The organism is Niabella drilacis (assembly GCF_900101395.1).
Taxonomy (GTDB): Bacteria; Bacteroidota; Bacteroidia; order Chitinophagales; family Chitinophagaceae; genus Niabella; species Niabella drilacis.
The window spans coordinates 288,358-346,028 of record NZ_FMZO01000003.1 but is presented as its reverse complement, the minus strand read 5'-3'; the positions used below and the strand labels follow the sequence as shown (position 1 = coordinate 346,028).

The 57,671-nt window shown below is 48.1% G+C and carries 46 protein-coding genes and 1 other RNA gene (1 of these 47 running past the window's edge); 18 read left to right on the top strand and 29 right to left on the bottom strand.

Going from position 1 to position 57,671, the window contains the following annotated elements:
- Positions 1–401 carry the 3' portion of a TrmH family RNA methyltransferase gene (locus BLS44_RS07720; protein ID WP_090389471.1) on the top strand. 337 nt of this gene lie to the left of the window's left edge, so 401 of the gene's 738 nt are visible here — the last part of the coding sequence; its start codon lies off the left edge, out of view; the stop codon is at positions 399–401.
- A gap of 500 nt (positions 402–901) precedes the next feature.
- Here the strand turns inward: BLS44_RS07720 and BLS44_RS07715 are convergent, their stop codons facing one another.
- From BLS44_RS07715 to BLS44_RS07695, 5 genes are all read right to left on the bottom strand, one after another.
- Entirely contained in the window at positions 902–2,137 is a 1,236-nt protein-coding gene (locus tag BLS44_RS07715; RefSeq protein ID WP_090389470.1) for an ABC transporter permease, read from the bottom strand.
- A gap of 24 nt (positions 2,138–2,161) precedes the next feature.
- Positions 2,162–2,815, bottom strand: coding sequence for a fructose-6-phosphate aldolase (gene fsa, locus BLS44_RS07710; RefSeq protein WP_090389469.1), 654 nt, complete (start codon positions 2,813–2,815; stop codon positions 2,162–2,164).
- Positions 2,816–2,937: 122 nt separating this feature from the next.
- Positions 2,938–3,037, bottom strand: an RNA gene (gene ffs / locus BLS44_RS07705) — signal recognition particle sRNA small type.
- 52 nt (positions 3,038–3,089) lie between these two features.
- Positions 3,090–4,262: a DNA polymerase IV gene (dinB, locus tag BLS44_RS07700; protein WP_090389468.1), complete on the bottom strand. Its 1,173-nt coding sequence runs from the start codon at positions 4,260–4,262 to the stop codon at positions 3,090–3,092.
- A 46-nt stretch (positions 4,263–4,308) separates the two neighbouring features.
- Positions 4,309–4,776 (bottom strand): DinB family protein, encoded by a 468-nt coding sequence (locus BLS44_RS07695; RefSeq protein ID WP_090389467.1) that lies wholly within the window; start codon positions 4,774–4,776, stop codon positions 4,309–4,311.
- A 319-nt stretch (positions 4,777–5,095) separates the two neighbouring features.
- Here BLS44_RS07695 and BLS44_RS07685 point away from each other — a divergent pair, with 319 nt between their 5' ends.
- A complete protein-coding gene (locus BLS44_RS07685; protein WP_090389465.1) occupies positions 5,096–6,835 on the top strand; it encodes an SGNH/GDSL hydrolase family protein in 1,740 nt (579 codons plus the stop codon).
- 15 nt (positions 6,836–6,850) lie between these two features.
- On the opposite strand, the gene BLS44_RS07680 is transcribed toward BLS44_RS07685, so the two are convergent.
- The 3 genes from BLS44_RS07680 to rpsP form a co-directional block, all read right to left on the bottom strand.
- Positions 6,851–8,560, bottom strand: coding sequence for a hypothetical protein (locus tag BLS44_RS07680; RefSeq protein ID WP_090389464.1), 1,710 nt, complete (start codon positions 8,558–8,560; stop codon positions 6,851–6,853).
- Between the two features lie 20 nt (positions 8,561–8,580).
- Positions 8,581–9,108, bottom strand: coding sequence for a ribosome maturation factor RimM (locus tag BLS44_RS07675; protein WP_090389463.1), 528 nt, complete (start codon positions 9,106–9,108; stop codon positions 8,581–8,583).
- A gap of 75 nt (positions 9,109–9,183) precedes the next feature.
- Positions 9,184–9,639, bottom strand: coding sequence for a 30S ribosomal protein S16 (rpsP, locus tag BLS44_RS27070; RefSeq protein ID WP_090389462.1), 456 nt, complete (start codon positions 9,637–9,639; stop codon positions 9,184–9,186).
- 452 nt (positions 9,640–10,091) lie between these two features.
- On the opposite strand from rpsP, the gene BLS44_RS07660 reads away from it, so the two are divergent.
- From BLS44_RS07660 to BLS44_RS07640, 5 genes are all read left to right on the top strand, one after another.
- The gene (locus BLS44_RS07660; RefSeq protein WP_090389460.1) at positions 10,092–10,574 is read left to right on the top strand and encodes a hypothetical protein; all 483 of its coding nucleotides are present in this window, start codon (positions 10,092–10,094) and stop codon (positions 10,572–10,574) included.
- 8 nt (positions 10,575–10,582) lie between these two features.
- The gene (locus BLS44_RS07655; RefSeq protein ID WP_090389459.1) at positions 10,583–11,500 is read left to right on the top strand and encodes a hypothetical protein; all 918 of its coding nucleotides are present in this window, start codon (positions 10,583–10,585) and stop codon (positions 11,498–11,500) included.
- Positions 11,501–11,623: 123 nt separating this feature from the next.
- The gene (locus tag BLS44_RS07650) at positions 11,624–12,772 is read left to right on the top strand and encodes a dialkylresorcinol biosynthesis protein DarB (protein WP_176954348.1); all 1,149 of its coding nucleotides are present in this window, start codon (positions 11,624–11,626) and stop codon (positions 12,770–12,772) included.
- 191 nt (positions 12,773–12,963) lie between these two features.
- Positions 12,964–13,377: a flexirubin biosynthesis protein DarG gene (locus tag BLS44_RS07645; RefSeq protein ID WP_090389458.1), complete on the top strand. Its 414-nt coding sequence runs from the start codon at positions 12,964–12,966 to the stop codon at positions 13,375–13,377.
- Positions 13,378–13,491: 114 nt separating this feature from the next.
- On the top strand, positions 13,492–14,523 hold the full coding sequence (locus BLS44_RS07640; RefSeq protein ID WP_090389457.1) for a BtrH-related acyltransferase DarH: 1,032 nt from the start codon (positions 13,492–13,494) through the stop codon (positions 14,521–14,523).
- Between the two features lie 214 nt (positions 14,524–14,737).
- Here BLS44_RS07640 and BLS44_RS07635 read toward each other — a convergent pair whose 3' ends face one another.
- Positions 14,738–16,126, bottom strand: coding sequence for a DUF3472 domain-containing protein (locus tag BLS44_RS07635; RefSeq protein WP_245729138.1), 1,389 nt, complete (start codon positions 16,124–16,126; stop codon positions 14,738–14,740).
- Between the two features lie 129 nt (positions 16,127–16,255).
- Here BLS44_RS07635 and BLS44_RS07630 point away from each other — a divergent pair, with 129 nt between their 5' ends.
- The 3 genes from BLS44_RS07630 to BLS44_RS07620 all read left to right on the top strand — a co-directional run bounded on the left by BLS44_RS07630 (position 16,256) and on the right by BLS44_RS07620 (position 19,954).
- The gene (locus tag BLS44_RS07630; protein WP_090389455.1) at positions 16,256–16,831 is read left to right on the top strand and encodes a TlpA family protein disulfide reductase; all 576 of its coding nucleotides are present in this window, start codon (positions 16,256–16,258) and stop codon (positions 16,829–16,831) included.
- 98 nt (positions 16,832–16,929) lie between these two features.
- Complete coding sequence (locus BLS44_RS07625; protein WP_090389454.1) at positions 16,930–18,321, top strand: LutB/LldF family L-lactate oxidation iron-sulfur protein; 1,392 nt, start codon at positions 16,930–16,932, stop codon at positions 18,319–18,321.
- Between the two features lie 322 nt (positions 18,322–18,643).
- The gene (locus BLS44_RS07620; RefSeq protein ID WP_090389453.1) at positions 18,644–19,954 is read left to right on the top strand and encodes a polysaccharide deacetylase family protein; all 1,311 of its coding nucleotides are present in this window, start codon (positions 18,644–18,646) and stop codon (positions 19,952–19,954) included.
- A gap of 16 nt (positions 19,955–19,970) precedes the next feature.
- Here the strand turns inward: BLS44_RS07620 and BLS44_RS07615 are convergent, their stop codons facing one another.
- The 3 genes from BLS44_RS07615 to BLS44_RS07605 all read right to left on the bottom strand — a co-directional run bounded on the left by BLS44_RS07615 (position 19,971) and on the right by BLS44_RS07605 (position 25,127).
- On the bottom strand, positions 19,971–20,366 hold the full coding sequence (locus tag BLS44_RS07615; protein ID WP_143019698.1) for a hypothetical protein: 396 nt from the start codon (positions 20,364–20,366) through the stop codon (positions 19,971–19,973).
- 142 nt (positions 20,367–20,508) lie between these two features.
- Positions 20,509–22,023, bottom strand: a complete 1,515-nt coding sequence (locus tag BLS44_RS07610; RefSeq protein WP_090389451.1) for a CotH kinase family protein — start codon at positions 22,021–22,023, stop codon at positions 20,509–20,511.
- Positions 22,024–22,172: 149 nt separating this feature from the next.
- A complete protein-coding gene (locus BLS44_RS07605) occupies positions 22,173–25,127 on the bottom strand; it encodes a VIT domain-containing protein (protein WP_090389450.1) in 2,955 nt (984 codons plus the stop codon).
- A gap of 286 nt (positions 25,128–25,413) precedes the next feature.
- Here BLS44_RS07605 and BLS44_RS07595 point away from each other — a divergent pair, with 286 nt between their 5' ends.
- Positions 25,414–25,983 (top strand): rhodanese-like domain-containing protein, encoded by a 570-nt coding sequence (locus BLS44_RS07595; RefSeq protein WP_090389448.1) that lies wholly within the window; start codon positions 25,414–25,416, stop codon positions 25,981–25,983.
- 117 nt (positions 25,984–26,100) lie between these two features.
- Here BLS44_RS07595 and BLS44_RS07590 read toward each other — a convergent pair whose 3' ends face one another.
- The 11 genes from BLS44_RS07590 to BLS44_RS07540 form a co-directional block, all read right to left on the bottom strand.
- Complete coding sequence (locus tag BLS44_RS07590) at positions 26,101–27,747, bottom strand: ribonucleoside-diphosphate reductase subunit alpha (protein ID WP_090389447.1); 1,647 nt, start codon at positions 27,745–27,747, stop codon at positions 26,101–26,103.
- A 185-nt stretch (positions 27,748–27,932) separates the two neighbouring features.
- A complete protein-coding gene (locus BLS44_RS07585) occupies positions 27,933–28,907 on the bottom strand; it encodes a ribonucleotide-diphosphate reductase subunit beta (protein WP_090389446.1) in 975 nt (324 codons plus the stop codon).
- Between the two features lie 255 nt (positions 28,908–29,162).
- Positions 29,163–29,477: an HPF/RaiA family ribosome-associated protein gene (locus tag BLS44_RS07580; RefSeq protein WP_090389445.1), complete on the bottom strand. Its 315-nt coding sequence runs from the start codon at positions 29,475–29,477 to the stop codon at positions 29,163–29,165.
- 182 nt (positions 29,478–29,659) lie between these two features.
- Positions 29,660–30,904 carry a beta-ketoacyl-ACP synthase II gene (fabF, locus tag BLS44_RS07575; RefSeq protein WP_090389444.1) on the bottom strand — a complete coding sequence of 415 codons (1,245 nt, stop codon included), beginning with the start codon at positions 30,902–30,904 and terminating at the stop codon, positions 29,660–29,662.
- A complete protein-coding gene (locus tag BLS44_RS07570; RefSeq protein ID WP_090389443.1) occupies positions 30,901–31,458 on the bottom strand; it encodes a TetR/AcrR family transcriptional regulator in 558 nt (185 codons plus the stop codon). Before BLS44_RS07570 ends, fabF begins: the two co-directional genes overlap by 4 nt.
- A gap of 62 nt (positions 31,459–31,520) precedes the next feature.
- The gene (locus BLS44_RS07565) at positions 31,521–32,489 is read right to left on the bottom strand and encodes a nitrilase family protein (RefSeq protein ID WP_090389442.1); all 969 of its coding nucleotides are present in this window, start codon (positions 32,487–32,489) and stop codon (positions 31,521–31,523) included.
- Between the two features lie 216 nt (positions 32,490–32,705).
- Entirely contained in the window at positions 32,706–34,229 is a 1,524-nt protein-coding gene (gene purH, locus BLS44_RS07560; RefSeq protein ID WP_090389441.1) for a bifunctional phosphoribosylaminoimidazolecarboxamide formyltransferase/IMP cyclohydrolase, read from the bottom strand.
- A 43-nt stretch (positions 34,230–34,272) separates the two neighbouring features.
- On the bottom strand, positions 34,273–36,357 hold the full coding sequence (locus BLS44_RS07555) for a ComEC/Rec2 family competence protein (protein ID WP_090389440.1): 2,085 nt from the start codon (positions 36,355–36,357) through the stop codon (positions 34,273–34,275).
- Positions 36,358–36,537: 180 nt separating this feature from the next.
- Positions 36,538–38,907, bottom strand: coding sequence for a S9 family peptidase (locus tag BLS44_RS07550; RefSeq protein ID WP_090389439.1), 2,370 nt, complete (start codon positions 38,905–38,907; stop codon positions 36,538–36,540).
- Positions 38,908–39,050: 143 nt separating this feature from the next.
- Positions 39,051–40,706, bottom strand: coding sequence for a M28 family metallopeptidase (locus BLS44_RS07545; RefSeq protein WP_090389438.1), 1,656 nt, complete (start codon positions 40,704–40,706; stop codon positions 39,051–39,053).
- A gap of 103 nt (positions 40,707–40,809) precedes the next feature.
- Positions 40,810–42,060, bottom strand: coding sequence for a PQQ-dependent sugar dehydrogenase (locus tag BLS44_RS07540; protein ID WP_245729137.1), 1,251 nt, complete (start codon positions 42,058–42,060; stop codon positions 40,810–40,812).
- A 274-nt stretch (positions 42,061–42,334) separates the two neighbouring features.
- Between BLS44_RS07540 and BLS44_RS07535 the strand changes: the two genes are divergently transcribed.
- The 3 genes from BLS44_RS07535 (at position 42,335) to BLS44_RS07525 (ending at position 44,962) form a co-directional block, all read left to right on the top strand.
- The gene (locus BLS44_RS07535) at positions 42,335–43,159 is read left to right on the top strand and encodes an SCO family protein (protein WP_090389436.1); all 825 of its coding nucleotides are present in this window, start codon (positions 42,335–42,337) and stop codon (positions 43,157–43,159) included.
- On the top strand, positions 43,131–43,670 hold the full coding sequence (locus BLS44_RS07530; protein ID WP_090389435.1) for a DUF420 domain-containing protein: 540 nt from the start codon (positions 43,131–43,133) through the stop codon (positions 43,668–43,670). Before BLS44_RS07535 ends, BLS44_RS07530 begins: the two co-directional genes overlap by 29 nt.
- A 236-nt stretch (positions 43,671–43,906) precedes the next feature.
- Entirely contained in the window at positions 43,907–44,962 is a 1,056-nt protein-coding gene (locus BLS44_RS07525; RefSeq protein WP_090389434.1) for a PDDEXK nuclease domain-containing protein, read from the top strand.
- A 21-nt stretch (positions 44,963–44,983) separates the two neighbouring features.
- Here the strand turns inward: BLS44_RS07525 and BLS44_RS07520 are convergent, their stop codons facing one another.
- From BLS44_RS07520 to BLS44_RS07510, 3 genes are read right to left on the bottom strand one after another with little or no spacing between them, the layout of a single operon-like run.
- Positions 44,984–45,649 (bottom strand): hypothetical protein, encoded by a 666-nt coding sequence (locus BLS44_RS07520; RefSeq protein WP_143019697.1) that lies wholly within the window; start codon positions 45,647–45,649, stop codon positions 44,984–44,986.
- A 54-nt stretch (positions 45,650–45,703) separates the two neighbouring features.
- The gene (locus BLS44_RS07515) at positions 45,704–46,753 is read right to left on the bottom strand and encodes a right-handed parallel beta-helix repeat-containing protein (protein ID WP_143019696.1); all 1,050 of its coding nucleotides are present in this window, start codon (positions 46,751–46,753) and stop codon (positions 45,704–45,706) included.
- Positions 46,754–46,791: 38 nt separating this feature from the next.
- Positions 46,792–47,919 (bottom strand): hypothetical protein, encoded by a 1,128-nt coding sequence (locus tag BLS44_RS07510; RefSeq protein WP_090389431.1) that lies wholly within the window; start codon positions 47,917–47,919, stop codon positions 46,792–46,794.
- A 145-nt stretch (positions 47,920–48,064) separates the two neighbouring features.
- On the opposite strand from BLS44_RS07510, the gene BLS44_RS07505 reads away from it, so the two are divergent.
- On the top strand, positions 48,065–49,300 hold the full coding sequence (locus BLS44_RS07505; RefSeq protein ID WP_090389430.1) for a hypothetical protein: 1,236 nt from the start codon (positions 48,065–48,067) through the stop codon (positions 49,298–49,300).
- Positions 49,301–49,352: 52 nt separating this feature from the next.
- Positions 49,353–50,663, top strand: coding sequence for a UDP-N-acetylglucosamine 1-carboxyvinyltransferase (murA, locus tag BLS44_RS07500; RefSeq protein WP_090389429.1), 1,311 nt, complete (start codon positions 49,353–49,355; stop codon positions 50,661–50,663).
- A 69-nt stretch (positions 50,664–50,732) separates the two neighbouring features.
- On the opposite strand, the gene BLS44_RS07495 is transcribed toward murA, so the two are convergent.
- Positions 50,733–51,869 carry a hypothetical protein gene (locus BLS44_RS07495; RefSeq protein ID WP_143019695.1) on the bottom strand — a complete coding sequence of 379 codons (1,137 nt, stop codon included), beginning with the start codon at positions 51,867–51,869 and terminating at the stop codon, positions 50,733–50,735.
- 180 nt (positions 51,870–52,049) lie between these two features.
- On the opposite strand from BLS44_RS07495, the gene BLS44_RS07490 reads away from it, so the two are divergent.
- Together BLS44_RS07490 and murI are read left to right on the top strand one after the other, a co-directional pair.
- On the top strand, positions 52,050–52,814 hold the full coding sequence (locus BLS44_RS07490; RefSeq protein WP_090389427.1) for a response regulator transcription factor: 765 nt from the start codon (positions 52,050–52,052) through the stop codon (positions 52,812–52,814).
- A gap of 46 nt (positions 52,815–52,860) precedes the next feature.
- Positions 52,861–53,685, top strand: coding sequence for a glutamate racemase (gene murI / locus BLS44_RS07485; RefSeq protein WP_090389426.1), 825 nt, complete (start codon positions 52,861–52,863; stop codon positions 53,683–53,685).
- Here the strand turns inward: murI and BLS44_RS07480 are convergent.
- Both BLS44_RS07480 and BLS44_RS07475 read right to left on the bottom strand, forming a co-directional pair.
- Positions 53,651–54,298, bottom strand: coding sequence for a hypothetical protein (locus BLS44_RS07480; RefSeq protein ID WP_090389425.1), 648 nt, complete (start codon positions 54,296–54,298; stop codon positions 53,651–53,653). The genes murI and BLS44_RS07480 overlap by 35 nt on opposite strands.
- A gap of 4 nt (positions 54,299–54,302) precedes the next feature.
- The gene (locus tag BLS44_RS07475) at positions 54,303–57,614 is read right to left on the bottom strand and encodes a caspase family protein (RefSeq protein WP_090389424.1); all 3,312 of its coding nucleotides are present in this window, start codon (positions 57,612–57,614) and stop codon (positions 54,303–54,305) included.
- Between the last annotated feature and the right edge of the window lie 57 nt (positions 57,615–57,671).

Here is a 57,671-nt window from a genome sequence, read left to right as displayed (position 1 = left end):
TACAGGACCCGGGAAATATGGGTACCATTATCCGCACTGCAGACTGGTTTGGGGTGCCGGGGATCATCTGCAGCAGGGACTGTACCGATGTATACAACAGTAAGGTAGTGCAGGCTACCATGGGCAGCCTGTTCCGCATACCGGTCACGTATACAGATCTGCCCGGCTGGCTGGCGCATCAAAATAATATTCCGGTTTACGGAGCCCTGCTCAATGGAACACCCCTCCAAAAACGACAGGACGCAGCAAGGGGGATCCTGGTCATCGGTAATGAATCAAAAGGGATCCGCCCCGATGTGGCGGCCCGTCTTACCCATAAGATTACTATTGAGCGGATCGGTGCTGCGGAATCATTGAATGCTGCGGTGGCCACGGGGATTTTGTTATCGTATCTGAAGTAGTAATCAGCTATCAGTTGTCAGGTATCAGTCATCAGCCTCCGAAAGTTCGGGGCAGTTATCAGTCGTCAGTTATCAGCACCCTTTATAATGAACCGGAATCAATTTTATTAAAATGCGTAATTACTAGTGGTTTGTGAGGACACAAACCACGGCCCACGCCACGGTCAGTGTCCTCACTGACCGAGAAAAGAAATAATTTTGATGCCGGCTTATTATTAAACAATGTTCCGCCAGGTTGAACCAGGAGCCCTCCTGTGATCTCTGAAGGGGCCCCACGCGGATGTAACGTGAAACTTTAAACAAACATAGGAGTTGTCTATGCCCTTTAAACAATATTCAACAATGTACAACCACGTTCAACGCGATTTAACCTTGAAACCTGGACCCCTTATCTCCGCCCGTGGTTAGGGAGAAGGGAGATGCTTTGCCCTAAACCGGGCCCCCGGCTCATGAAGTATAAAAACGGACCTGACCTGAAACCTGGAACTTAAAACATCCTTCTACCGGAAATGAATGGCTTTTACCACCTGTACTTTTTTCACAATATAGGTGGGGATCATCAGTACCAGCAAACATACAAGGAAAGTGCCTGCGCAAATGGCCAGAACCTCCCATGAGGAAATTTTAACCGCTGCCTGGCTAAGATAATAAGCGCTTTCATCCAGCTTGATAAAACCCGTCTTTACCTGCAGGTACAGCAAGCCCAGTGCGCCGGCTGTGCCGGCCACAATGCCGGTGACGGTGATCAGTAAACTGTGACGCAGGAAGATCTTCTGAACAGTCCAGTCCGTAGCACCCACCGCTTTTAGCACGCCAATCATACGCATCCGCTCCAGCACCAGGATGATCAGGCAGGTGATCAGGTTGATGACGGCCACAATGATCATGATCACGATCAGCAGGTTCCGCGTTACATCCTGCATATTGAGCCAGTCAAAAATATTAGGGGCAAAGTTTTTGATATCCTGAGCGTCCCATTCTTCCGGCATTTGCGGCAAGGCGGTTAACTGATCAGAGACCGCGCCAATATGTTTATAGTTCTTCAAAAAAAGCTCATAGCCCCCGATCTGGTCCGGCTCCCAGTCATTCAGCCGGCGTATGAGTTTGATATCGCCGATGGCAAAGGTTTTATCATACTCCTCGATACCCGTTTTGTAAATACCCGTTATGGTGAGACGATCCGGACGTAAGGAATTATCCGGGCGTATAAAATAGATCAGCACCCGGCTGCCGGTATCCAGTTTCATCTGGCCGGCGGTATATTCCGAGATCATGATCTCCCGGCTATAGGTTGAATCATTAAACCGGGGGGCGCGCCCGCGCTGCATAAAGGATTGCAGGTTGGAAAAATTATAGGTACTGTCTACCCCCTTTACCAGTACCCCCTCAAGATCGTCCTTTGTTTTCACGATCGCATAGCGGGTGGCAAAGGGTTGTACGGTTGTTACCTCCGGGTTCTTTTTTATCTGTGCTACCAGTGCCGGATTGGCGGTAATGGGGACCTCCTCAGATACCACATACTGATAAGGCGCCATTTCCTGGATACGGATATGTCCCCAGAAGCTAAATACCTTTTCGCTCACCTTTTGCTGGAAGCCATTGGCAAAAGCCAGTGTAATGATCATTACCGCCACACTGATGGCTGTAGCCACAACAGAAAGCCTGATAATGAACCTTGAAAAAGAGCGCTGTCTATTAAAGGCGATCCGGTGAGCAATAAAGGAAGCTGTATTCAACGGTGATTGTTATTTTCAGCGAATTTATTGAAGCTTCTTTGCATCTTCTAAAAATTTCGCCAATCCAACATCGGTAAGCGGGTGCTTCAGCAAGCCCAGGATCGATTCCAGCGGACTGGTTACCACATGGGCGCCTGCCTCTGCACAGCGGATGATATGATTGGGGCTGCGCATGGATGCTGCTAATACCTGGGTTTTAAAGCCCTGAACACCATAAATATGAACGATCTGCTCTACCAGTTGAACGCCATCCCAGCCGGTATCGTCGATACGGCCCACAAACGGAGACACATATTTTGCACCGGCCTTGGCGCATAAAATGGCCTGCCCGGCATTGAATACCAGCGTGCAGTTCGTTTTGATACCATTATCGGTAAACCACTTGATCGCCTTTACACCATCCTTGATCATGGGTACTTTTACCACGATGTTCGGGTGAATGGCGGCCAGTTTTTTGCCTTCCTCTACAATATCTTTAAAATCGGTACTTACGACTTCGGCGCTAATATCACCATCTACCATTTCACAGATATCCTTATAATGTTTCATGATGGCATCATGCCCTTTGATCCCTTCTTTTGCCATCAGGGACGGATTGGTCGTTACCCCATCCAGGATCCCGAGTTCGTTGGCTTCTTTGATCTGGTCAAGATTGGCAGTATCAATAAAAAATTTCATTACAAACTGGTTTTATATTAAAAATAAATACATTTTTATCTGAAAGATCATCGATTTCAATGTGCAGATTGAAATCAGATCGGAACACCAGTGGTAAAATTAGGAAAATTAGAGGGAGAAAAAAAAGGCAGGCTACTCACATCGCGCCGCTACAACCACCTATCCTTGCTGTCTTCCGACCCTGGGGAGGTTCAGTAGGAGCTGGCCGTATGAGACCTGCCGGGCGCAAATATAGGGTAAAGCTGTTAAAAGGAGAAAGATCAGAGCAAGAAAATCATTTTTTATTCTTTGCCTGCGGTTTGCTGGTAACGGCCCTGGATACAGCATCCTTCCCAAAACGGTTCTTAATGGCATCCACAGCCTTATAAAGGTTCAGCTTATCGTCCTGCCGGTTAAAGAGGTTCATCTGCATACCGTCATCCGCAAGCTGGCTAAAACGCACCCCTATCAGCCGCACCGGGCGTCCGCTTTGATAAAACCTGTTAAAAATAGCTTTTGCTTTCCCGATCAGTTCATCATCCAGGGCTGTATAAGCAATGGATTCCTGCCTGCTGGTGGTTTCAAAATCGCTGTAGCGGATCTTTACGGTTATACAGCCGGTTAATTTATGGTCCTGCCGCAGGTCGTATGCATTACGCTCCGTAAGCGCTATTAATTTTTTATACAGGAACTCCACGTCGGTCTGGTTTTCATGAAAAGTGGTCTCATGGCTCATGCTTTTCTGATCCCAGCGGCCTTCCACTTCCCGGCTTCCGATGCCCTGGGATTTCTGCCACAGCTCCTCCCCCCATTTTCCCAGCCGGCCAATGAGCAGGTCCCGGGGCGTAAGGGCGATATCTTTGATCGTATGCAGCCCCATTTTCCGCAGCCGCTGCTCTGTTTGTTTGCCCACCCCATTGATCTTCTCAACCCCCAATGGCCAAAGGAATTCCTTTTCTCTTCCATGAGGAATTTCCAGGAACCCATTGGGCTTGGCCTCATTGGTGGCCATTTTGCTGATAAATTTTGCCGATGACAATCCGCAGGAAATAGGCAGGTTCGTTTCTTTAATAATATACTCCCGCAGCTGCCGTGTATACTGGCTTACTCCAAAGAACCGGTCCATGCCGGTAAGATCACAGTAAAATTCGTCGATCGACGCTTTCTGATACAGCGGCACCTTAGCGGCAATGATCTCTGTTACCACTTTTGAGTAGTATCCATATTTTTCATGATTGCCTCTCAGCACTACGGCATGGGGACAAAGGCGCATGGCCCGCTGCATAGGCATTGCAGAATGTACCCCGTATTTGCGGGCCTCATAACTGCAGGTGGATACCACGCCCCGGCTGGCTGAACCGCCCACGATCACCGGCTTACCTTTTAACGAAGGATCCATCAGGATCTCTACCGCCACAAAAAAAGAGTCCAGGTCAAAATGAACAATATAAGGTTTCGGGTCCGTCACTTCATCAAAGTTAAGCCGCTGGTAGCAATAGCGGCCACCGGGATCTTTACCCCGCGGACCGGAGGTATTTTTTGATCATTACGATCTGCCCAAGGTGGTAATGCGCATGCTCTACCTGCCCCTGAAAATTTTTGTAGGCACTGGAATGTTCCGGTAATACAGGCATCTCCAGTTTTGCTTCATCAAATTGCCGGATCACTTCCGCCAGCTCCCGGGCAGACCGGAACAATACTTCTTTTAATTTTTCCCAGGATCCGGTGCCCGCTTCCGGAACTTCAAACCCGTTATGCCCCGCAATCACCGGAGTGATTCCCCTTCCCCGCTCTGCCACGATCCTGTTCCAGTAAGCAATATGACCCAGCAGCAGTGCAATGGTATTGGGCGAAAAGGGCACAGGGGCAAATGCCTCACTCCAGCCAATATCACTGATGGTATCGGCAATGGCTACACTGGTCCAGTTATTTCCCTCATGTACTTCGATCAAATGCTGTGCGATCAATTCTGTTCTTTTCATAGTGTTTATTTTAGACCGGGGGTGAAAAACCTGTAACAAGATACGCCATCTTTTAGTTTTCCCCGCCGGATCTGCGCCGTAAAGACTTTTTCCTGCAGCCCGGCCGATGAAGTCAACAATGTGCAGGAAACAACGGGTAACGAAATGAAATTATCCGGGGGGCCGGAAACAACAGCCTTTTTATGTATCAATTATAGCAACCAGCCTGCCGCAATTTCAATGCGTTTGCTCATAATGCATTATTTTAGATGCCGGATGATTGCCCATAACGATAAATGCTTTTCAGATATCCTCCGGGGCTAATTTAAAAACTCAACAAATGATTGCGCGCTTATTAACGACATGTGTTCTTGCTTTACTATTTTACGCTGCAACGCTTGCCCAAACAAAATGGTATAACCCATTAACAGAACCAGACCCCGTAATTCAAAACCAGGGATGGACCGGGGAAACAGGACGGACATTTACCCGTTTACCGGGAAGAGCAGAAAAACAGGTACGCAGCGCCGTATGGAACCTTTCGCAAAATGCGGCAGGCCTCAGCATCCATTTCTATTCCAACGCACCCGAAATAACGATACGGTACCATGTAAACGGCTCTTTTGCTATGAACCATATGCCGGCCACGGGCGTATCCGGCGTGGATCTGTACGCTATTGATGAAGAAGGAAAATGGAAGCGGGCTTCGGGTACCTACGTATTTGCCGATACCATTCTTTACAACTATAAAAATCTCTTTCCCAGCCGCTATCACAAAAAGGGGTTTGAATACCGGCTATACCTGCCGCTTTACAACAGTGTAACGTGGCTGGAGATCGGGGTTCCGGAGGAGGCTTATTTTGAATTTATTCCGGTGCTGAAGGAAAAACCGGTCATCGTTTACGGCACATCTATTGCCCAGGGTGGTTGCGCATCCCGGCCGGCGATGGGCTGGACCAATATTTTATCGAGGAAGCTTGATTACCCGGTCATCAACCTTGCCTTCTCGGGCAACGGTCCGTTTGAAAAAGAAATGGTGGACCTGATCAATGAAGAGGATGCCGCCGCCTACGTATTTGACTGTCTTCCCAATATGGGGGCACTTTCGCAGGAAGAAGTATATAACCGGGTGGTATATGGGGTCACTGCCATCCGGAAAAAGCACCGGGAGCCGATCCTGCTTACCGACCATATCGGATATTATAACGACCAGACCGATTCCACAAGAGCCGTCATCTGGAAACGTTTGAACGAGACCCAGTGGAAAGCCTACAATGCGCTTAAAAAACAGGGCATTAAAGAACTGTACTATCTTACCCGTGACTCCATCCGGTTTCCGGAGGATGGTACGGTGGATTATGTACATCCCAACGATCTTGGCATGCAGGCCTATGCCGATGCTTATGAAAAGGCATTGCGGCCTGTGTTGAAAATGCCAATAGGCTCCGCCACCACTACACAGCCCATAAGCCAGCGCCGCGAGGCAGGCGGATACGAATGGAAAAAACGGCATGCGCAGGAGCTCCGGCTCAACCGGGAGCAGCCCCCGGTGAATATCATTATCGGCAATTCCATTACCCATTACTGGGCCGGTGAGCCCAAAGCGCATATAGCAAGAGGCGGAAAAAGCTGGAACCAGTACCTGGGCAATTTCCGGAACATGGGATTTGGGTGGGACCGTATTGAAAATGTACTGTGGCGGATTTACCACGGGGAGCTGGATGGATTTGCCGCAAAGAATATCGTGGTCATGATCGGCACCAACAATATCGGAGGCAATACTGATGAAGCGATCGTAAAGGGGATTGCCTTTTTGCTGCAGCAGATCCGGCAACGGCAGCCGCAGGCCCGGATAAAGCTTGCAGGCATTTTCCCCAGAAGGGGCCTGGAAACAAGGGTTGCATTGCTCAACAAACAATTATATGCCGTTGCCAGGCAGGGAGCATTCCTTTTTACAGACCCGGGAAAAAAGCTGCTGCTCGCCTCCGGGAAAATTGATGAATCCTTATTCACAGATGGTCTCCATCCCAATGAAACAGGGTATTCAAAACTGGCTCCGGATATTGCGCCCGCTAAATAGGATAAAATCCTGTGATCAGAACCCTTGCCGGGTGTTTTGTTTTGAAGGCGTGACGGATATGTTCACCGGAAGATTTTTACGTTCGCCATTAAAACGGATCAACTCGATTTTGTCCACAGGAGTTTCCGTTTTATATACCAGGGCGTTCCCGGAACTGTCCGATGCCTCCTTAATATAAACATCCTGTACCTGTTTATTACCGTTATACAGGTTTATTTTGAAGGGGTAATTGTCATTGTTGGGAACAGTCAGTAGTTTGCGGTCATTGCTGATGCTAAACCCGGCCGGAATTGCGGCGGCGCTGTAGGTAACGGTTTCTGCAGGCAGCAATGAAAAATCGGCTACACAGATATAGGTCTTAATTTCCACACCCGGTTTGGGTATTGTTACAGCCGCTATGTTTTCATTATACCACGAGGATAATTCCGGAGCAAGCAGTTCCCGGATATTTTCTGTATCTTTTATTTCGATCGTATCCCCTTTTGCGGTAACCCCCAATACCCCCCGGATATAAGGATAAAAAATAGCTTTCCGGAATGGTGAAAAACTATTTTGCTCCAGCAGGTTTTGCGTAACCCGTACGGAAACATAAATACATACATTTTCAGAGCGATCCCTGTTGCGCACTTCAAAAGATCCGGCACGGATATGATCCAATACGTTCTGTGTGTTAACCTCCGGTATTTTCCCGGGTGGCGCCTGCAGCAGTTTAAAGTCGTTGCCCGCTCCGGCAGGCAGCACCGGAAACCGGCCCAATACCATTGCTTCTGTTTTACCTTTTGAAGAACGGATCAGCCCGGATACCTTTTGCAGCTTCCCCGCAACAGCGATGGTCATAATATATATGGGGCTAAAAAAATGATCAGGATTTTTATCCCGTTCCCGGTAAGCACTCCTGACAAGAAAATAGTCACTTACCATTTCACTGTAAGGCATATCATGATTCCGGTACCACAGGTAATGCCTGAAGTCCTCCTCCTTGCTGGTCATTAATAAAGGTTCCCCGTTCTTATTGGTCCCTTTTACCTCAAGCCGGGAGTTGTCAAAATGAACAGTACTGCCGGATTGCCACCGGTTCAGATACCCCTGGAGCCAAACCTTGTAACCACTACCCGGAAACAGGTAATTATATCCCGGATTTAAAGAGTCGGCCTTTTTTTCCTCCGGCTTCCGGGCACTTTGATCGATCATATCATAGGTATAGTTGTAATCCCGCACCTGCGTTTCGTCCACTACCAGTAACGTGGCCACATTATTAGACATATGTAGCAAAGTGATCTTCATACTGTCCTTATGAATGGTTTTACCCGTTTCTGTACTGTCAAAAGAAAAGGCATGAACCGATTCGGGTATCCATATTTTTCCACTGACCTCTACAGCAGTATCACCCAAACGGTTCAGGTAAAAAACCGAAGGGTAAGGAAGTATTTCCTGCATCCCGGTTTCAGTCCATCCCGGGAAAAGCACCCCCTCTTCCGGGTCGTTTATAAACTTTATCTGTTGTCTTAATTTTTCAACGCATTCCTTTACAGAAAAGGTCTTATCATCAAATGCGGTCCTGGGTATCGTATAATCGCACAGGTAGAGGTTATTATAAAGCTGCGTACCCGAATACCGGTCTTCGAGCGCTGCAAAATCCAGGAAAACTTTTTGTTCTTCAGACAGTTTGTTTTTACAGGACACCAAAAGCAGGGCCCATACAATAAGCTTACAGGTTGTTTTCATATCTGGTTATTCCTATTCATTTATCCGGCTCCCAGGTATACTTCCAGCAACCCCTCCGGTAATTTTACAGTGATGTTCTTATATTGATGGTCTACTTTTTTTAAACTTTCCGCGTGCAGGGGAATCAGTACTTCCCTGCCGCGCACTGTAAGGCGGCAAAGCACCTGGTGCGGCTGCTCTATCACTTCCTGTATCACCCCCAGCACCTGCTTACCATCTTTTACGGTGTAGCCCAGGAGACTGATAGGTGCCGCTTTGCTGGCATAGCGCTTAAAATCGGGGCTGCTGAACCAGATCTCCTTCCGCAGCAACGGCCAGGCGGCTTCAGGTGTTTGGATGTCTTCAAGTTTCAGGTAAGCTTCCGTTTCGCTTTTAACCCGCACGCTCTCAACAAACCAGGGCATAAAGCTTCCACCCGGGTCTTTTATAAATATTTTTCGCAGGTCTTCAAATGCTGTATTTCCCAGTGCATGCTGCAGCACGATTTCGCCCTTCAGACCGTAAACCCCCGCAACTTTTCCAATATTGATATACTCCTCCTGTTTCATTGCTGATATCCGGTTATGGAATAAATAAAAAGCGGCTCTGGGCCGCTTTTTATTTTAAGAATCTTTTTTCTACTATTATTCGCCGTTGCCTTCAGCGTTTGCCTCAGGAGCAGCGGTTCTGCGCGGAGCAGCACTGGCTACTCTGCGTTTAGCTTTTCTTTCCTCAATCGCTTTTGCAGTACGTTTTTTAATTTGCTCGTCATGCTCTGCACTCCAGGCGGTGAATTTCTGCATCGCAGCAGCTTCATCAAACAGTCCCAGTTTTACACCACGTAATAAGTGTTTCAGGTATAATACACCTTTAAAACTTAAGATACGACGCACGGTGTCTGTAGGAGTAGCTCCTTTATTCAGCCATTCCAATGCTTTTTGACGATCCAGCTCAATGGTAGCAGGAATGGTCAACGGATTGTACGTACCTAATTTCTGGATGAATTTACCATCACGAGGGCTTCTTGCATCTGCCACTACGATAAAGTAGAAGGGCCTCTTCTTTGACCCATGTCTTTGCAATCTAATCTTAGCTGCCATTTTAAATAGAAATTTAAGGCTTTAAATAATAAATTTTCATTCCCATACACCTTATATGGGGCACCAAAAGTAATTCATTTTTGAATAATAACGGTCATATTTTGACAAGTTTAAAAAAAACGGCGGATTTTAAGATTTTCTTATCAGGAAGAAGGATACTTCATTAAAGAATTTAAAAAGACAGCGCTTTTTCTCAAAACAAAGTCCGGATTTTTTCCCGGAACAAGGCATCGAAATACCTCCATCTCCGGTATTAACTTGTTTAAAATCAATTTTCCAGCACTGGGCCACCGGAGTTTTAACAATTTGAAAAAAGATATCAAACAACTGCGGTTTCCTTAATTTCATCCTTAAATGGACAACAGGAACAGAAAGTATGGGACCAGCGGCGAAATCACAGTAAAAGGGTACCGATACTCTCAAATAATCCGTTACTTTTGCAAACTTTATTTATGACGAAGCGGTTTTTAACATTTATTGGAACGATCGGGTTGTTGCTCCTGACCATCAATACTGTTACGGCGCAATCAAAGGCAGCATTTTACACTGCGCTGGCCAGCAGTTCGGTTAAGACCATTGATGCACAGATCAGCCAGGTAGCCGGTTACACCACGGCTGCGGGGGCCCCTGCTTTTATCGGCGCACTTGAAATGCGGAAGGCAGGACTGGTTACTATACCCGCTAAAAAATTATCGATCTTTAAACAGGGACATAAAAAGCTGGAATCGGTTATTAAAGCCGATCCCAAAGAGGCGGAATACCGTTTTCTCCGTTTGATGATCCAGGAAAACGCTCCCAAATCGTTGGGATATTCCAAAAACATTGCCGAAGACAGCAAAATGGTCCGGGATCAGTTTGCCTCCCTGCCTGCTGTTACCCAGCAAAGCATAAAAAGTTACAGCAAAAAATCAAAATCACTGTCGGGCCTTTTATAACTTCAGGTATGAGCAAGCATGTATTAGCGGTTTACTTTACACAATCCGGGCAAACAAAGGAGATCCTGGATTCCTTTTTACAACCGCTGCTTGCGGATGGTGTTTCCGTGGATTATTTGCAGGTTCAAACCCAGCATTCTTTTCCGTTTCCCTGGAGCATCCCGGTGTTTTTTGATACCGTGCCCGAGTCGGTGGAGGTGATCCCCACGGCGCTGAAACCCTGGTCGGTACCCCGCGAGCGGTATGACCTGGTGGTACTGGCCTGGCAACCCTGGAACCTGTCGCCCAGTATCCCGATCAACTCTATTTTACAGGATGAGCAGTTTAAAGCACTGATCAAACACACTCCGCTGGTAACCATCTGCGGTTGCCGCAATATGTGGATCAACGCCCAGGAAAAGAATAAAAAACTGCTCCGGGAGGCCGGAGCACAGCTTTCGGGAAATATTGCCCTGTTTGACCGGCACCTCAACCACCTCAGCTATTTTACCATTTTTCACTGGTTGGGCACAGGAAGAAAAGACCGTAAATGGGGTATTTTTCCCAAACCGGGTGTGGCAGCGGCTGATATTGCCAATGCTTCCGTTTTTGGCGCCACGGTAAACCGGCACCTGCAATCCGGCAACTGGCAGGACCTGCAGCCGGAGCTGGTAAAACAAAAAGCAGTGGTGGTAAAATATTCCCTTATGTTTATTGAACGCAAGGCCGGGAAAATATTCAAAAAATGGGTGGCCATCATCAATAAACACCCGAAAAACAGAAAAAAAATACTTGTTGCCTATAAATATTATCTTGCGGTAGCGTTACTGATCGCTTCTCCTATTATTTTATTAGTAGATTTGATCCTGGTGCGTCCATTCAGCCAGAAGAAGGTCCGGCGGCAAATGGATTATTACGCAGGTGTGGAATGGAGGGAAAAGATTTAACCGCTCATTAGTTCAATAAAAGCACTGTAGCTGAAGGGTGCGATCCCGCTTTTAGCGGGACAGGCTCCAGGAAAGCCCGGTAATAAATTTGGGGCTATAAAAAATAAATGATTAAAAAACATTATGAATTTGAACGACGTTTATATTAACCGTACTGCTCACTATTTTCCCAACAACCCGGTATCCAACGACGAAATGGAGGACTACCTGGGTTATATTAATGGAAAACCCTCCAAATCCAGACGAATTGTTTTGAGAAACAACGCCATTACCAATCGTTATTATGCATTGGAAAAAGGCGGAAAGATCACACACACCAATGCCCAGTTAACGGCGGAGGCCATTAAGGAACTGTTTAAACAGGACCCGGGGGGCATTAAAAATGTGGATGTGCTCTCCTGCGGTACTTCATCGCCAGACCAGATGATGCCTTCACACGCCGTGATGGTACATGGCTGGTTGCCGGAGCTGGGATCCATTGAAGTGGTATCGCCCGCCGGGGTATGCTGCGCGGGCATGCACGCATTAAAATACGCGTATATGTCGGTAAAGACCGGTGATGCCGCCACGGCTGTTGCCACCGGCTCTGAGCGGTTCTCTGCCTCATTGGTGGCCAACCAGTTTGAAGATGAAGTGCATAAACTGGAAGCGCTGGAAGAGAACCCCTATATCAGCTTTGATAAGGAGTTTTTACGCTGGATGCTGTCGGACGGTGCTTCGGCATTCCTGATCTCCAATAAAAAGAATGAAGAAGGCCTGAGCCTGAAAATAGAATGGATGGAAGGCATTTCCTATGCCGACCATATGGAGGCCTGCATGTATATGGGAGCAGAAAAACAGGAGGATGGCCATTTAAAAAGCTTCCTGGAATTTAATCATGAAGAGCTGAATGAAAAATCGGTCCTGAGCATTAAACAGGATGTGAAATTACTGAGCCCGAATATTGTGCCGCTGGGTGGAAAACTGCTACCGGAATTGTTTGAGCGCCGCGGACTGAACCCGGATGATATTACCTGGTATCTGCCGCATATGAGCAGCAACTTCTTTAAGGATAAAATATATGATGAACATATTAAGCTGGGCCATCATATTCCTTACGAAAAATGGTTTGTGAACCTGAGCCGCGTAGGAAACGTAGGTGCAGCTTCTGTATACTTTATGGTGGACGAACTATTTAACAGCGGGCAGCTGAAAAAAGGCGATAAAGTGTTCCTGCTGGTGCCCGAAAGCTCAAGGTTCAGCTATATGTATGCATTGCTGACAGTGGTGTAGAGAGCGGGGAATAGGCAATAGTTAATGGTCAATAATAGAAAGTGAAAAAGCCTTCGTTTTTTCACTTTTTTGTTTCGGCCATGTAAAAACCGCGAGATTCTTCGAGAATCTCGCGGTTTTTATCCCTTGATTTAGCGAATCGTATTTCATCATTTTTCATTAGCTTGCCTTGTTTAAATTTTTTTCTTTATATGAAAAAAGAAGAGATTCCCCAGGATAACGGCGCTCTTGGCAAAATAGCCAAAGAGGTGACCTATGTGGTAGACGAGAACGGTAACTATTCCACCGGTCAGAGTACCGGCTGGGATGTAAAAACCGAGGCATTAAACGTGGCCTGGCATGATGTGGAGGCAAAGATCGAAGCAGCCAAACAACAGGTACTGTCCGGCGGCGCCAGCCCCATCCTGTATTTTATGGAGAAAAAGATCATGGATCTGAACATCCTGGCTTCCTATACCGGCTACTGGAAATGGACCATCAAAAAACACCTGAAACCTTCCGGCTTTCAAAAACTTCCTGCAGATAAACTAAAAAAATACGCAGCGCTTTTTGAGGTGAGCGTAGAGGAATTAAAAAACCCGTTTAACACCGTAAACAGGGAATAGCGGGTAGTGAGCAGGGTTATGATCCCCTCTTAACGATTCACCATTCCCTATTGACCACTGACCATTCACTTCTCACAATAAACCATTCACTTCTCACTATTATAAACAACAAACTTGGAACTTCAACATACAAATTTCAAACATCTCCAGGCAGCCCATTGCGAGAACGGCGTTACCACGGCATTATTGCGTCATTACGGTATCACAAAAATTACCGAACCGCTGGCTTTTGGCATGGGATCCGGGCTGTTTTATATCCAGCTGCCGTTTATGAAGGTGAATGGAGGTCCGGCTATTTCTTTCAGGACCATGCCGGGGCTGATCTTTAAGCGTACCTGTACCGCACTCGGCGTTCCTGTTACCCGGAAAAAATTCCGGTCACATGAAAAAGCCATGCAGGAGCTGGACGGGCGTATACTGGCCGGCAAACCTACCGCCTGCCAGGTAGGTGTTTTTTACCTGACTTATTTTCCAAAAGAATACCGCTTTCATTTCAACGCACACAACCTGATCGTGGTAGATAAAAAAGGAGATGATTACTATATCAGCGATCCCATTATGGAAGGGCTTGTTACCATGAACAGCTACGAACTGGAACGTGTGCGTTTTGCCAAAGGCGCTTTTGCGCCACGCGGACAGCTATATTACCCGGGCGATCATTTGAAGGAGCCAACAGATGAACAAATGAAACAGGGCATTATCAAGGGTATCAAACGCAACTGCCGGGATATGCTGCATATTCCGGGCTCCTTTGGCGGTGTAAGCGGCATTGCCTATACCGGCCGGCAGATCAAAAAATGGAAGACCAAACTGGGCGATGAAAAAGCCCGCAGCTACCTGGCTCAGCTGGTGCGGATGCAGGAGGAGATCGGTACCGGCGGCGGCGGCTTCCGGTTTATCTACGGCGCCTTTTTACAGCAGGCTCATCCATATATAAAAGCTGACGAGCTTTTTGATCTATCCCAAAAATTTACCGCTACGGGGGATAAATGGCGGGATGCAGCCATCCAGGCTTCCGGCATCTATAAAGGCCGGCTGAATACCCAGGCGGACTATGACAATATGGGCGACCGGCTGATTGAAATATCCGCGCTGGAAAAACAGGCGTTTCAGCAGCTGAAAGCGCTGGTCGGGAAAATAAAATAAAGCAGGCAGCGATCATCTGCATATGGGGCAGATGCAATTCAATTCCGGCAATTACATGACCGGTATAACGGTAGTGATTGACATTGCCGTGCGGACATTAAAATAAGCATTCACCATCGCTGTCTGGCCAGCCTTAGGTTAACGAGTGTCCGTCTTTTTCCTGATTCTTTTGCTTCCGGATGCCCTATTGCTCCTGTTCAATTTACCAGGTATATCATCGCCGGATATTCTGCCGGCCCTCGTTTTTCAGCGCTTCCGTTACCCGTGCCTCAAATTTTTTAAGATCCAGGGACGGAGGCGTTTTCAAAACCGGCATTTCATTCTTCGTTTTTACGGTGGGAGTATATCCGCCTGCCGCCATATAAAAGCGATCGGGATATTTTAGAGACACGCCCTGCTCATAATCTACCCGCTGACCGGTTTTACCATCGGTATTGGAAAAACGGACCTTATTAAAATTGATCCATTTTCCTGTGGCCTGCTCCACTCCCCAGGCATTATAGTAATAAGCCTCCCTGCGGAGCTGGCCGTTCGTATACCCATAATTTTCAAGAAAGGAATAAAAGCCATCGAAAAAGCGCTTTTCACGAGGTGCACGCCAGGAGGCAATGTACTGCCACCCTTCATTGGCCACCTGGTACCATGCAGAAAGCACTACCGAATTATTTTCCTGCGGCAACACATTCATTAAAAACCGAACCGGCCGGCCTGTTTTCCAGTTAGCATCCTTTACAAATGATTGCCCCCCGGTTCCTTCACCCCCAAACGACTTAACCGTTGTAGCGGGATCCTTATCCACCAGGCTTACGAAATCAGCTTTTGTGATGCTGGAATCTTTTTCGGCGTCTTTACTATCCCAAACCGAGAATAAGACCCTCCGTTCGGTGGGTGAATTGGTTTGAATGCCCAGGTATCCCCGGTAAAAGCCCAGCGACATATAATAGGTATGCAGGGGATCTTCACCCTCCGGAACCAGGATCTCTTCGTATAACCAGTTATAGGATTTGGTAGTAGGCACTGTACTGCTGAACGAAAGATGTACTGAAGGGGTTGACTGGTAATTGATAAAATTCACCCAGCCATCCCGTGTGGCCGTTTTGAATAACAAAGTGGTAATCGTGATAGCTCCTTCCGGATCGGTTACCGGAGTCAGCGTATATTTATAATAGCCCTCAGAGGTAATCCGGACCGGTGATCCATACAATGTATCCTTTTTACCGGTACCGGTAAAAACAAGATCACGGCTTACCTGCTTCAATCCTGACTGTGGATAGGTACCGCTTATATCCAGCCTGAAGCGCAGCTTTTTGCCCGCAGTAACCTGGTTGTCGAAATACAGATCATACTGCCCCGGTTTTTGATAAACGATCCATGAAACACTTTTGTCTTTATTGCGCCATTTGCTGATACTGCCCCGGCTTTCCGGATAACCAACAGGGATGGAAACGCCCGGATCGCCGGGCGTAAACGGCTCCGCATACGCTTTATTGGCGGGCACTTCAAACTGCTTCTTTTCTGCTGCCGGGCCTGGAGATTGTGCCTGCAACATGGATAGCGAAAAAAGAAAGCAACCTGAAAACAGGATACGACGATGACGGTTCATATGCTACTGATTTTTGATAAACGTGAACATCAAAAGTAACGGCTGCCGGGCGGTTAACAAATATTTATTATTTTTAAAATACCTCCCGTCAGAAAGATTCGGGAGATTGCGGGGTTAAATTGCAGCATCATGTCAAAAAAAACAATACAAAATCTTGTCACAGCGGGCCTGCTGGCCTTTGCGCTGGCACTTTTTGTATTCCCGGAATTTAAGGCGGTAATTATTCGCGGGTTGATGAAAGCAGGCTTTTTCCAGCCCCGGGTTACAGCCATCAAAGCAACACCGCCGGAAGCCGCAACGGCATCCATCCAGTTTATCACCGAAAGCGGCGCAATCCACACACCCGGATCTTTAAAGGGCAAAGTGGTGTTCATCAACTTTTGGGCAACCTGGTGCCCGCCCTGTATTGCGGAGATGCCGGCCATCAGTGAACTTTATACAGCTTTTAAACACAATCCCAATATCATATTCCTGCTGGTGGATGCCGATCAGGACCTCGCCAAAGCAACGGCTTTTATAAAGAAAAAAGAACTCAGTCTGCCGGTATCCAGCTTCCGGGGAACCGTGCCCTCCTCCTGGTACAGCGGCACACTGCCCACCACCCTTGTGCTGGATAAGACCGGGAACCCGGTGTATCAACACGAGGGAACGGCTGATTTCAGCAATAAAAAATTCCGGGCGTTTCTGGAAGGGCTAACGCGGTAAAGGCTGGCTGAAGGCTAAAGACTGATGGCTGAGATCTCCGGTGTACAAATTAACATTCCCTCATTCGTGCATTCGTGGCATTTGGCTAAATTTGCCACATGTCGCATACATCGTCCATCTTTCAGAAAAAGAGCAGGGAAAAAGCCTACGACCGGGAGCACCGGAAGGTGATCAATTTCAATATCTCGAGGTACAACGCAGCCGTGCCGGGCGGACAGGCTCAGTTTGCCGACCTTAACCTGGCTCGGGAACGGGCCAAGAATTTAAAATGGAAAGCGATAGAGGTGCTGGACCAGACCCTGGAAAATTTTGAAGCCAACATTACAAAGCGCGGTGCCAAAGTGATCTGGTGCGAGGATGCCCAACAGGCCAACGAAGTGATCCTGGAGATCTGCCGGCAAAAAAACTGTAAAACGCTGGTAAAAAGCAAAAGCATGGTTACGGAGGAATTACACCTGAACGATAACCTGGCCAAACATCATATTGAAAGTATAGAAACAGACCTTGGCGAATACATTCAGCAACTGGCGGGAGAACCACCTTACCATATTGTAACCCCGGCCATGCACAAAAGCCGGGAACAGATCGCCGAATTGTTTGCGGAAAAACTGGGTACCGATCCAAATGACAGTGCCGAAAAGCTCACCCTTACCGCCCGCGAAAGATTGCGCCAGAAATACGCGGAGGCAGAAGTGGGCGTTACCGGTGCCAATTTCATCATAGCCGACATCGGCGGAATTGCCATCACCGAAAATGAAGGTAATGCCCGGCTCAGCTGCTCCATGCCCAAAACACATATTGTGGTAGCAGGCATCGAAAAAGTGATCCCGTCCATGACGGACCTGGCATTATTCTGGCCACTCCTGAGCAGCTTTGGTACCGGACAACGCATTACCTCCTACAGTACCATTGTGACTGGCCCCCGGCAACAACAGGAAGCGGATGGCCCCGAAGAAATGTATGTGATCCTGCTGGACAACGGCCGCAGTAAAATGCTGGCCAACGAAAAAGCAAGGGAAGCCCTGTACTGCATCCGCTGTGGTGCCTGCCTCAATGCCTGCCCGGTTTATAAAAACATCGGGGGCCATACCTACAATACCACTTACAGCGGCCCCATCGGTTCGGTGATCACCCCGCAGTTAAAGGAAATGAAGGAATGGAAACACCTCAGCCATGCATCCTCCCTCTGCGGCAATTGTACCGAAGTATGCGCTGTAAAGATCAACCTCCACGAGCTCTTGCTGGAAAACCGGTATGAGGCCGTAGAAGAAGGTTATGCCCCATTGATTGAAAAATTCTCCTGGAAGATGTGGAAGACGGCCATGCTCAAACGCAGCATGGTGAACATGGTAAACGGCAATTTCAAAGGCACGTTCATCAATATGGTGGCCGGGGCCTGGACCAAAAACCACAGCAAACTTAAATTTCCAAAAAAATCATTTAATGAACAATGGGAAGCGCGGAAGAAACAAGGCTTAAAAGACCTGTGAGGTCTGTTTGTTCCGGTATACAGAGCTCACCGTTTTTTTAGCCCGGCAGCAGTAAAGGTGGCAGCTTCCAGGCCTGTCCCGCTAAAAGCGGGATTGCACACCTGCAGTGCATAGATCCCTTTAGGACCGGGCCGGCGGCGTTTATAAAACGAAGTTACGACAAGGTGTTTGCGCTTCTTCATGAGGCACCAGGGCGACCGGACTTTATGCGCCGCTTGCAGGCGTTAGCAATCATTACTTGTTGCCCCGGTCACTCCGCTCCACGCAGTACCCCCATAATAAACAAATCCTGCAATATTCCTCTTATTTTTGAATAACCTTGTTGGTCTACAGCAAACATATTACCCCCCGGCTGCGGTATATTGCCCGGTTCCTTTCAACGGAAATGAGCACTACCGAGTGGGAGCTTACAGACGCGCCTGATGTATTCCTTCAGGAACAGGGAGCAAAGATCAACTACACCGCTGATACGCTGGACACCCCCTGCCTGCATATAGTGCCCCAGGCATTGTTATCCCAAACCGGCATTCAGCCGCAGTCCATTGCCGTTGCATCACTAAACGGGTTGCCGGTCTTTTTTCAAACGGGCGGCCCCCTGGGCTTTGACCTGTTTGCTGCTGCTTTTTACTTACTAAGCCGCTATGAAGAATACCTGCCTTTTGAGGAAGACCCGCATGGAAGATTCCCGGCCACCGCATCGCTGGCTTATAAGAATGGCTTCCTGAAAATACCCCTGATCAACCATTGGATGCAATTGTTAAAAAAACAGCTTACAGCGCTGTTTCCTGATGAGCGCTTCCGGCAAATGGTTTTCCGGTTCATCCCTACCTATGATATCGATATGGCCTGGAGCTATAAGCATAAGGGATTTCTCCGAAATGCTGCCAACCTGTTAAAGGACGCGGTCAGGGGTCAGCTGCCGGCCGCCAGCAAAAGGATAAAAGTGCTCCTGGGAAAGGAAAGGGATCCGTTTGACCAGTTTGGCTGGCTGAACCGGCTGCACGAACAATACAACCTGAAACCCTATTATTTTTTCCTGGTAGGGGCACATACCAACCGTTACGACAAAAACATATCCCCCCGTAACAAAGCCATGAAGGCCCTGATCACCGACCATGCCATCCGCTATCCTGTCGGCCTGCATCCATCCTGGCAAAGCAACCGTACATTTCATGTTTTAAAAAATGAAAAGGAAACCCTGGCCGCCATTACCGGCACTGCCATCAATGCTTCGCGCCAGCATTTCTTAAAGCTTTCGTTCCCGGAAACCTACCACAACCTGCTTAAAGCGGGTATCCTCTTTGATTTTTCTATGGGATACGCAGATGCAAACGGGTTCCGCGCTTCTGTGGCATCACCCTTTTGCTGGTACGACCTGCAAACGGAAACAGCCACCGACCTCCTCCTCTTTCCTTTCTGCTTTATGGAAGCCACTTCTATCTTTTATAAAAAGGAAACGCCTGATGCGGGACTTACCGCATTGCAGGAACTCTACAACGAAGTAAAAAGAGTAGACGGCTTTTTCAGCATGATCTGGCACAACTCTTCTTTTACGGATGAAGGTGTTTATAAAGACTGGAAGAAGATGTATGAAACCTTTATAAAACAACGCAACAGCACTCCATCATTATAAAAAACGGGCGTTCCTTTTATGGAACGGTCACCTCGTTTTTCCCGGAAATCTTTTCAATATGGCAGCCGTTATTTTTGAAAATATACGGCTCATTAACAATGATCTTTTCGCTCCGGACACCAATAAAACGGAGTTCCATCTCTTTACCCTCCGGCAGCAACTGCAGCTGACCGTCGCTTAGCACAGCATAATACCCGTTGCCCGCATCCGGCACAGTGTTGCGCGCATGAAAAGCAGTATGGTCCGCAACGATCCTGGTGTAAAACGTATCCAGCACTATGGGCTCCCCTATAGCCGATTGCAATTTCACATTAAAGAACCGGTATTCTTCGGTACACATCCTGCCGGTTGTTCCCTTTTTGCAGGCGCCCAGCAAAACGATGCCCATCAGAAGTACAAGTGTTGTTTTCATATTCCCGCTGTTTTTTATTAAAACGTGCATCCGCAACACATCGCAACACCGGGCACGTGGAAATGCTGAAGGCGGATCACCCGCCAGGTGCGTCACCTTTGTTTCCGGGAGCGTTTCCCGGGCAGGAGCAGTATATGCCGCTTTATTTCAGACTACCGAGGTACCCGTCGATGTAGGAGGCCCGGTTTCTTAGCCATTGCTGCAGTTTTGTTACCTCTGTCTGGTTATCGGATGCACCCTTTTTCCATACGGTGTAGTCCGCTGCCTTCGCGGTCATAATGGATAAGCCATATGTTTCCACAAACCGCACCAACTCATCCAGGTGATTGGATTTATAATCCGTCCACAGCTGTTTTAAAAGCGTTACGAACTGCGGATCATTGAGAAACCGGGTGAAGAATTTTGTTCCCGCAGGCACCGGTGTTCTGCCGGTCCAGAAAGGCAGGCTGTTAGATGTAAGGAGATGTGCCCCATCCTTTTCAAATCCAAAAGCCCAGTCAAAATCCCAGATCGGGCCCATGGTATATTTTCCGGTTGCTGTTTTATGCATATAGGTACTCTTGGGATGATTGAGTTCCTCGTTATCGGTGAGAAAATACACCAGCATGAATTTTGCAACAGATTCCACATCAATTTTTTCCCGGTAATTGTTGGCAGGGAAGACAGGATCGGCCAATAACGATTCCATACTGTTAAATGCCGTTTGTATCGGCAGCACGTCGGCAGCAGCTGATAATTCCGGCTCCTTAATCATGACAGGGAGACTATAATTTGCCGATCGGAACTTATAGGGCTCGTCAAAATAACTATCCAGTTCCAGCAAAAGGCCGTCGCTGCCCACCTTTACACGGTTATCCCCCACTTCAACCTGTTCCGTAAGGTTATAACAGCCCAGGTATCGCCCGTTGAGCGTAATATTCACCGGTATTATATGATTGGTATAGGGAAGCTGCAGCTGTGCGCCAATCTTCATGGCCACAGCGTTCAGCATCAACGTAGGATCAAGATAATTGGCCAGCAGGACCCAGTCCTTTTCTGTTGCCAGTCCCAGCAGCGAAGCGGAGCTGTTCAGTTTTAAACGGTATGGTTTCTTAGGGTAGGACCAGGTGGTGTTTCCTCTTCCTTTTATGCGGGTAGCACCGGTAAAGTCGGCATATTTTCCCCTGCCATCGATCTGCAGGGTGGCGTTTACATAATCATCCTTAGAAGCAACCGGCACCCCGCCTTCTGTTTGTATATAAAGATGCGGCAGGCTGTCTGCAACCCATGCTATTTTAACATAGTAGGATTTCCGGGTCCCATCATTTGAGATAACCGTATATGTTTGCACAGCAGAAAAATCAACGGCTGTTGCCCCGCTCTCCTGTTTTACAGCTCCGATAAATACACCCTGCGCATTGGTGGCAAACGACGGCACCAACATTTTCTTATACCGGTATGGCTGCGTTGCTATAACACTATCGCCTTTAATGGAAAAAGCGATATCCGCCTCCAGGTCCGGGTTGTTCTTTTTTTCAATAGTGAAATGCTCCAGTACCGGAATCACCGGTACTGCCGGCGGTCCCTCTTTTTTCCGGCATCCCGTATGGATGAAAACAGACAACAATATTGAAAAGCAAACCGCATAATGAAGACCGTAAAATCCTTTCGTTTTCATATTTTTAAATCGTTAGAATGCATCAAAAGTAGCAAAAAAGAAGCGATCCGGAGCCTCCCCTAAATCTCCGGGCGCAATATTCCGATGATGTACGGGCGGATAAAGCCGGGTAAAAGCAGGTACGCTCCAGCGGGAATTGTATCTGAATGTCAAAAATCAAATGCTGCTATCAATACCTGGCCATCGGCATTGGCGGCCCGGCTGCCCTTGGCGTCCTGGAATACCACGATCTTCCGTTCTTCATTACCGGAAGCATACCGCAGGAACACTTCCGCCATCAATGTGGGCGGTCCTGCCACCGTAACCTGGCGTTCCCCAAAGAAATTGGTTTTGATCTGGTATTTCCCCCGGATGGCCTTCTTCAGCAGGAACTGTTCCGGACCAAATCCGTCCGTAAAATCATCACTGATGCGTCCCCCCAGGGATGTTTCCCTGCTTCCATAATAGCATTCCTCATTCTTGGGGTCTGTTACATGAAGATCGATATCCGTATGATCCATGTTCCAGTTCAGCACCACCCGGATATCCACCGGCAGCCGGTATAGCAGCGCCTTGTCAATCTTTGAAGTGTTGACTCTTGCATTGTAACGGCTGGCAATATGATTAAGCTCCATCAGCAATACTTCCTCAATTCCCTGGTCCCGGGTCCTTGCCTCTTCCGTATAGCTTTGTGTAAGCGCCGCATACAGGGTATCCAGCGCCTGCTGATACTTCCCGTTATCCTGCAGGGCCAGTGCATAATCGCGGTAGCTCTGCGGATCCATGGGGCGCCAGTCCAGTACTTTTTTGGTAATGACCAGTTCTTTATCGTACGCTCCATATTTCTTCAAAAGATAGGCTACTGTTTTATACAGCACCGCATCTTCCAGCTCAAGCTCTACCAGGTTGCTTATTATGTCTATTGCCCGTCCGGTTTCCCTTTTACCATAAAACCAATTAGCCATATCAAAATAAAACGAAGGGGTGGTCTGGTAGTTTTCCCGCAGCCGGAGGTAGGTTCTATAGGCGGCATCCATAGAAACTGCGGCATCCATCGGCTTCAGGTATTCCGCATCGCTTTTGATATCAATGGCGGTCACCTTTCCTTTAGGTGCGGCACGATAGCCCACCACAACCGTCTCCTCCATTTGCGAGGTTGCGGCATTTACTCCCGCCACCCGTCCCTGAAGGAGGCCGGGAATATTGGCGTCGGGCAGGTCCTTGAGCTCCTCCCCTGAAATCGTTTGAATATTGCTGCGTTCCTGCGCGGGGGCCGGAGCTGCCATTACTTCCCGGTCTTCCATCCTCCGGGGTTCTGTAATTTTTTTTGTGGATCGTTTTATGGGGTAATTCGTATGCCACCACTCCTTCAGATCCTTCATCCGTTCCTTAGCCGCGGCCAGGTAATTATCCCAGGCTTCTTCCTGGTTTAGCTGTCTCCGTTTTACAAGGGCTTTATACTCCTGCAATAATTCAGCCGGCGGCGCTATTTTATACTTTACGTAATCCGCTACGCTTTCCAAAACGATCAGGCTCGTGTTGGGCGTTACAATGCCAAACTCCTTTCCCAGCCGGGAAATGGTTTCCTTGTTCTGGTCGTAAAAAGGTTCCAGCGCTGCCAGCTGCTGCTGCGCCCAAAAAGTTTCAATGGCCCAGTCACCGGCCGTTTGCTGCGCATCCAATGTAACCGGGATCTCCTGCGCTACTTTATTCCCGTACCCGAATTGCAGGGTAAGGGTCACCGGCAGTTTGCGTACAATACCTGTGATCATAAGATTGCCGCCGGAAACCGCTGCTGTTGCCGGGTTGACGTTACTGATATCGTATAAATATTTTACCCCTAAAAAACGATAAGGCTTGTGCATTACCTGTGCCGCAGCACCTGCCACATCTGTTTGGTTGAGATCGATCAGCTGCCCGCCGGTACTGCTGCTGTAATAGCGTAGTTTACTGTAATTGGCTACCGGTGTGGCCACTACCGGGTAAACGGGTTTAGAGGGCAATTGGCTCCATTCCCCAAAATTAGAGAGGCCATCCGTAAAGAACAGCAGGTCTCCTCCGGGCGGCAGGGCCGGAATACTGCTGTAATCCGTGGCGCCATCGTATATCATTTCATCCACAGCTTTCAGCAATCCCCCGATGGCGCCATTGGATACGGCATAGTCACCTACTTTTTTGGTGGCGGTAGCAACGGCATAAAGTGTAACATTTATATTGCTTTTGGTTGCAAACAATTTTTCCAGAAAGGCTTTTTCTTTCTTATGGTCCCGCTTCCGGCCGCTCAGGGAGTTGTCCCATAAAATAGTGACCTGTTGCAGAGGTTTTACTACGGGAGCAGGTGGTATGATCTGCACATTGGTTAAAAAATACCAGGAATCCGCATCCTTTCTTTTTACAAGGGTCCGGGGCGCATTCACCTGCTGCGGAAATGCAATTTTCAACGACTGATCCGGGGTAAAATCGGACTTGCTGATGGAGGCCTTCCACACATTTCCTTTTTTTTCAAAAACAAAACCGCCATCCGGTTTTTCAATAAGCTGCGGCACTGCAACCGTTTCGTACACACTGGCCGACAGCGAAAAGGAAGCAATGGTTTTACCGGCCAGCGGAAGATAATATACCAGCTGGCCATTGCTGCTGCTCAGCTCCTGGTTATAGGTAATTTCGACGGTACGGACGCCATCCGGATTCAAAGGATATATCCTTGTTCTGAAATTATTGCCCTCTGTTTTTTCCAGGATGCCGGGGTCTACCTGCCGGCGTTCGATGCTTTCAAAAACAGCCGTGGCTTTTTCCTTTTCTACCGGAACGGCTTTACGCATCACGCCGTTCATATCCAATGCAAAACCGCTAACACTTACCTCCTCCGGCAGGGGAAAGGTCAGACGCCCTTCCTTCAGCCGGCCGGAACCGTTATAAAAACGCATGCGCATCGTAGTAGTGGCAATATTGCCAACAACCTTTACATCTGCTGAAAGCTGCTGCAGTGTTACAGTCTGGTCAGATCGGTATTTCCCGTTTTCATTAATCTCCATTACCGGAACCTGGGCCCGGGTAACAACAGCCACCAATAATACAAGGAGGGTTAATACAAGCCGGCAGCGCTGCTTCGGATACATCTTCATTGGGTTCTTTTGGGTATAAGATGCAGAAACGGAATAATTACATAAACGCCCGGAATGTTATTCCATCACGGAACCGCAGGTTCGCGGTCTGCTATAATAAACTGCGGGTTCGCAGAAGTGATCTCTGCACCCCGGTTCTCCCAGCAGAACTTTATTATCCATTGCTGTTGCGTTTATGCCGGATCCTGCGTTATCTGCATCCGGTGGCCCGGGTTTATACGGCAACAGTTTCCCCGGTTCATGCAATTAGGAAAGACGTATATCTTTACTCATAATAAACAAGCGTATGAAAAAAAAACTACTGACCGCAGCCGCACTGTCTGCATTATTCTTTGGCAGCGTTTTAATGTATTCCTGTAATAAAAGTAACGCGGAAACCAAAGCATATCCTAAAGCACTGGCCAACTACGGCGATTTTAAAAACCTGGTAAGCGTAATAGAACAACACAGGCAGGAACGGCTTGTGAGCCTCGATGATTTTCTTAAAATGCAGAAGGAGCCCAACACCGTTCTGCTGGATACCCGCTCCGCTAACCGTTATGCGGGCAGGCACCTGAAAGGGGCCCTTTCCCTGCCCTTTACAGATTTCACACAAACGAATCTTAAGCGGCTGATCCCGGATGCCAATACGCGTATCCTGATCTACTGCAATAATAATTTCCAGGGCGACCAGGTAAACTTTACTACCAAAACCGCAACGCCGTCGGCAGCCAACAATCATACACCATTAACGTTAGCGTTAAATATTCCTACTTATATTAACCTCTTTGGTTATGGGTATAAAAACGTTTATGAACTGGACGAACTGGTCAATGTTTCTGATAGCAGGATCCAATTTGAGGGAGCTGCACAGTAGCAGCCCGCCCCGGTTTCACATTGTTTTTGCCGGCACTACCAGAGCCGCTATCTGCGAATCATAAAAAATGCAGCGCTTCCGCGCTGCATTTCCGGTAATAAAAAAGTTGTTGTGTTATTACGATTCGCAACTGCTGCAAACGGTCAGTGTGTTCACCAGTTCTTTGGAAACACTCTGGCTGCGCTGGTAATACAGGGTTTTTACGCCCAGCTTCCAGGCTTCGATCAGTAATTTGTTCACTTCCTTTACCGGAAGCCCCGGAGGGATGTTCAGGTTCAGGCTCTGACCCTGGTCAACAAATTTCTGGCGGATAGAAGCCTGCTGTATGATCTCCAGCTGGCTGATCTCACGGAAGGTCTTGAATACATCTTTTTCATGCTCGGTCAACCCCTCCACATGCTGCACGCTGCCATGGTTCAGCATAATGCTGCGCCATACATCCTCTGTATCCAGCCCCTTTTCTTCCAGCAATGCTTTCAGGTATTTATTCTTGCGGATAAAGTTGCCTTTTGATAACCCTGCTTTGTAGTAGTTGCTTACAAAAGGTTCAATGCCGGGTGAGGACTGCCCCAGGATAGCGGAGGATGAAGTGGTGGGCGCAATCGCCATCACGGTAGTATTGCGGCGGCCATATCCTTTCAGCAGTTCCGGTTCTCCGTAAATACGGGCCAGTTCCATCGTGGCTTTTTCTGTTTTCTCCTGCAGCTCGGCAAAAATGGAATGTGTCAGCTGCTTGGCCTTCATACTTTCAAATGCAATCATATTGCGCTGCAGGTAAGAGTGCCAGCCCAATACACCCAGTCCCAGTGCGCGGTGTCTTTTTGCAAAACGGTTGGCATTGGCCAGGTAATGGTTGCCTTCTGTTTTTGCAATAAACTCCTGCAATACCGCATCCAGGAAGAATACGGCCAGCTTAATGGCATCGGTATCTTTCCACTCATCATACAGCTCCAGGTTCAGGGAAGATAAGCAGCAAATGAAGGACTCGTCTTCTGTGGAGGGCAGCATGATCTCCGAACAAAGATTACTTCCGTTCACCGTCAGGTTCAGATCTTTATATACCTGGGGTTTGTTCTTGTTCACATTATCCGTATAAAAAATATATGGCAATCCTTTCTGCTGGCGGCTTTCCAGCACGCGCGCCCATATTTCTCTTTTCGCAATATCCCCGTCGATCATTTCCTGCATCCAGTAATCCGGTACACACACCGCATTAAACAGGTTCTGGATGGGATGCCCGATATCTTTAATATTTAAAAACTCGCCAATATCCGGGTGGTCAATATCGAGGTACGCAGCAAATGCACCCCGGCGTACGCCGCCCTGTGAGATGGTGTCCATCGCCGTATCAAACAACCGCATAAAGCTTACCGCACCACTGCTCTTCCCGTTATCTGTAACCGCACTGCCGCGTCCGCGCAAGGAACCAAAATACGCAGAGGTACCGCCTCCGATCTTGGTTTGCATGATCACTTCGCCCAGCTTATGGGTAATACCTTCAATATTATCCGGCATGTGCACGTTAAAACAGGAAATGGGCAACCCTCTTTCGGTACCCATATTGGCCCATATCGGAGAGCTGAAGCTCATCCAGCCATTCTCCACCATTTCTTTAAAGGCTTCTTTCAACTCCGGCTTGTACAGGCGCTGGGCAGCAGCAGTACACACACGGTCAATTGCTTTTTCTACTGTTTCTCCGTTTAACAGGTATCCCCGGTTCAGGATCTGTTCGCTTTCTTCATTTTTCCACCAAAGCCTTTCCATGTAAAAGATTTATTGTTTAAAGTTCAAGGTTCTATTGTTCGTCATTCTTTTTATATCAGCTGAAGTGCAGATGGCATCCTCCTGGAGCCTGTCCCGCCAAAAGCAGGATCGCAAGCACATCATCTTCCGGGCCATATAGCATCTCATTTTTCCCCTCCGCCCTTTCGGAGCGAGCGGGACTAAGCCTAAAACAGATCGTTATACGTAATGCTCTTATCGTGCTTGGTATATTCCACCGGCCGTTTTGCAAAGAAATCATCCAGGCTGTTGGCAAACACTTCCTCCTCGAACCATTGCATCGGCCGGTATTCTTCCATTGAAACATTAAATTGCTTGGGAAAGCCCAGTTTTTCAAAGCTTTCATCAACCCGGAACTTCATAAAGTTCAGCAGGTTTGTTTTGTTGATCGTATCGATCTCCCCTTCGGAAAAGATCCAGTCGATGATACGGCCTTCTACTTCTATAGAATCGCGTACCAGGGCCATAATACGGTACTCCATGGCTTCATCGATCAGCTCAGGATACTCCTCCCGGATCTTATTGATCAGGTATACACCGGCATTGGCATGGATCTGCTCATCCACGGAGGTCCAGGCAATGATATTGCTTACATTCTTCATCAGCCCGCGGAAACGGGTAAAGGAAAGGATGATCGCAAACTGGCTGAACAGGGATACATTCTCGATCAGGATCGCAAACAGGATCAGCGAAAGGGTATATTCCTTAGGATCTGCAGACCTGGCGTCTTTTAATGCTTCCGAAAGATATTTAATACGTTCTGCAATCACCGGTTCCTCAACCAGTTTGGAAAACTCGTCGTTATAGCCCAGTACTTCCAGCAGGCGGGAATAGGCCTCTGAGTGACGGAACTCACATTCTGCAAACGTGCTGCCAAGGCCGTTTAATTCCGGCTTGGGCATATGGTTGTACAAATTGCCCCAGAACGATTTTACGGCTACCTCAATCTGAGCGATCGCCAGCAAACTGTTTTTGATGGCATTCCGTTGTGCAATATTCAGGTGACTGTGAAAATCCTGCACATCTGCTGTAAAATCCACCTCCGAATGTACCCAAAATGATTTGTTGATTGCTTCAGTAAATTTCAAAACCTCCGGGTACTCAAAAGGTTTATAGTTTACGCGTTTATCAAATAAGCCCATATATACTATTCTTGTTCTTTAAAAATCGGATCTTCAAACGCTGAGAGCAGAGACGACAGTTATCCCTTTGGAAATAAAGCTATTTCCTAACCGGAATAAGACGCTGCTTTCTGCCCGAAAGCATCGTATGATGATAATCAGGGAGGGCTTTTAGCGGCGGGATCCAGGATCTTTTACTAAAAAGCCGACTACAAATTAATCATATAAAGTTGAGACGCGGGAAACTTGTTATACACAGGCTGTGGAAATATTTTGCTATTTATTCTGTAGCTTCCCGATGCGACTATCCAGCAAATTTCTTATTTTATCCACAGCCCCGTTAAAGGCATGATCTACTGTATCTGCAAAATGTGTTACGGCTTCGGGGTTGAGGTTGCGGGGCCGTACTTCAATAGTACAACGCTTATCATGCGTACCGCTTTTACCACTGTTCTCATCTCCGAAAAAGACTTCGGCGGTGGTGATATATTCACTAAAACGGTTCAGTTTTTTTGTTAGCTCGGCGGATACTTTTTCTAAAAAAGCTTCTGATGCCGTAAAATTACTGTCGGTATTCAAACGTATTTCCATAGCGTGATGATTTGATCTAACAATATTACAATTCCTGGGGGAAAAGGTTGGGGATTTCAGATTTGAGATCCGGGTCAGGCCTTCCCATTTCGGGCAGCTGCGCACCGGTCACGCCACCTCAATTTGCATAACTCAAATCTCAGGTCTGACGTCCCGAATCTCAAATATCGACTCACGTATCCCTACTCTGCATACTTCTTAAACACAGACGTAGCAATATGCCCGCCAAAGCCAAAAGTATTGCTCATGGCATAATTTACTTCTTTCTGCTGCGCTTTGTGCAGGGTCAGGTTAAACAGGTCTTTAAAAGCGGGTTCAATTTCCGTGGAGTTAATGGTAGGCGGCACCATATTCAGTTGCACCGCCTTGATACAGGCAATGGCTTCCACCGCACCGGCAGCGCCCAGCAAATGCCCCGTCATCGACTTGGTAGCACTGATATTGAGCGCCGTGCCAGCTCCAAATACCCGTTCTGCCGCCCTCAATTCGCTTAAGTCGCCCTGCTGGGTAGAGGTAGCATGGGTATTGAGGTAGTCGATGGCTTCCGGCCCAATACCGGCATCCTCCAGGGCAGCCAGCATTCCCAGGCGGGCTCCTTCCCCTTCAGGATGGGTACCGGTAAGATGATAGGCATCCCCGGCCATGCCGCCCCCCACGATCTCGGCAATAATGGGCGCCCCCCGGCGTTTTGCACATTCCAGCTCCTCAAGAATAATGGCTCCTGCCCCTTCGCCCATCACAAAACCATCCCTCGTTATATCAAAGGGCCGGGAGGCGGTTGCAGCTTCTTCATTATTGGTCGAAAGCGCTTTTGCGGCATTAAAGCCGCCCACGCCCGTTTCATTGATCGCCGCTTCGGAACCGCCGGTGATGATCATATCGGCCTTGCCCCATTTAATATAATTAAAAGCATCGATAATGGCCGTATTTGAGGTGGCACAGGCGGAAACCGTCGTAAAATTGACGCCTCTCAACCCGTATTTGATCGAGATGATGCCCGAGGCAATATCCACGATCATTTTGGGAATAAAAAACGGGTTAAACCGGGGTGTACCATCGCCCTGCGCAAATTCCATTACCTGTTGCTGAAAGGTCTGGATGCCCCCGTTACCGGACCCCCAGATCACCCCAATGCGATCCCGGTTCAGCTCCTCAAAGGAAATACCGGCGTTTTGTACAGCCTCTGCAACACTGATCAGCGCGTATTGGGTGTACAGGTCATAGCGACGCGCCTCTGCCTTCTCTATATACGTAAGCGGATCAAAATTTTTAAGCTCACAGGCAAACCGCGTCTTGAATTTTGACGCATCAAACTTCGTAATAGGCGCCGCTCCGCTGACACCATTGATCAGCGCCTGCCAGAAATCATTCACATTATTGCCGATGGGGGTTAATGCCCCCAGCCCGGTTACGACTACACGTTTCATCTTTTTCTTATTAATTCGTTAATTAAAGTCTGCTTTATTTCATCGAAATCTCTTTTGCCGGTAACCCGTGTCAATTGCAGTGCGGCAATCATATTCGTGGTAATCAGCAGCGCCTTGGTACGTACCGGCAACTCAAAGAAAAACACGCCGGTACGCTTTCCCTCTTCCAGTATGCCCATCAGCCAGCCAAGTACCTGCTGCACCATTTGGTTAAGCGCCTCCTGTATTGCACCATCTACGGTATAAAAGTCCGTGGCCAGGGCCCCTACCAGGCAGATCCGGTCTTCCTTGCGGGCTGCAATATACACATTGAAAAAGGCTTCCAGCTTTTCCATTACCGGCCGGCCGGCCAGTTCCTCCCGGAGCCGGGCAAACCGCTCCCCGTAACCGGCAATAATAGCCAGTCCCAATGCCGTTTTTGTAGGAAAATGATAGTGGACGGATGCATTTTTAATATTCAGCTGGCGGGAGATATCAGCAAAACTAAAAGCATTATATCCCCGCTCCCTTAAAAGGGCATCCCCAATGCGCATGATCTCCGAACGGGTGTCCATGGATCAAAGGTACCTACCTATTAGTAGGTAGACAAATCTTTTTAACGGAAAAGGGAAATGGGTCAGGACCCGGGCGTTCTATCCGGCAGGGCCAGCCAGACCACCTGCTGGCGGGCCGTATGCGTGCTCCCAATGATCTCGCGGTACAGTTCCGGGCGCCGGGCATTGATGTAACGGCTGCCCCCTGCCTTCTGCAGGTGCTCCTTATACAAGCCGGCAGTTACAAAGCCGTCTTCAAAAAAACGGCATTCGGCTACCACATCACCATATGGATCAATGATCATGGAACAACCATTCTTTAATTGGTCATCATCCATGCCCACCGGGTTTGAAAAAACAGCATACACCGCATTGTCATACGCCCTTGCAGGCAGCCATTTCATCAACCAGTCGCGCCCCTTCATCCCGTCAAATTCCAGTCGCAGGGAGGTAGGATCTTTTTCCCGGTTATCCCAAAGCTGCGGATCCACAAAACCGGCACCAGGCCTGGTAGAAGGTGTGCACATGGTTACATGTGGCATAAAAATGATCTCGGCTCCCAGCAGGCGGGTAGCCCTTACATTTTCAACAATGTTATTATCATAGCAGATCAGGATCCCGCATTTCCAGCCCATAATATCAAATACACAGTACGCATCACCCGGCAGCAGGTGCGGATTGATAAACGGGTGCAGCTTGCGGTACTTGGCCACCAGCCCGCTTTTATCTACACACACATAGGCCTTATACAACCGGTCCTGCTCATCTTTCTCAAACAGTCCTGCCAGGATGGTGATCTGGTGATTCCCGGCGATCTGCTGTAAGCGTTGGATACTTTCCCCCTCCGGGATGCGTTCGGCAATGGCCGTAAGTGTCTCGCGGGAGAGATGCCTTGCAAAGGTATAACCGGTAATAGAGCATTCATGAAAAGCGATCACCTGCGCACCTGCAGCCGCCGCTTTGCGGGAAAGCGATTCAATCACAGAAAGATTGTAGGCTTTATCTCCGCTCCGGTTTTCAAACTGGGCGGTGGCGATCTTCAGTCCATCCATAAAATATCGTTTTGCTGCAAAGGTTGCGAATATGCGCGTTTAAACCTTCATGCCCAGGTGTTTTTTTGCCACTGAGGCACAGAAGCTCTAAAGACTTTGGGCCTTTTTAAATTAAAAGCAGCAGTCATCGTTGTAGTAGTAAAAAATCTGTGCTTCTGCGTTTTAGTGGCAATAACACAGAATCTTTGTGGCCGCTGTAGCCTTTTGCCGGGGATACTAGTGTTTGAAATGCCGCATGCCGGTAATCACCATAGCCAGGTTATTTTGCTGTGCGTATTCAATAGAATCCTTATCTCGGATGGAGCCTCCGGGTTGAATAAAAGCTTCAATACCTGCCTGGTGGCCGATCTGTATGCAATCATTGAACGGGAAGAAGGCATCACTCGCAAGTACCGCCCCTTTCAGGTCAAAACCAAATTGTTTGGCTTTTTCGATGGCATGACGCAGCGCATCAATACGACTTGTCTGGCCGGCGCCTTTGCCTACCAGTTGCTTATTTTTTACCAGCGCAATGGCATTTGATTTTAAATGCTTGCCGATGATATTGGCAAATTCCAGGTCTGCTTTTTCTGCTGCTGTTGTTTCCCGGCCTCCGGCCTCTTTCCACTCGGTATAATTGCCTTTATCCTGCTCCTGTATGAGCACCCCGTTGAGAACGGATTTGCTTTGAGTGTTCAGCTTTAAGCCTTCAGCCTTTAACTGCAACAGGATCCGGTTCTTTTTAGACTTTAAGATGTTCAGCGCAGCTTCATCAAATGCAGGCGCGATCAGTACTTCAAAGAAAATCTCGTTGATGGCATTTGCCGTTGCTTCATCTACGGTGCCATTGGTTACCAATACCCCGCCAAAAGCGCTTTCCGGATCTCCTGCCAGTGCTTCTTTCCAGGCATCGCTTACCGTGCCCCGTGCTGCCACGCCGCAAACATTGGTATGCTTAATAATCGCAAATACCACATCTCCGCCCTGCGGAAATTCATGGATCAGCTGCACCGCAGCATCTACATCCACCAGGTTATTATAAGAAAGCTCTTTACCATTCAGTTGGTTGAACAGCTCCTCCAGGTTGCCATAGAATGTACCCGACTGGTGCGGGTTTTCGCCATAACGCATGGCTTTGGGGCTGTTTACCGATTGTAAAAAATATTCCCCGCTGTTTCCGTTAAAATAAGTCGAGATAGCTACATCATAATGCGCTACGATCTCAAATGCCTTTGCTGCAAAGGATTTGCGCTGCTCAATCGAAGTTTCACCGTTCTGGGTCTTTAACAGCTCTTCCAGACCCGCATAGTCTTTTTTGGCGGCTACCACCACCACATCTTTAAAGTTCTTGGCGGCAGCGCGGATCATAGAAGGACCACCGATATCAATTTTTTCAATGATCAGCTTTTCCTCGCTGGTCTGTGCCAGGGTTTCTTCAAAAGGATACAGGTCCACAATTACCAGGTCAATTTCGGGGATCTTGTATTCGGCCATCTCCTGGATATCAGATTCCAGGTCTCTCCGCCCCAAAATACCTCCGAACACAGAAGGGTGCAGGGTTTTTACGCGCCCGCCCAGGATAGAAGGGTAGGTGGTCAGCTGCTCTACAGGAACTACCTGTATACCCAGGTCTTCAATGAACTTTTGCGTTCCCCCGGTGGAATAAATGGTAATGCCCAGCCGCGATAATTCTTTTACAATGGGTTCCAGGCCATCCTTATAAAAAACGGAAATGAGTGCAGATTGTATCTTTTTGTTCATAAAAACTGAATTGGAGTGCTTATTGAGCCGCAAAGGTAAGCGTTCATAGGTTCATTACAAAAGCACCTTTCTCTGCAACATTATGACAGGGGATCCTGAGCGAATCACAATCCCGCTGCCAGTAGCGGGCTTTCCATGCCGGTACCGAGCCGTCAATAACAATTTGCCGGGGCCGTACCCTGTTGATGAGCTGTGAAATATACAGCCGGGGATTACCGGAAAGTATCATAATGGCTGCAGTGCCGCCGTGATTGATCCTCTCCACAGGTTGATCTACCAGCATAATCTGCTTTCCGCAAAAAACAAACGAACGGTCGCAATCCCTCAGGTTGCCTGTTTTTCCGCATTCCTGCAGCCGGTGCAGGGTCAGCGATGGCAGAAAGACATTTCTCCGGACCAGCGGATCTGCTGTTGCAACGGGGTCGGCAATAAGAAGATGGTCCCGGCCCCTGATCAGATCGACCGCGCCGGCCCCCGGTATATTGTATACGATCATCTTCGCCTGCCGGCCTGCATCATAAAACGAGAGCGTTCTGAAAATAAGGATCCCACTCAGGGAGATAGCAGCAGCCCACAGACCAGCCTTTCTTTTTTGCATCCACACCACCGCCATACCCGATATGAAAATGTAAAGCAGGATCACCTGCGGTATGTTTAGCAATAAACCCTTCCATAATGCAAACGGATAGCGGCCCAGGTTTTCAACGATCCCATTCATCCACCAGATCATACTGCTTAAAGCGCGTCCCGCCAAAGCAGCCAGCGGGCTGCAGGGCGCTAACAGCACCAGCAATAATTCGCCGATCAGCACCAGGCTGGACACCGGCACTACCAACAGGTTGGTGATCAAAAAACAGACCGGGAACTGGTGAAACTGGTAAACGGCTATGGGAGTGGTCAATACCTGGGCAGCCATACTTACTGCGCAGAGCTGCCATACCCCATCCAGCAGTTTATTGTTTACCGTTATAAGCCGATACAGGGGTTTATAAAAAATAACGATGCTCAGCACTGCGGCATAGGAAAGCTGAAACCCCGCATCCCACAACCAGTAAGGGTTGTAGCAAAGCAATAAGAAGGCTGATGCTGCCAGCGTGTTGTAGACGGAAGCGTTGCGGTTCAGCATTTTTCCCAGCTGGATACAGGTAAACATCACGGCGGCACGGATAATGGATGCAGCTCCTCCTGCCAGTAAACTGAACATCCATAGCACACTTAAAATGATCAGCCCATGCAGCCAGCGGGTCTTCTTCCGTTTCCGCAGCGGCTCCAGGAAAAGGTTTAGCAACCAGTAAACCAGGCCCAGGTGCATACCGGAAACAGCAATTACATGCACCACACCTGTATCGCTGTATGACTGCAGCAACTCCTTATCCATATCATCCCGATAACCGATCAGCAGCGCCTCAGCCAAACCCAGCTCCCTGGGTCCATTTATATACTTTTTTAAAATGCCCAGAATGGAAGATCTTGTTTCATACAACCACCGGCCCATATTAAAGTCCCGATCAGCCTGACCCCGCACAAAATCGCCGGGGGCCAGGTATAACTGGTGCGTGATCCCGTTAAACAACGCATACCGCCTGTAATCGAAGGCTCCGGGGTTGCCGGAGTTCCGGATCTGCTGCGGTTCTTTTGCAAAGAACAACGGGTCCCCGGCCCGGAGCCTGCTGATACCCGTATCTTTTCGAAAATAGATCAGGACCCGTCCGCGCACCGGAAGCAGGCTGTCGCTGCTGACCAGGCAGGTTATATCTGCTTCTGCCTTATAAGAACGGCTTTTTTCAACGGGCTGTTCCAAAAGCGTTGCCCGGAAATAAGATCCCGGCATATACCGGTGCGGAAACCAGTCCCGGTGCCTCCGCACATCTTTGGTGGCAGCCACAAACATACCCAGGCAAAGCAACAGGAGTGTCACCAGTATTGCCTGAAGCCATTGGAGCCTTAGCCGCCGGTATCCCCGGACACACCGGAACAGCAGGACCAGCACACCTGATAAAAACAATCCCGTTATACAAGCAATAACGGACAAAGAAGCCTGCCAGGACAGGAGGATCCCCCCTGCAAACGGGAGCAGCAATTTGATAAACGGAACTCTTGCCAGGAAGAGAGTGGTTGAAGGTGCCATAGGTGTTGTGTTAGCCACCTAAAGTTACAAAAATATTATATATATTTTTTACACAACCTGTAGCACTGTCCTTGGTCTATTGGCGGGATAAGGTGAGCGACAGGACCCGGGTCCTGTTCAACGGCTTCGCCTATTGGCTTATTTGCCAAAGCCATAAAGCATGTTACCAGTCTTAGTACGCTATTTTTTCAGCGTTTGCTCAAAAAGTTTGAAAATGCGCCTGTATTCATCCGTCCAGCTTGCCGGTTCTACAAATCCGTGATCTTCCATGGGATAAGAAGCCAGTTCCCAGTGCTCCTTTTTCAGCTCCATCAGGCGCTGTGCCAGTTTCACAGCATCCTGGTAATGTACATTTACATCCACCATACCGTGGCAGATCAGCAGGTTGCCTTTTAATCCGCCGGCAAAATAAAGGGGAGAACTCCTGTGATAGGCTATACTATCTGTAAATGGTTCGTTCAGGATATTGGAAGTATAACCATGATTATAATTGGCCCAGTCTGTAACCGGCCGCAGTGCTGCACCACTGGTAAAAACATCCGGTGTTGTAAACAAGGCCATCAGTGTCATAAATCCTCCATAAGATCCTCCGTAGATGCCCACTTTTGACGGGTCGATCTTATAGGTATCAGCCAGATATTTTACTGCATCCACATGATCAGTCAGGTCTTTTCCTCCCATATGGCGGTAGATCCCTGTACGCCAGTTGCGCCCATAACCCGCACTGCCGCGGTAATCGATATCCATCACATAATAGCCATTATCTGCCAGCAGGTTGTTGAACATATATTCCCTGAAATAGGAGCTCCACCATTTATGTGCGTTCTGCAGGTACCCTGCACCATGCACAAAAAGCACCGCCGGCATACCGGGTTTGGGATTTTCGGGTTTGTAAACTCTTGCGTATACAGGCGCCCCGTCCCTGGCAGTAAAGGAGGTCACCTCCGGTATGCGCCAGTGGTATTGCATATATTCTTTTGACTGTGCCAGATGCGTGATCTGAACAGGCTTTGCCCCTGCCCTGTTTTCCTGCAGAAACAGCTCCCAGGGCCTGTTCACATAGGAATTCCTGATGGCCAGGTACTTTTCATCAGGAGCCATGGTTACCTCGTTGGCTCCTTCAAGCGTCGTGAGCTTCTGAGCCGTTCCTGTTTTTATAACCAGCTTATAAAATTGCTTTTCACCCGGATGTACCTCGTTGGTTGTAATATAAAAGGATCGCTTATCGTTGGAAAGCTTTGTCTCCTGCACTTCGTAATTGCCTTTTGTCAGTGCCCTCTTAGTGCCCTGCATAACAGAGCAGGTGTACAAATGCGAATAGCCGGTGACTTCACTCTGGAACCAGACCGTCTGATCATCGATCCAGCCGGTAGCGCGGGGGCTGATACCGGGGCCGCCGATCCAGGCATCGTCATGCTGCCGGTCCACCAGTTTCAGGCTCCTTGTTGCGGTATCCATCAGCAGCAGCCATCGGTCCTTATTGTCATCTGCATATACATCCAGCAGGGCATAGCGGCTGTTTTGCGACCATTCAACACCCCATATATTTACATTCCGAAGAGCGGTATCCTTCTGCATTTTTTGCCATTGCTGCGGGTACTCCTTTACGTATGCCGGTATATCCCGTATACCGGGGATCTGCTCCGTATTGATCTGATAAGCGGTATCTTTTATGCGGTCGTAAACAAAGAACCGGGAGTACCCCTGCGGGCTTCCCACTTTTGTGCGGCCGGGAATGTCGGTGGTATAGCCGCTTTCCGTTACATAATCCGGTACAATGGTCCTTTTCCCGTTCCCTGCCGTATACAACTGATAGGTTACAAACCGGCCGTCGGGACTAATAGCCGCGCCCATCAGCTGGTTTCCGCCCAGGTAAACGGGTTTGAGGCCGGATACCTCTGCATCCTTACGGTAGTGCTCACTGGCGGTCCGTTTGTTATTGCGCTCCCGCAGTATATCCATCGTGGCCAGTTGTTCTTTTTTTAGCCACTCCTCTTCTGCATTGCCTTTTTTGCCTTTATCTGCAGGGGCATCGTTGGTAAAATTGGTCAGCTGCTGTGACGCTCCGGTAGCCATCTCCCAGGAGTACAGGTTCTGGCCACGGCTGTAAACAATCCTTGTATCATTAAAACTGAATACGGGATTATATTCACCCTCCATCGTTTGGGTAACGCGCGTGACCCTGCCGCCGGGTGCCCGGTAGTAAATATCCCCGTCCTTTGCCCAAACCGCAGCAGTCCTCTTGTTATTATAGCGCAGTTGGTATTCGTATACCGCCTGGAGCTGCTCATCCAACGCCAGCTTATGCGGTGTTTTATCTGCTATAGTAACCCGGTACAGCGAATCGGCAGGATTGCGGTCCGGGTTCCAGTTAAAGATCAGGGTGTAACCATCATTCGCCCAGGCTATATCACCGGGGGAAGTGCCCATCCATTTAGGATCACGCATGATCTTTTCCACCGTTAATGATCCGGGAACGTTTTGTGCTGTTGCTGTAAAAGCAACCACTAATGCAGGAACTGCAATGGCTTTTATCAATAATCTCTTCATCCTGTAAAGCAGAAAAATTTATAATACCGCTTGTCTGCTATTGGCATAAAGCGGGAATGATCTTGTTTCTTTGATACAAATTTAGGGAGCGCACCTGGTCTTCGCGCCCGTCTCCGAAAAACATTCAGGCCGGTGGAATTGCATTATTCCTTCCGCTCTGCGGCACTCCTGTCCCTTTCTGCCTTGAACTCCGAGCCCGCTTTCCACCCCGGCCATACATGCCCGTAAGCCAGCCGTTTACCTACCATAAAAAGCAATTGCAGATCATCTGTGGCGCCGCCCAGATCCCAGGAGGGGTTGTATTCATCGGATGGGCCGTGATAATGCTGCGCGTTGAATTCTTCCTGCATTTTCTTACCATACTCTTTTCCCTTACCCACTACATCAATCCCAAAACCCTGGGCCAGCGCGGGTATCCCCGCTTTTGCAAAGCTGAAATGATCCGACCGGAAATAATGCCCGGCTTCCGGTGTGGCATCATAAGAAATATAGCGTCCCTGCTTTTCGGCTTCTTCTTTCAGCAGGTCTTCCATATCCGACTGGCCCTGCCCCACCACCATAATATCTTTTGTTTTGCCATAGTTGTTGACCTCATCCACATTCAACACCGCCACCGTTTTGGCAACGGGATAAACGGGATGCTGCGCATAGTATGCAGAGCCCAGCAAGCCCTGCTCCTCCGCAGTCACCGCAAGAAAGACAATGGTGCGTTCCGGAGGTGTTTTGAGACTTTTCCAGGCCCGTGCGAACTCCAGCAGCGCGGCAGTGCCACTGGCATTGTCCAGCGCGCCATTATAAACAGAATCGCCTTTTGCATCCGGTTTGCCAATACCCAAATGATCCCAATGGGCCGTATAAAGAATATATTCATCGGGGTATTTACTGCCGGTGATCCTGGCGATCACATTATGCGATTTACTGTACGTTACTTTTGTCCTGATGCTGGTAGAAACGGTTTCGTTAAGGGTAACGGCCTTAAACCCGGGTATATCTGCTTTTGCGATAATGCCGGTATCCTGCCCGCCGGCAACGATCAGCTTTTTGGCCGCTTCCATAGAGATCCAGCCCTGGGCATCCAGTAGCTTTTCGTTCTTATTGTCCAGCCGCAGCTCGGATTCATTCCAGCCGTTCTGCACCACGCTGAACGGATAGCTGGCCGCGGCGGTGCTGTGGATCACCAGGCAGCCCCGGGCACCCTGCCGGGCAGCCTCCTCAAACTTGTACGTCCACCGCCCGTAATAGGTCATCGTTTTGCCCTTAAACAAGGTGGTATCCCCATTATTAAAGCCCGGATCATTTACCAGCACCATTACGATCTTTCCCTTTACATCCAGCCCGGCATAATCGTTCCAGTTGTATTCAGGGGCCACCACGCCATAACCGGCAAATACTACCGGCACATTCTGCAGACTGACCAAAGCATCCGTTTTGGGTGTAGACAGCACATACTCATCAAAGCCCTGCAGCTGCAGATCTGCCTTTGCTGCAGTTACCTGCATCAGCGGGGCCGGTTGTGACAGGATATCGATCATCGGCACATCCTGCAGGTAACTATCGCCATTGCCGGGCTGCACTCCAATGGATTGAAACTGCTCCTGCAAATAAGCGATCGTTTTTGTTTCGCCCTCTGTAAATGGCTTCCGTCCCTGGAACGAATCCGACGACAATACTTTAATATGCTTTACAAGGCTGTCTGCATTGAATACCGACAGGCCCTCTTCATTATTGCCGGTCTTTTCGGGGTTATTACAGGATACAAAAGCGAGCGCTGCCAATACAGCAATGAGCAGTTTATTCATTGAATCTTTATTTTGAGAATTGAGCTCCTGTGATTTGAAATTTGAAAACCCATCGGGCGAAGTACTGTCTCACCTCTGAATTTTCAGGTCTCAGGTCCGAAAACTACTTCTTCCCGATCCGGAACAGCCGTCCTTTTTCGCCATCGCTGATCGCATACAATGCGCCGTCCGCGCCCTGTACCACATCCCGGAACCGCTGTTGCTGATCGGTCAGCAGCCGTTCCTCTCCCACTACCTTATTGTTTTCGATCACCAGCCGTACAATATGCATACCGCTGAGGGCCCCTATAAACAAATTATTCTTCCATTCGGGTATCAGGTCACCACTGTAAAAGGTAGCGCCACTGGGTGACACCACAGGGTCCCAGTAATAAACCGGCTGTTCCAGACCTGCTTTTTGGGTAATTCCTTCCCCAACTTTCTTACCACTGTATTCCAGTCCATAAGTGATCGTCGGCCATCCATAGTTCTTTCCCGGTTCAATGCGGTTAACCTCGTCACCGCCTTTCGGGCCGAATTCATCCTCCCAAAGATCGCCGGTAACCGGGTGTATGGCCAGCCCCTGCACATTGCGGTGGCCATAAGAGTAAATTTCCGGGCGGGCATCTGCTGCATCAAATTTCGGATTACCGGGGGCAGGCTTACCATCCTTAGTGATCCTTAATACCTTACCCAGTGCAGAGTTCAAATGCTGTGCCTGGGGACGGGATACCGTGTCCGAACGCTCCCCGGTACTTACAAAAAGATTACCATCTTTATCCCATACCAAACGGCCGCCATAATGTAGCTTGCTGGGAAATGCCGGAAGGCCCTGGTAAATAACGGTTGCTCCTTCGATCGTTTTTTCATCCGCCGCTAACTTTCCTTTACCTACTGCCGTTAACGTTCCGGGAGGAACATCCTGCGAAAAAGTAAAATAAATAGTACGGTTTGCCGCAAAATCCGGATCTATAGCCACATCCAGCAACCCGCCCTGTCCCTCGCTATTCACCTTTGGCAAACCGGTGATAGGCGCACTCAGCTGTCCCGCGGCGGTAGCAATACGAAGGTCGCCCTTCCGCTCGGTGATCAGAAAACGCCCATCCGGCAAACCGGTGATCCCCCAGGGATACACCAAACCGTCTGTGAGCATTTTTACATCCAGCGGTGTTTGGGTTTTTACTCCTTTTATACGGGTTTGCCCTTCAAACGCCGGTTTATAATCACTGTTGGGGGTTTTGGTTTCCACAGGATTAGAGGAAGAGTCTGCAACTCCGTTGGCCGCTTTTTCGCCATGCGACTGGTCAGCATTACAGGCCATGAACAGGGATGCTACCAGTACCCCTGTCATCAGTGGTTTAACATGAAAACTCATTGTGTAATTTTTTTAGACGACTTAAAAGTAGCACAATTCCCCTTAAAAGCGGTCGTTTCAAAACAAAACGGGCCCGCCAAAGGGCGGGCGGCACTGCAGTCAGCAGGCCTTATATCCTCCGGGCCGGCTGCATTCCTGTTAAACAGGCAACTTTTTTAACAAAAGAGGGCACTTTGGTGTTTTACATTATTAAAAATATATTTTCATAAAAACAGAAGCCGTTTAAAAGCTTTTTACGACTTTTGCGGCTGCAAAAACTTAATTCAGGTTTCTTTTGAACAGAAAAGCAATATACGGTCTTCTCATTACGATCATCTTACCGCTCACCTGCTACTTTATCATCGGGCATTACGCTGATCAGGCGGTGGTTCTGCCACAACGTTTTTTTCCGGATTCCATCAACTCCACATTAAAGGACGGCAAAAAGGTTTCCGATACGGTATGGCACCGGCTCAGCAACTTCAAGCTGACCAACCAGCTGGGCGAAACGGTAACCCTGGACAAATACAGGGGCAAGATCATCATTGCTGATTTCTTCTTCACACATTGCCCTACGATTTGTCCGCCGCTGACCCAGAACATGAAGCGGCTGCAGGGTTCCATTACCAACTCAGAACGGGTGGGAGACCGCACCAACAGCGATGTACAGTTCATTTCGTTCAGCATTGATCCGGAGCGCGACTCGGTCCACCAGCTCAAAGCCTGGGCTGACCGCTTCCAGATCAACCCCCAGCAATGGGACCTGCTGACGGGTGATAAAAAAACGATCTACGACCTGGCATTAAAAGATATGCGGATCGGGCTTGTAGATGGTAAGGGCATTGATACCAGCTTTATTCATACCGATCATTTTGTACTGATCGATACCAGCCGGGTGATCCGGGGATTTTATCATGGACTAGACAGTGCTTCCCTGGCCAAAATTTCGCGGGATCTTGTGCTGCTGACACTGGAAAAAAACCCGAACGAAAAAAGCGCACTATCCGGGCAGTTAAACCTGCTCGCCATTGTATTTTTGATTGCGGGCGTGCTGGTTGGCTTGTTCCTGATCGTGTTTAAAAAGAAAAAAAATGTTACCCCCATCGTGGACCAAAAATGATAAGAAAGCCCGGCTTCTTATTTATACTTTTTCCGTAATTGTATTTGCTGTCATTGTAGCCCTGGGCCGGGTTCAGTTAAAGGTACAATTGGGCTTCGACGTACATATCTTCGCTCTTGTTAATGCCCTTATCAACGCTGTTGTTGCTGTGCTCCTGGTCATTGCCCTCTTTGCCGCAAAAAGCGGCCGGCACCTGCTTCATAAGCGGCTTATGCTGGTGGCTATGGTACTTTCCATTCTGTTCCTGGTAAGTTATATTGCCCATCACCTGCTGGCGGGCGATACCAAATTCGGCGGCACCGGCGCCATTCGGTTCATTTACTATTTTATTCTTGGCACACATATTCCGCTCGCGGGTATCATCCTGCCGTTTATTTTGTTTACAGCATACAGGGGATTGATCGGCGAGTATCCCCGGCACCGGAAAATAGCCCGCATCACCTGGCCCATCTGGTTTTATGTGGCGGTAACCGGACCGATTATCTATCTATTGATCAGTCCATATTATTAAATCCCCCCTGAGCTTTACAGGGTATCCGGATTGGCTCCCGGTAATTCTTATACCTTCCATTCAACAGCAATCCTATTTCCCGGCCTGCCTGCGGCATTGAAGATGCCGGTAACTGACTACTTTTATATAAAAAATAGTTTTCATATTTTATAGTACCTTTATAGCAAAGCGCCCCTGCCTGGCCATTCTTTTTATAAAAGAAAAGCGCTATCTAAAAGGCCCTTTGTATATAACCTATGAATAAGAAAACGTTCACCCAAAGCAAGGAGAAAAGTACGTCGTTAAATAAGCAGCTATCGCCGGAAGGAGCCTTACTTACTGACCTCTCACAACTGATAGAGCAAAGCCAGCATCAATTTGTACAGCAGGCAAACAGTGCACTTACGATGCTTTTTTGGCATATTGGCACGCGTATCAATGAAGACATCCTCCAAAACAAGCGGGCAGACTATGGCAGGCAGATCATACCTGCATTAGCAGCCCAATTAAAAGCCCGCTACGGCCGCAATTTTGAAGAAAAAAACCTGCGCAGGATGCTTCAGTTTGCAGAACAATTCCCCGTTAAGGAAATTGTCGTGACGCTGTCACGACAATTGAGCTGGTCGCATATCCTGGTATTATTACCATTGAAGGACCCGGAAGCAAAACTGTATTATGCCCGAACAACAGCTAATAATGTATTGAGTGTAAGGGCGTTGCGCCATCAGATAGTCACAAAGGAATATGAACGTACGACTATTGCCAATTTACAGAACACCAGCAATCATCCAGCGCTTCAGAACAATTTTAAGGACCCTTACTTCCTGGATTTTTTAGGTCTTCGAAATACCTACCTGGAAAAAGATTTAGAAGCCGCTATTTTAAAAGAGCTGGAAACCTTCATCCTGGAGCTGGGAAACGGCTTTGCCTTTGTTGATCGCCGGAAAAGAATGATCATTGACGGGGAAGACTTTTACCTGGACCTCCTGTTTTATCACCGGGTTTTAAAACGGTTGGTTGCCATAGAACTGAAGCTCGGGAAATTTGAAGCCAAACACAAAGGACAGATGGAGCTTTACCTTCGATGGCTGGGTAAACACGAAAAGCAGGAGGGCGAACTCCCTCCCGTTGGTCTGATCCTTTGCACGGAAAGTAGTCGTGAGCAGATCGAATTACTGGAAATGCATAAGGATGGCATTATGGTGGCAGAATATTGGACCGAGCTGCCTCCTAAAAAAGAATTGGAGAAAAAGATACATCATATCCTTATAAAAGCCCGCGAACGCATTGAAAATAACCGGCTGCTGGAATAATACCGGTTTAGATCCCAGGGCTTATTTTATGATCATTTTCAGGTTTGCAAAAGCGCCATCCGACCGGTGACCGGTCCAAAAACCGATGCGGCCATTGCTCCTGTTGCCCAACCGGGTTACAACCAGGTCCGGTTCCGGATGCTCATTTACAAAAACGCTTACCTCAGAATGATCAATGACTACACGTACGTGAAACCAGTCGTTGGGACTTGGGGGGCGCTTGAGGGACTGTTCATACTGGTTGGGATGTTCGGTTCTGAGTTTCTCCCAGTCTTTGTCAGGCAACGAAATATACTGAACGGAATGGCTTCTCCGGCCCTTATCAGTTGCCCGGAAATTAAAAGGCCTGAAATAGATCGCCTCCATCGTACTGTCATTTAAGCCATGAAAGGCAATGCCCACAAAGCTTTGCTGTAATACGTCCCTGCCCTTGACATCAAATTCAAGAACTCCTTTAACCAGCTCATAACCGGGTAACCAGGCCACACCATGGTTGTCCCTCGCATCCATATAAAGACCATTCCTGTTTTTTGAATCCCTCAGAGGCGTTATGTTCCGGTTAAATACCTCCAGTTTTTTACCAACAACTAATTTTTCCAGATCAGGTCTTAATTCCTTTGCAGACTGCCCCGGTGAGCATACGGTAAACAATACAAAAGGGATCCATACAATTGTTTTTAGCATCATATCCATTTGTTGATTAAAGTTTAAGCTGATATCAAAGAAACCTGGCACCGCTTCCTATTCTTCACCTTCACCCCTTACGCCGGCACTAAAAATACCCGCCGGGATCTCATATCCGTCCGATGTTGGTGAAAGATGCAGGTATCCCTTCTGTTGTCCGTCCAAACCCACTTCATTTAATACCACTTTCGCCTTTTTACGGATGTTGTTTTCTTTAAAATTATTTTTATCAACAGCAGCCAGTCCACCGCTGTTCATATACATACCGGCATAGTGTTTATTATTCGCAATAACGGAGTTGTTGAAAACATACCCCGGGTTGGTACCTTCGGGCCGCAACCAGAAAAAATTACAATCAAACACAATATTATCCCGGAAGGTAAACGCTGACGTAAAAGGGCCAAACCAAACAGCCGCCTCATAAGCCCCTATAATAATGGAATGGATAACCGAGAAATCTCTTATGGCCTTAAACAACAGCAACGCATTTTTGCAGCCGTAAAAAATACAATGGTCTACATGAACCCCCGCTCCATGTGCCCAAACAGCCCCCTGAATAGGTGTCGAATTCCGTTCACCAATAAAGTAACACTGTGCAATATCCAGTCCATGATAAATAGTGTCTTCCCTTGCTATGGGATAATAATATTTGGTTTCGGGATTTGTATTCCCCAGAAACTTCAGCCCCCTAATAACCACATGATCCGTTGCGGCAATAAAACCGGATGCATGTGGAAACTGTACTGCTGAGTTATTAGTAGATACCGATAGGATGACCGGCATTTTTGCGGGGGTCCATAACGGGTCATCCGGCAGCACAACCGCCTCGATCATATATACGGACCCTGAATGAAGGATGCCCTGTTTCCGGGTGATTACAATTTTGTCATCCAACAGATACAGGCCTGGCAGCAACCGGATGCGAACCGTATCGCCGCCATCATATTCGGCTGCCGCAGCCGCTGCCCGTTTCAAACTTCTGAAAGGCTCTGCAGGATTTCCGCTGGCTTTGTCGCTACCCTTTACCGGGTCCACAACAAAAACCTGTGCACCTGAGGTATATGCGTGCAGCAGAAACAGAACACCGATCGCTATCATTCGTTTCATTATCAATTATTTAAATGGCATAGTAAAAAAGTAACCGGTCATTTAACGGTAATTCCCTCCATCGATCCCAGCCGGGCTATGATGCCCCAGCCGTAAAAGTTATTGGCAATACCGATCAGCAGTTCATTGGTTCCGGCCTGTAGGGGAAGCTGGAAACCGGCATTCTCGATGGAAAGGCGCCCATCCGGCTTCTTGCGCGGCCCTTCCAGGTAAAGATTCTTATCTACATACACCATCTTCCCATTCAGGAATACCCAAACCTCATCACTAAACCCAAGATCCATTGTTAGTTTTTGTTCGTGAGGTACGTTCAAAACAGTTTTCAGCCAGATCAATTGCCGGTTCAGGAACTGCCCGCCACCAAAGAACCGGGTCAGGTTCACCAACCCGCCCCGCTCTGCAGCTACCGGCTGCCACTGCATGGTACTATCCGGTAAACCCTTTAGAGTAAGATCCCTGCCCGCGGCAAAATCAATCGGTGTGCTGGCCATCCATTTCCGCAGGTAGCGGGGATCATTCAACGTAAGATCCATCCCGGCATCAGGCGTTAGTCCCTCTGTATCGTTTTCCCTTATTTTTAAATGACTGATCGTTACTTTACCGTCAAAAGCGAGGGCTCCTGTACCGGTGTTCCCTTCCAGCTGCGGAACCAGGAGTGCCGGTTGCTGCATATCATTCACATATACCCGCATTTTTTTACCGGATACCACCAGTTTAATATGGTTGGGCCGGTTTGCATACAGATCCGCCGCCGCCTGGTATTGTGGCAACAGGTCCCAAAGGTTTACCCCTTTTAAAAAGGGAGCATACTGGATGGCATCCATGGCAACCGGGTCACCCGCCCGCCCGCCTCTCAGGTAAAAGCATTCGGTTTCCTGCAGGTCCTGCATCCTGAAATAGATACTGGCAAAGCCGCGCTCCTGCAGTTGAACGTCATACTCGATCACCCCGCTGGAGAATGCAATATCTTTTAACCGAACAACTTTCCCGTTCTCCGTAATTTTCATCACCCGCTGCGTACCGGTACCGGAAAACTCCGCGGAGCCCGGTTCAAAAGCCCAACGCTGAGGCTGCAAAAGATCGTTCAACGACTGCGCCGCAGTTCTCTGACCATATAAGCCCATCACAATACCCAGGAAACAGAACACTGATAATGCCTTTCTCATTGTTTTACTTGTTTTATATTAAAAAAGAGGACGCTGATTTTACAGGATCCTGCGGGCGGGGATCGGGTTCAAAATTGTTTCCCGTTTAATAAATTGTAAATTCATGGCCTGTTCAAGTTTGTTCAAGGCCGATCACAATTAAAAAATGACCGATAATCAGCAGTTTTTAGAAAAATGCCGGAAGCTCATCGAAGAAAAACTGGGCTGGGGTAGCAGCAATCAGTGGCAGAACCAGGATTTTGAAAACCTGGGTGACCGGATCTTTGAAGTAACCGGGGTAGTTTTAAGCGCCAGCACACTCAAACGCATCTGGGGGAAGGTGCAGTATAACAGCAAACCCAACCTAAGCACGCTTGACGCTTTGGCCCGTTTTGCCGGTTTTGCCAACTGGCGGACTTTTACGGCTTCGGTAATATCCCCGCAGCCGGAGCCCGCAGCGCCTGCCCCTTCTTCCAAAAAACGAAGGTCTTTCAAGATTATTCTATTGATGCTGGCCCTTGCCGGGGCTGCGCTTCTTATCGGTTCTATTTTTGTTCGCCAACCCCGTAGTCCGCTGACATTTGATCAACTCCGTTTTTCCAGTAAACCGGTTACCCTCGGCGTTCCCAATACCGTCATTTTTGAATACGATGCTACCCATTCCAATGCCGACAGTGTTTTCATACAGCAAAGCTGGGATCCGAAAAGAAAATTCAGCGTTGACAAAAACCTGCATACGTATACCAGCACCTACTATATGCCGGGTTTTTATAAAGCCAAACTTATTTTGAACGATTCTGTAGTAAGGGAGCACGAGCTGATCATCGAGTCCGGCGGATGGATGGGAGCCATTCTCCGGGAACCGGTTCCCGTTTATGTAACAGACCGGCTGCACACGGTTCCCGGTCAAACCGGCATCAGTCAGCAGGACTTGAACGACCTCCATATAGAACAGGATAAAACAGCCCCAATAGTTACGCTGGCCAATGTGAGCCGGGAACCGGATATCAGCAGCAGGAATTTTCTCCTGAGCCTGGATCTCCAAAATACCTACCACGGCACCCCCTCTCCCTGTCTTCATACCAATATTGTTGTACTGGGCACCGATGGTTATCTGCTTCTTCCGCTTGGCAAGCCCGGTTGCGCCGGCGAGTTTAATATGATGCTGGGGGAACTACCTGTTGAAGGAAGAACCCATGATCTTTCTGCGTTTGGCGTCGATTTTTCAAAACCCGTGCAGCTGAAATGTGAGGTCCGGGAGCGGCATATTCAAATAACAGTAAACAATAAAGAAGCCTATGCCGGCCGGTTTGAAAAAGACATTGGTAAGATCGTGGGGGTACAGGTAAATTTCTTTGGTACAGGCTTCATCCGGAATTTTCAATTAAAAGCAACCGGGTAGTTTAAAAAGAACAAGGGTATTCGACTATCTTCGCCCACAAATTAATATTCTGATGAACGTATTTGAAGTCCGTGGGGGCAACCGGTTAAAAGGGGAAATTTATCCGCAGGGTGCAAAAAATGAGGCGCTGCAGATCATTTGTGCAGTACTGCTGACCCCTGAAGAAGTGACGATCAAAAACATTCCGGATATCCTGGATGTGAACCTGCTGATCGAGCTGCTGGCAGAAATGAATGTGGAGGTGAACCGCGTTGACCGCAGTACCTGTATCTTCCGGGCAAAAGACGTAAATATTGATTACCTGCACAGCGAGGCTTTCCGCAAAAAAAGCGGTAAGCTCCGGGGTTCCGTAATGCTTGCCGGAGCCATGCTGGCGCGTTATAAAAAAGCCTTTATTCCCAAGCCCGGTGGCGACCAGATCGGGCGCCGCAGGCTGGACACCCATGTAATCGGTTTTGAAAAATTTGGTATCAATATCAATCATAATGAAGCCGATGGTTTTTTCCATTTGTCGGCCAAAGAGCTCAAAGGCACTTATATGCTGCTGGATGAGCCCTCCGTGACGGGTACCGCCAACGTGGTAATGGCCGCTACTATGGCTACCGGCACTACCACCATTTATAATGCCGCCTGCGAACCTTACCTGCAGCAACTTTGTAAAATGCTCAATCGTATGGGCGCGAAGATCAGCGGCATCGGCAGCAACCTGCTTACAATTGAAGGGGTAGCCCATCTTTCCGGCACCACACATACCATTCTTCCGGATATGATCGAGGTTGGTTCTTTTATCGGCCTGGCCGCTATGACCCAAAGCGATATCCTGATCAAAAATGTAAGCGTTCCGGACCTGGGGGTAATCCCCAACCGCTTTGAGCAACTGGGCATCAACCTGGAAATAAAAGGTGATGACATTCATATTCCCACACAGGAAAGTTATACGATACAAAAATATTTCGACGGTGGTGTACTGACCATTTACGACCATCCCTGGCCGGGCTTTACACCAGACCTCCTGAGCATTGTGCTGGTAACAGCCATACAGGCACATGGCAGCGTACTCATTCATCAGAAAATGTTCGAAAGCCGCCTCTTTTTTGTAGACAAACTGATTGATATGGGTGCACAGATCATTCTTTGTGATCCGCACCGCGCCGTAGTGATCGGCCTTGGCCGCGAACGGAAGTTAAGAGGCATTACCATGAGCAGCCCGGATATACGCGCGGGGGTAGCTTTACTGATCGCCGCCCTAAGTGCAGAAGGACAAAGTACGATCCAGAATATTGAGCAGATTGACCGGGGCTACCAGCAGATCGACACCCGGTTACAGGCCCTGGGAGCAGATATTCGCAGAGCGCAGAAATAAGTTGAAAAGGTTACAGGTTAACCAGGTCATTTATCAGCCAATGAACTGGTCAGCCTTTCAACCATGCAGCTACTTCAGTCTGAATGCAGTTTTATAAACACGATCCGATTGAACGGGGTAAAGGCTAACGGAGCTGCCCTCCGTCCTGATCCCCTTCACCCGGTATACCAGCGGCACCCCTTTATAGTTAAAGGGTTGCTCAAACAATTTCTTAAACTCAATCAGCCGCTCATACCCATTCAGATCCCGGGCAGCGATTGAGTTCCTATTCACATGCTGATAATAGACCCTTGCATCAGCGCTTTTCAAAACAGCAATATCATCGGCCGTTGCCCAATTATTAAAATAACTGTTAACAGCCGATTTCAGCCGTTCTTCGGTAGCATCAGACTCTAAAAAAACATAGGCGGCATATCCGTAAACAAGATCTGATATAAAACAGGCATCATTTTTTAACAGGCCTGCGTAACTGGCTTTGTGTTCATTATAGTCCCTGGCATCATTAAACAGTACATGATGGTAAACGCCCATACTATACACAACATAACCCGATCTTTTTGCGATCGCATCCGTACCGTCGGGCAACCGGGGTACCAGGTATGCCGGATCTATTTGTTCAAAAGCCGAATTTTCTCCTATTATCCATCCGGGAAAATTAAACAGGGCGGTGGAATATCTTTTAAAGGGCACCCTGCCTGAGGACAGGCTTACATCACCGTTTTGCAGCCCCTTAAACCAATGATCCATCAACCCGGTAAATGCTGTTCTATTGGGAGCAATAAGCGTATCACCGGCTATTCCGCCGGCAGTAGAAGACAATGCTACCGGATGATCCGGATATCCGTTAAAGGGGGTCAATACGGCTTCCTGGAAATCCTTTTTATTCAAAAATGCACCGGGATAAATTTCAGCCTCATTGCCGTCATTCACCCTGTAATAGTCAGCACTATATCGGATAAAGAAACTCACACCCGAACTATCCTCCCAAACACTGTCGCGGAGGACCTCTTTGTTAAACGAATTGGCCTTTAGCGCTGCACGGATGGAGTCTATTTGTGCTTTTTTTCCTTGAACTATTGTAACAGGAGGATCGGGAGAATTGGGCGGCTCCGGTCCCGGAGGGTTAAGAGGGATATCCTTTTTTCCGCAGGAGGCGATCAAAAAAATAAGCGCCAGCACTGCCGGCACTATTTTATACCGTGCCATAAAGGACCCCGGTTTTAAAACCATTAACGCGTTTTCCAACGTATTTTTCATAAATTTATGCAACAGCCTGTTTTGTTTTTCATCTAAAAAACACCCTGTAATAGGTTTTGCAAAGCTATCATTTCTTTTACAGAGCAGACCTACTCCTATGGGTAGTTTTTGGTTATTAATAATTCGTGTATGAAGATCTCTGTGAACGATTTTTTTAAACCGGTAAAAACGGACAATACCCTGTCGGATAGTGATTATGTCGTTGTTGCCCGGTATATAGACCTGTTAAATGCCGTTTCCCGGCTGTCGAACGCCAGCCTCTACCTGGTCGATTACAATGCCCGGGGGTTTTTATACGTTTCCGACAACCCGTTATTTCTTTGCGGGTACACCCCGGAGGAAGTAAAAGAGCTGGGATACACTTTTTACCTGAACCAGGTGCCGGAGCAGGATCTGCAACTGCTGCTGGAAATTAATACGGCCGGGTTCCAGTTTTTTGAAAAGCTGCCATTGCCCGAGCGAACCCAGTATATAGTCTCCTACGATTTTCATTTAAAAAACAGGGCAGATCATACACAAACGCTCATTAACCACAAACTAACACCCCTGGAGATCAGGCAAAACGGTGAAATATGGCTTGCATTGTGCATGGTATCCCACTCCACAAACCGGACTGCCGGCAACATCCTGTTGCAAAACAGGTATAACGGCCATTCCCTTACCTATAACCGGGTTTCAAAAAAATGGAAAAAAATGCCCGGAGTGATGCTGAGCAACCGGGAAAAAGAGATCATCCAGCTTTCATTCAAAGGATACTCCAGCGATAAAATAGCTGAAAACCTGTTTATTTCAAAAGAGACGGTAAAATTTCATAAAAAGAATATTTTCCGGAAGCTGAATGTCACCAATATCACCCAGGCCGTTTCTGTCGCTTCCCGTGATAAAATAATTTGACCCGACTATTTTCCGGGTTGCTGCCAACTCATTACTTTTACATTTTATGGCCCCGATAGGTGTTTTTGATTCCGGTTATGGAGGTTTAACAGTTTTAAGAGAATTTGTTAAACTACTGCCCCAATATGACTACTTATACCTGGGCGACAATGGCCGGGCTCCCTATGGTAACCGTTCCTTTGAAACAGTATACGAGTACACGCTTCAATGCGTGGAATGGTTCTTTCAGCAGGATTGCGCCCTGGTGATCCTGGCCTGCAACACAGCTTCGGCAAAGGCCCTGCGTACCATCCAGCAAAATGACCTGCCTGAAATTGCGCCGGACAGAAGAGTTCTGGGGGTGATCCGCCCTACCACCGAAGTCATTGGCAGCTGTTCTGAAAACGGCGAGATCGGCATCCTGGCAACCCGGGGTACGGTCCTTTCTGAGTCCTATCCGATAGAGATCCACAAATTTTTCCCGGATATGAGGGTATACCAGGAAGCCTGCCCCATGTGGGTACCCATTGTGGAGAATAACGAGATCGACACACCCGGCGCCGACTTCTTTATAAAAAAGAACCTGCATTCCCTGTTTCATAAAGGCCCCGGAATTGATACGGTTTTGCTCGCCTGCACCCATTATCCGCTGCTGAAAGACAAAATTCAGGAACATTTGCCGATTGATGTAAAATTAGTATCACAGGGCGAGCTGGTTGCAAGCAGCCTGACCGGTTACCTGCTGCGGCATCCTGAAATAGAACAGCGCTGCAGTAAGAACGGGCAGCAACAGTTTTTTACTACAGACTCTACGGAGGATTTCGACAGCCATGGCAGCCTGTTCTTTGGCGCCCCGGTTAAAAGCCGGTACCTGGAGCTGAAGAACCACTAACCGGCTTTGTTCCATAAACCGTAATCGCAAAACTGCTTTTTGCCGGCTCATCCCTATTCCTGTAATAGGTTGTCTGAAAGATGAGCTTAGGCTTCCCGGTGGCATTGACATATACATTCGTTATCCTGTATCCTTCTTCTTCCGAGCCATCGCTCACGATGGTGTAGTTTTTGCGATCAGCAAATTTCACCCGCATAAACGCCCGGGCGTCGGCCTGCACCTGCGCTGACTGCGCCAAAGGAATCACCCAGTTCAATGTAACCGCATTGGGGAACCTGCCGATCTTCATTTCACCTCTGCCGGGAATCAGTTTAGGCCGGACGAAAATACCTGAGTCCTGCCCGCTTCCCATAATGTCTCTAAAGTTATCTTCGGCGTGCAAAAAGATCGTGTCCAGCATGGTTTTATGATCCCTTTCCTGGGCTCCTGCTAAAAAAACAAGACCACATACCAACAGCCATGTAAGCACCCCCCTCCTGTACCCCGGTCTTCGTATCGTATGCATAGAAACTACAGTTGATTTTTCAGTTCGTTTGTTACCGCCGGCAGGCCCGCGCACGGTTAACCAGGCATTCCTTTGCGTTCTGTGCTCCTTCATTTTTATCTGCCGCATGCCGTTATTTTAATAACTCTACCGGAAAATCATTTCCAAAGCCATAACTGGCCGGTGTTTGCTGGCTGCCATTATATTTCTTCATCAATTCGGGCACTCCTGTCTGCATATAATCTTTTAAGCCATCCACCGTTATCATTTTATCATTTGCGGCGGCACCCTTTAAGGCCTGCAGCAGCACATATGTAAAGGCGCCGTGCCCCAACGTCGAAAACTCATTTGCAAATTGCTGAGCCCCGCTGGCCGCCATCCAATGTGTTCCGGTACTACGTGCCACCAATGCAATATTTTTTTGCTGGTTGCCGTCGGCGCTTAACATTTCTGCAAATGCGCCCGCACTCTGACAGGCATCCAGGATGAATAATTGCTTTTGCGCCTGGATGTCAATAGCAAATTTTTGCAGCTCTTTTGCAGCAATACCATTTGTCTTCAACACTTCATCTACGTTCTTTAAATCCGCAACATCATTTGGCACCAGGTAAAACTCTTTATTTCCATTGGCAATAACTCCGTGACCTGCATAATAAAACATAAATACATCCTGCGGTTTCGCCTTTTGCCGTACCTCATTAATGGCATTGGTAATACCTGCTTTATCCGCCGCATGATCCGTAATAAAATAGGTCTTGATATTGGATAGTACAGTTTTGGCATCCCGTTCCACTTCCTCCTTAAAAGCGGTTGCATCGGCCAGGGCATAGTTTAAACTCATCCCGGTATTCTTATAGGCATTGATACCGATCACCACCAGATACATGGTAGCATTTTTATCAATCATAGCAACTGCAGCATTGCGCTTGTTAACCGGTTTTGGCTCATTGCTGTTGTTCGTACCCGACTGGTAGAGCACCGTAATCTCATCCGGATCACTCTCTGTACGCTGCGCATTTAATGCCACGGCCCGTATCGTATTGGAGCCGGGCAATAAAGGGATGGTGTACTTTTTAACCGCCGTCCCGGATTGATCGTCCGCCACGATGAGGTTCCGGGTTACGAGTGTCACAATTTTTCCATTATGAAACAGGCGTATTTCATCAATTGTGCTCTCTGCCGCCCGGGCGGTAACGGTTATTTCGGCCGCACCGGTTGTATTCTGAAAAACCGGCCTGTCGTCCGCCACTTCCAGGTTCCGTTGTGCTGCGGCATATGCTATAGAAACAGTGGGGGCATCCAGCAGGCCAGCCACATCCGGGGGCGAAAACTGTTCCCCGTTGATCTTCCTGCGTAAAAGGTCCGGCGTAAAATACCGTTCATATAACTTTTCAAGCGGGATCGGCTTATTATTCTTTACAAAATACAATTCTTTCATACCCTCCACGCTGCCATCGAACAGGCCTTCAGGCGAAACAAAAACATATTCGCCCGACTTTTCAACCAGATAATAGGTTCCCAGCAGTTTACCGGTGCGCACATCCCAAACCTGCACTCCCTTTTGGGTGGTGGGCGTAAACATTACTTTGGCATCTGCAGAAAATGTCGCTTTCAGGAAATAGCTGTTATCCACACTTTTGAACTCCTTCAACAATTTGCCGTCCCTGGTTACCAGTTTTAAATTGTGCGCGCCAACCTGGAACTGACCTACCTCCCCGATCGCGATCATGTCGCTTTTCAGATCGCCGCCTAATATCAGAAACGGGTTATAATGCGGTAACTGAAAGGAGGATATATATGCTGCATCATCTGCCTTATAAACGTTTACGTTTTGCTGCTGGCTGGTAGTAATTATATAATAGCTATCGTTCAAAAAATGAATGCTGGTCGGGCATCCGGCATCTTTGGAAGGATCACAGAGCCGTTTATTCATAACCGTTGCTCTTTTTTCAAGATCATATATGGTTAAATAACGCATGTTGCTTTTACTGGTGATACCCGCAAAATATTTCCCGTCAACGCTTGCGGACGCTTCCATAATCAGTTCGCCCAACGTTGCCAGTTTAGCCGCTGCACCGGTGGTTATATCTATCGCAGTAAGGCTTCCCTTCAAACCTTCACAACAGACCAGTTTTGTATTGTTGTAGTTAAAAAAGAAAAAGCAGCGTTCCGGATCAATGGTGGCGGGCAGGGTGATGGTCCTGATCGCCTTACCGGTAACGGCGTTCAGCAACACCGCTTTTTTATCTACCGTAACCGCCAGTTTTCCATCACCGCTCAATACTACACGATTGGTAACACGGTCCGGTCCCTGCACATAACTTTCCGGCTTATAATTTGCTGCATTAAATTGCCGTATCCCGTTATCGTTGGTAGCAAAGCGCAGTTCGCGATCAGCCATGAGCCGCTGGCTGAGATTCCCGTAAACAAAAAAGGGCTGAAAATCGGCGATCCGGTTATTAAACTTTCGCTCGTACGTTGCGGTAGCCGGGTTGAAAAAGAACACGGTCCGGTCATTATTAAAAAACACCTTTCCTGCAACTGCCGCCGCCCGATCGCCATAATAAATAGCTCCCGGCACCTCGGCTGCCGACAGTGTTGCGGTTTTAATTACATCAAACGCAGGAAGCCGCATTACTTCTATTTTATAATCCTGGCGTTTATAATCCGCGCTAAACAGAACCAACTGATCTGCACTGCTTATACAAAAACCACGGGGATTGTATAATGGCTTTTTGGTCTTTTCTACATGAGCTGTATTTATATCGTATGCAATCAACGAATCATTACGCAAACCAATAACCGTATTGTTGCCGGGATTATAGTCATAGGCGTCCATCTTCAGTGAATAAATATCCTTAAACTCCTTCTTCAATACTATTTCACCGGTAACCGTATTGATAATGCTCCAGCCAAAATAGTAGAGCACCAGCAGCCGGTTGTTGCCCAGCTCGTAAAAGCGGCACTTGTTCGCAGAACTGTTTACCGCTTTGTATACCGCCAGTATTTTTTTACCGCTGTTTGCGTCCAACACGTTAAAGCTCCCGTTATCCACGGCATATACAACCGTTCCGTTTTGGCCAAATGCCGCGCCGGAGGTAATGCCCCCTTCGCTAAAAATCTTTTGCCCGCTTTGAATATTATAACAAAACAAACCGCTGTTGGTACAGGCCAGCACTTTATCCAGCTTATCGGTTATGGAAAGAGCGTTGGTTTCCGAGGCAAAGAGACTTATATCAAGATTTACTTCATGTATCTTTTTATTGCTGGCCACATCCCACACCAGTACCGTTTTATATGATATCGATGCCACATATTTGCCATCCGGAGAGGCCGTTATCCGCTCAATAGATTTAGCATGTCCGGAAGGAACGATCAGTGATACAGGCTGCGCCCCTACGGCACCAACCATTATTAGCAGGAACAATGAAAAAGCAGCTCTCATGTTTTTGATTTTTATTTTAAAAGCTCCACCGGAAAATCATTTCCCAACCCGTAGCTG

Bases quoted from the DNA above. Each gene is read 5' to 3' on its own strand.
- BLS44_RS07505 (WP_090389430.1), top strand. From the start codon at position 48,065: ATGACCGATAATCAGCAGTTTTTAGAAAAATGCCGGAAGCTCATCGAA.
- BLS44_RS07585 (WP_090389446.1), bottom strand. From the start codon at position 28,907: ATGGGCTTATTTGATAAACGCGTAAACTATAAACCTTTTGAGTACCCG.
- BLS44_RS07475 (WP_090389424.1), bottom strand. From the start codon at position 57,614: ATGAGAGCTGCTTTTTCATTGTTCCTGCTAATAATGGTTGGTGCCGTA.
- BLS44_RS07610 (WP_090389451.1), bottom strand. From the start codon at position 22,023: ATGAAAACGAAAGGATTTTACGGTCTTCATTATGCGGTTTGCTTTTCA.
- BLS44_RS07605 (WP_090389450.1), bottom strand. From the start codon at position 25,127: ATGAAGATGTATCCGAAGCAGCGCTGCCGGCTTGTATTAACCCTCCTT.
- rpsP (WP_090389462.1), bottom strand. From the start codon at position 9,639: ATGGCAGCTAAGATTAGATTGCAAAGACATGGGTCAAAGAAGAGGCCC.
- BLS44_RS07615 (WP_143019698.1), bottom strand. From the start codon at position 20,366: ATGAAAACAACACTTGTACTTCTGATGGGCATCGTTTTGCTGGGCGCC.
- BLS44_RS07685 (WP_090389465.1), top strand. From the start codon at position 5,096: ATGATTGCGCGCTTATTAACGACATGTGTTCTTGCTTTACTATTTTAC.
- BLS44_RS07520 (WP_143019697.1), bottom strand. From the start codon at position 45,649: ATGATGCTAAAAACAATTGTATGGATCCCTTTTGTATTGTTTACCGTA.
- fsa (WP_090389469.1), bottom strand. From the start codon at position 2,815: ATGAAATTTTTTATTGATACTGCCAATCTTGACCAGATCAAAGAAGCC.
- murI (WP_090389426.1), top strand. From the start codon at position 52,861: ATGGCCCCGATAGGTGTTTTTGATTCCGGTTATGGAGGTTTAACAGTT.
- BLS44_RS07545 (WP_090389438.1), bottom strand. From the start codon at position 40,706: ATGAATAAACTGCTCATTGCTGTATTGGCAGCGCTCGCTTTTGTATCC.
- BLS44_RS07580 (WP_090389445.1), bottom strand. From the start codon at position 29,477: ATGGAAATACGTTTGAATACCGACAGTAATTTTACGGCATCAGAAGCT.
- BLS44_RS07645 (WP_090389458.1), top strand. From the start codon at position 12,964: ATGAAAAAAGAAGAGATTCCCCAGGATAACGGCGCTCTTGGCAAAATA.
- BLS44_RS07595 (WP_090389448.1), top strand. From the start codon at position 25,414: ATGAAAAAAAAACTACTGACCGCAGCCGCACTGTCTGCATTATTCTTT.
- BLS44_RS07490 (WP_090389427.1), top strand. From the start codon at position 52,050: ATGAAGATCTCTGTGAACGATTTTTTTAAACCGGTAAAAACGGACAAT.
- BLS44_RS07525 (WP_090389434.1), top strand. From the start codon at position 43,907: ATGAATAAGAAAACGTTCACCCAAAGCAAGGAGAAAAGTACGTCGTTA.
- BLS44_RS07630 (WP_090389455.1), top strand. From the start codon at position 16,256: ATGTCAAAAAAAACAATACAAAATCTTGTCACAGCGGGCCTGCTGGCC.
- BLS44_RS07675 (WP_090389463.1), bottom strand. From the start codon at position 9,108: ATGAAACAGGAGGAGTATATCAATATTGGAAAAGTTGCGGGGGTTTAC.
- BLS44_RS07495 (WP_143019695.1), bottom strand. From the start codon at position 51,869: ATGGCACGGTATAAAATAGTGCCGGCAGTGCTGGCGCTTATTTTTTTG.
- BLS44_RS07540 (WP_245729137.1), bottom strand. From the start codon at position 42,060: ATGAGTTTTCATGTTAAACCACTGATGACAGGGGTACTGGTAGCATCC.
- BLS44_RS07590 (WP_090389447.1), bottom strand. From the start codon at position 27,747: ATGGAAAGGCTTTGGTGGAAAAATGAAGAAAGCGAACAGATCCTGAAC.
- BLS44_RS07480 (WP_090389425.1), bottom strand. From the start codon at position 54,298: ATGCGGCAGATAAAAATGAAGGAGCACAGAACGCAAAGGAATGCCTGG.
- BLS44_RS07695 (WP_090389467.1), bottom strand. From the start codon at position 4,776: ATGAAAAGAACAGAATTGATCGCACAGCATTTGATCGAAGTACATGAG.
- BLS44_RS07660 (WP_090389460.1), top strand. From the start codon at position 10,092: ATGACGAAGCGGTTTTTAACATTTATTGGAACGATCGGGTTGTTGCTC.
- BLS44_RS07515 (WP_143019696.1), bottom strand. From the start codon at position 46,753: ATGAAACGAATGATAGCGATCGGTGTTCTGTTTCTGCTGCACGCATAT.
- BLS44_RS07650 (WP_176954348.1), top strand. From the start codon at position 11,624: ATGAATTTGAACGACGTTTATATTAACCGTACTGCTCACTATTTTCCC.
- purH (WP_090389441.1), bottom strand. From the start codon at position 34,229: ATGAACAAAAAGATACAATCTGCACTCATTTCCGTTTTTTATAAGGAT.
- BLS44_RS07565 (WP_090389442.1), bottom strand. From the start codon at position 32,489: ATGGATGGACTGAAGATCGCCACCGCCCAGTTTGAAAACCGGAGCGGA.
- BLS44_RS07530 (WP_090389435.1), top strand. From the start codon at position 43,131: ATGTTACCCCCATCGTGGACCAAAAATGATAAGAAAGCCCGGCTTCTT.
- BLS44_RS07635 (WP_245729138.1), bottom strand. From the start codon at position 16,126: ATGAACCGTCATCGTCGTATCCTGTTTTCAGGTTGCTTTCTTTTTTCG.
- fabF (WP_090389444.1), bottom strand. From the start codon at position 30,904: ATGAAACGTGTAGTCGTAACCGGGCTGGGGGCATTAACCCCCATCGGC.
- BLS44_RS07550 (WP_090389439.1), bottom strand. From the start codon at position 38,907: ATGAAGAGATTATTGATAAAAGCCATTGCAGTTCCTGCATTAGTGGTT.
- BLS44_RS07510 (WP_090389431.1), bottom strand. From the start codon at position 47,919: ATGAGAAAGGCATTATCAGTGTTCTGTTTCCTGGGTATTGTGATGGGC.
- BLS44_RS07570 (WP_090389443.1), bottom strand. From the start codon at position 31,458: ATGGACACCCGTTCGGAGATCATGCGCATTGGGGATGCCCTTTTAAGG.
- BLS44_RS07625 (WP_090389454.1), top strand. From the start codon at position 16,930: ATGTCGCATACATCGTCCATCTTTCAGAAAAAGAGCAGGGAAAAAGCC.
- BLS44_RS07680 (WP_090389464.1), bottom strand. From the start codon at position 8,560: ATGAAAACAACCTGTAAGCTTATTGTATGGGCCCTGCTTTTGGTGTCC.
- murA (WP_090389429.1), top strand. From the start codon at position 49,353: ATGAACGTATTTGAAGTCCGTGGGGGCAACCGGTTAAAAGGGGAAATT.
- BLS44_RS07555 (WP_090389440.1), bottom strand. From the start codon at position 36,357: ATGGCACCTTCAACCACTCTCTTCCTGGCAAGAGTTCCGTTTATCAAA.
- BLS44_RS07655 (WP_090389459.1), top strand. From the start codon at position 10,583: ATGAGCAAGCATGTATTAGCGGTTTACTTTACACAATCCGGGCAAACA.